56 protein-coding genes, 1 tRNA gene and 1 pseudogene (2 of these 58 only partly in view) are annotated in these 55,840 nt (G+C 67.4%); 32 read left to right on the top strand and 26 right to left on the bottom strand.

What is annotated here, in order from left to right:
• Window positions 1-278, top strand: partial view of a two-component system response regulator TcrX gene (tcrX, locus tag QGN30_RS01180; RefSeq protein ID WP_008263107.1) — the 3' end only. It extends 427 nt beyond the left edge of the window; 278 of the gene's 705 nt are visible here — the last part of the coding sequence; the start codon falls outside the window, past its left edge; its stop codon occupies window positions 276-278.
• The gene (locus QGN30_RS01175) at window positions 256-1,770 is read left to right on the top strand and encodes a sensor histidine kinase (protein ID WP_014383651.1); all 1,515 of its coding nucleotides are present in this window, start codon (window positions 256-258) and stop codon (window positions 1,768-1,770) included. Before tcrX ends, QGN30_RS01175 begins: the two co-directional genes overlap by 23 nt.
• Here QGN30_RS01175 and QGN30_RS01170 read toward each other — a convergent pair whose 3' ends face one another.
• On the bottom strand, window positions 1,771-2,262 hold the full coding sequence (locus tag QGN30_RS01170) for a lipoprotein LpqH (RefSeq protein ID WP_008263112.1): 492 nt from the start codon (window positions 2,260-2,262) through the stop codon (window positions 1,771-1,773).
• 169 nt (window positions 2,263-2,431) lie between these two features.
• On the opposite strand from QGN30_RS01170, the gene QGN30_RS01165 reads away from it, so the two are divergent.
• The gene (locus tag QGN30_RS01165; protein WP_009956742.1) at window positions 2,432-4,306 is read left to right on the top strand and encodes an alkyl/aryl-sulfatase; all 1,875 of its coding nucleotides are present in this window, start codon (window positions 2,432-2,434) and stop codon (window positions 4,304-4,306) included.
• 7 nt (window positions 4,307-4,313) lie between these two features.
• Here QGN30_RS01165 and QGN30_RS01160 read toward each other — a convergent pair whose 3' ends face one another.
• From QGN30_RS01160 to QGN30_RS01135, 6 genes are all read right to left on the bottom strand, one after another.
• Complete coding sequence (locus QGN30_RS01160; protein ID WP_248923341.1) at window positions 4,314-5,282, bottom strand: NADPH:quinone oxidoreductase family protein; 969 nt, start codon at window positions 5,280-5,282, stop codon at window positions 4,314-4,316.
• Window positions 5,282-5,905, bottom strand: coding sequence for a TetR/AcrR family transcriptional regulator (locus QGN30_RS01155; protein ID WP_014381634.1), 624 nt, complete (start codon window positions 5,903-5,905; stop codon window positions 5,282-5,284). Before QGN30_RS01155 ends, QGN30_RS01160 begins: the two co-directional genes overlap by 1 nt.
• The gene (locus QGN30_RS01150; RefSeq protein ID WP_202288448.1) at window positions 5,886-7,169 is read right to left on the bottom strand and encodes an acyl-CoA dehydrogenase family protein; all 1,284 of its coding nucleotides are present in this window, start codon (window positions 7,167-7,169) and stop codon (window positions 5,886-5,888) included. Before QGN30_RS01150 ends, QGN30_RS01155 begins: the two co-directional genes overlap by 20 nt.
• 71 nt (window positions 7,170-7,240) lie before the next feature.
• A complete protein-coding gene (locus tag QGN30_RS01145; protein ID WP_009956738.1) occupies window positions 7,241-8,005 on the bottom strand; it encodes an SDR family NAD(P)-dependent oxidoreductase in 765 nt (254 codons plus the stop codon).
• A gap of 11 nt (window positions 8,006-8,016) precedes the next feature.
• Window positions 8,017-9,069, bottom strand: coding sequence for a phosphotransferase family protein (locus tag QGN30_RS01140; RefSeq protein WP_009956736.1), 1,053 nt, complete (start codon window positions 9,067-9,069; stop codon window positions 8,017-8,019).
• 57 nt (window positions 9,070-9,126) lie between these two features.
• On the bottom strand, window positions 9,127-9,789 hold the full coding sequence (locus QGN30_RS01135; protein WP_009956735.1) for a class I SAM-dependent methyltransferase: 663 nt from the start codon (window positions 9,787-9,789) through the stop codon (window positions 9,127-9,129).
• A gap of 77 nt (window positions 9,790-9,866) precedes the next feature.
• Between QGN30_RS01135 and QGN30_RS01130 the strand changes: the two genes are divergently transcribed.
• Complete coding sequence (locus QGN30_RS01130; protein WP_038534812.1) at window positions 9,867-10,505, top strand: histidine phosphatase family protein; 639 nt, start codon at window positions 9,867-9,869, stop codon at window positions 10,503-10,505.
• 63 nt (window positions 10,506-10,568) lie between these two features.
• Window positions 10,569-11,621, top strand: coding sequence for a phosphotransferase family protein (locus tag QGN30_RS01125; RefSeq protein WP_009956732.1), 1,053 nt, complete (start codon window positions 10,569-10,571; stop codon window positions 11,619-11,621).
• Here the strand turns inward: QGN30_RS01125 and QGN30_RS01120 are convergent.
• Window positions 11,618-11,968 (bottom strand): LapA family protein, encoded by a 351-nt coding sequence (locus QGN30_RS01120; protein WP_008263131.1) that lies wholly within the window; start codon window positions 11,966-11,968, stop codon window positions 11,618-11,620. The genes QGN30_RS01125 and QGN30_RS01120 overlap by 4 nt on opposite strands.
• Window positions 11,969-12,067: 99 nt before the next feature.
• Between QGN30_RS01120 and QGN30_RS01115 the strand changes: the two genes are divergently transcribed.
• Genes QGN30_RS01115 through QGN30_RS01095 form a run of 5 tightly spaced genes read left to right on the top strand, consistent with a single transcriptional unit; the run spans window position 12,068 to window position 16,110 of the window.
• Window positions 12,068-13,015: an ABC transporter substrate-binding protein gene (locus tag QGN30_RS01115; protein WP_038534813.1), complete on the top strand. Its 948-nt coding sequence runs from the start codon at window positions 12,068-12,070 to the stop codon at window positions 13,013-13,015.
• Window position 13,016: 1 nt separating this feature from the next.
• The gene (locus QGN30_RS01110) at window positions 13,017-14,111 is read left to right on the top strand and encodes an ABC transporter ATP-binding protein (RefSeq protein ID WP_202288452.1); all 1,095 of its coding nucleotides are present in this window, start codon (window positions 13,017-13,019) and stop codon (window positions 14,109-14,111) included.
• Window positions 14,111-14,797, top strand: a complete 687-nt coding sequence (locus QGN30_RS01105) for an ABC transporter permease (protein ID WP_008263134.1) — start codon at window positions 14,111-14,113, stop codon at window positions 14,795-14,797. The genes QGN30_RS01110 and QGN30_RS01105 overlap by 1 nt, the downstream gene beginning before the upstream one ends.
• Window positions 14,794-15,510, top strand: coding sequence for an ABC transporter permease (locus tag QGN30_RS01100; RefSeq protein WP_009956728.1), 717 nt, complete (start codon window positions 14,794-14,796; stop codon window positions 15,508-15,510). The genes QGN30_RS01105 and QGN30_RS01100 overlap by 4 nt, the downstream gene beginning before the upstream one ends.
• Window positions 15,511-16,110, top strand: a complete 600-nt coding sequence (locus QGN30_RS01095; RefSeq protein WP_008263137.1) for a putative glycolipid-binding domain-containing protein — start codon at window positions 15,511-15,513, stop codon at window positions 16,108-16,110.
• On the opposite strand, the gene QGN30_RS01090 is transcribed toward QGN30_RS01095, so the two are convergent.
• Entirely contained in the window at window positions 16,073-17,017 is a 945-nt protein-coding gene (locus QGN30_RS01090) for a prephenate dehydrogenase (RefSeq protein ID WP_009956726.1), read from the bottom strand. The genes QGN30_RS01095 and QGN30_RS01090 overlap by 38 nt on opposite strands.
• A 129-nt stretch (window positions 17,018-17,146) precedes the next feature.
• On the opposite strand from QGN30_RS01090, the gene QGN30_RS01085 reads away from it, so the two are divergent.
• From QGN30_RS01085 to QGN30_RS01065, 5 genes are all read left to right on the top strand, one after another.
• Entirely contained in the window at window positions 17,147-17,671 is a 525-nt protein-coding gene (locus QGN30_RS01085) for a tRNA adenosine deaminase-associated protein (RefSeq protein WP_026071065.1), read from the top strand.
• 85 nt (window positions 17,672-17,756) lie between these two features.
• Window positions 17,757-18,215 (top strand): nucleoside deaminase, encoded by a 459-nt coding sequence (locus tag QGN30_RS01080; RefSeq protein WP_008263147.1) that lies wholly within the window; start codon window positions 17,757-17,759, stop codon window positions 18,213-18,215.
• Window positions 18,216-18,244: 29 nt separating this feature from the next.
• Window positions 18,245-18,334: transfer RNA gene (locus QGN30_RS01075), tRNA-Ser, on the top strand.
• 118 nt (window positions 18,335-18,452) lie between these two features.
• Window positions 18,453-19,457 carry a glycoside hydrolase family 6 protein gene (locus QGN30_RS01070; protein ID WP_014381644.1) on the top strand — a complete coding sequence of 335 codons (1,005 nt, stop codon included), beginning with the start codon at window positions 18,453-18,455 and terminating at the stop codon, window positions 19,455-19,457.
• A 131-nt stretch (window positions 19,458-19,588) separates the two neighbouring features.
• Window positions 19,589-20,062: a CAP domain-containing protein gene (locus QGN30_RS01065; protein WP_026071064.1), complete on the top strand. Its 474-nt coding sequence runs from the start codon at window positions 19,589-19,591 to the stop codon at window positions 20,060-20,062.
• A gap of 59 nt (window positions 20,063-20,121) precedes the next feature.
• Here the strand turns inward: QGN30_RS01065 and QGN30_RS01060 are convergent, their stop codons facing one another.
• The 5 genes and pseudogenes from QGN30_RS01060 to QGN30_RS01040 form a co-directional block, all read right to left on the bottom strand.
• Entirely contained in the window at window positions 20,122-20,652 is a 531-nt protein-coding gene (locus QGN30_RS01060; protein WP_225330913.1) for a hypothetical protein, read from the bottom strand.
• Between the two features lie 61 nt (window positions 20,653-20,713).
• Complete coding sequence (locus tag QGN30_RS01055; protein WP_134770524.1) at window positions 20,714-21,109, bottom strand: hypothetical protein; 396 nt, start codon at window positions 21,107-21,109, stop codon at window positions 20,714-20,716.
• A 134-nt stretch (window positions 21,110-21,243) separates the two neighbouring features.
• A pseudogene (locus QGN30_RS01050) lies at window positions 21,244-22,856 on the bottom strand (putative alpha/beta hydrolase).
• A gap of 137 nt (window positions 22,857-22,993) precedes the next feature.
• Window positions 22,994-24,127, bottom strand: coding sequence for a cellulase family glycosylhydrolase (locus QGN30_RS01045; protein WP_014381647.1), 1,134 nt, complete (start codon window positions 24,125-24,127; stop codon window positions 22,994-22,996).
• 257 nt (window positions 24,128-24,384) lie between these two features.
• Window positions 24,385-24,870: an NINE protein gene (locus QGN30_RS01040; RefSeq protein ID WP_202379018.1), complete on the bottom strand. Its 486-nt coding sequence runs from the start codon at window positions 24,868-24,870 to the stop codon at window positions 24,385-24,387.
• Between the two features lie 128 nt (window positions 24,871-24,998).
• Between QGN30_RS01040 and QGN30_RS01035 the strand changes: the two genes are divergently transcribed.
• From QGN30_RS01035 to QGN30_RS01020, 4 genes are all read left to right on the top strand, one after another.
• Entirely contained in the window at window positions 24,999-25,385 is a 387-nt protein-coding gene (locus tag QGN30_RS01035) for a DUF2237 family protein (RefSeq protein WP_008263157.1), read from the top strand.
• Window positions 25,386-25,485: 100 nt separating this feature from the next.
• Window positions 25,486-26,757: a sulfotransferase family protein gene (locus QGN30_RS01030; protein ID WP_038534817.1), complete on the top strand. Its 1,272-nt coding sequence runs from the start codon at window positions 25,486-25,488 to the stop codon at window positions 26,755-26,757.
• Between the two features lie 15 nt (window positions 26,758-26,772).
• Complete coding sequence (locus QGN30_RS01025; protein ID WP_038534818.1) at window positions 26,773-28,011, top strand: MBL fold metallo-hydrolase; 1,239 nt, start codon at window positions 26,773-26,775, stop codon at window positions 28,009-28,011.
• A gap of 1 nt (window position 28,012) precedes the next feature.
• Complete coding sequence (locus tag QGN30_RS01020; protein ID WP_008263164.1) at window positions 28,013-28,963, top strand: LLM class flavin-dependent oxidoreductase; 951 nt, start codon at window positions 28,013-28,015, stop codon at window positions 28,961-28,963.
• Here the strand turns inward: QGN30_RS01020 and QGN30_RS01015 are convergent.
• Window positions 28,960-29,619, bottom strand: coding sequence for a GntR family transcriptional regulator (locus tag QGN30_RS01015; protein ID WP_008263165.1), 660 nt, complete (start codon window positions 29,617-29,619; stop codon window positions 28,960-28,962). The two genes, QGN30_RS01020 and QGN30_RS01015, sit on opposite strands and share 4 nt — an antisense overlap.
• Before the next feature lie 67 nt (window positions 29,620-29,686).
• Here QGN30_RS01015 and QGN30_RS01010 point away from each other — a divergent pair, with 67 nt between their 5' ends.
• Genes QGN30_RS01010 through QGN30_RS01000 form a run of 3 tightly spaced genes read left to right on the top strand, consistent with a single transcriptional unit; the run spans window position 29,687 to window position 33,161 of the window.
• Complete coding sequence (locus QGN30_RS01010) at window positions 29,687-31,051, top strand: LLM class flavin-dependent oxidoreductase (protein ID WP_014381651.1); 1,365 nt, start codon at window positions 29,687-29,689, stop codon at window positions 31,049-31,051.
• Window positions 31,044-32,228 carry a CaiB/BaiF CoA transferase family protein gene (locus tag QGN30_RS01005; RefSeq protein WP_014378888.1) on the top strand — a complete coding sequence of 395 codons (1,185 nt, stop codon included), beginning with the start codon at window positions 31,044-31,046 and terminating at the stop codon, window positions 32,226-32,228. Before QGN30_RS01010 ends, QGN30_RS01005 begins: the two co-directional genes overlap by 8 nt.
• Before the next feature lie 18 nt (window positions 32,229-32,246).
• The gene (locus QGN30_RS01000; protein WP_009956718.1) at window positions 32,247-33,161 is read left to right on the top strand and encodes an HpcH/HpaI aldolase/citrate lyase family protein; all 915 of its coding nucleotides are present in this window, start codon (window positions 32,247-32,249) and stop codon (window positions 33,159-33,161) included.
• Between the two features lie 133 nt (window positions 33,162-33,294).
• On the opposite strand, the gene QGN30_RS00995 is transcribed toward QGN30_RS01000, so the two are convergent.
• The 4 genes from QGN30_RS00995 to prpD are packed head-to-tail and all read right to left on the bottom strand — an operon-like array spanning window position 33,295 to window position 40,230.
• Complete coding sequence (locus QGN30_RS00995; protein WP_202288456.1) at window positions 33,295-36,678, bottom strand: pyruvate carboxylase; 3,384 nt, start codon at window positions 36,676-36,678, stop codon at window positions 33,295-33,297.
• 5 nt (window positions 36,679-36,683) lie between these two features.
• Complete coding sequence (locus QGN30_RS00990) at window positions 36,684-37,811, bottom strand: bifunctional 2-methylcitrate synthase/citrate synthase (RefSeq protein WP_009956716.1); 1,128 nt, start codon at window positions 37,809-37,811, stop codon at window positions 36,684-36,686.
• On the bottom strand, window positions 37,808-38,725 hold the full coding sequence (gene prpB / locus QGN30_RS00985; RefSeq protein ID WP_202288459.1) for a methylisocitrate lyase: 918 nt from the start codon (window positions 38,723-38,725) through the stop codon (window positions 37,808-37,810). Before prpB ends, QGN30_RS00990 begins: the two co-directional genes overlap by 4 nt.
• The gene (gene prpD / locus QGN30_RS00980; RefSeq protein WP_202288461.1) at window positions 38,725-40,230 is read right to left on the bottom strand and encodes a 2-methylcitrate dehydratase PrpD; all 1,506 of its coding nucleotides are present in this window, start codon (window positions 40,228-40,230) and stop codon (window positions 38,725-38,727) included. The genes prpB and prpD overlap by 1 nt, the downstream gene beginning before the upstream one ends.
• Before the next feature lie 110 nt (window positions 40,231-40,340).
• On the opposite strand from prpD, the gene QGN30_RS00975 reads away from it, so the two are divergent.
• Window positions 40,341-41,774 (top strand): short-chain fatty acyl-CoA regulator family protein, encoded by a 1,434-nt coding sequence (locus QGN30_RS00975; protein WP_008263181.1) that lies wholly within the window; start codon window positions 40,341-40,343, stop codon window positions 41,772-41,774.
• Here the strand turns inward: QGN30_RS00975 and QGN30_RS00970 are convergent.
• The gene (locus QGN30_RS00970; protein ID WP_009956711.1) at window positions 41,764-42,642 is read right to left on the bottom strand and encodes a PfkB family carbohydrate kinase; all 879 of its coding nucleotides are present in this window, start codon (window positions 42,640-42,642) and stop codon (window positions 41,764-41,766) included. The two genes, QGN30_RS00975 and QGN30_RS00970, sit on opposite strands and share 11 nt — an antisense overlap.
• Window positions 42,643-42,696: 54 nt before the next feature.
• Here QGN30_RS00970 and QGN30_RS00965 point away from each other — a divergent pair, with 54 nt between their 5' ends.
• Window positions 42,697-43,686 carry a D-2-hydroxyacid dehydrogenase family protein gene (locus tag QGN30_RS00965; RefSeq protein ID WP_009956710.1) on the top strand — a complete coding sequence of 330 codons (990 nt, stop codon included), beginning with the start codon at window positions 42,697-42,699 and terminating at the stop codon, window positions 43,684-43,686.
• Between the two features lie 4 nt (window positions 43,687-43,690).
• On the opposite strand, the gene QGN30_RS00960 is transcribed toward QGN30_RS00965, so the two are convergent.
• The 4 genes from QGN30_RS00960 to QGN30_RS00945 are packed head-to-tail and all read right to left on the bottom strand — an operon-like array spanning window position 43,691 to window position 46,639.
• Window positions 43,691-44,299, bottom strand: coding sequence for a TetR/AcrR family transcriptional regulator (locus QGN30_RS00960; RefSeq protein WP_009956709.1), 609 nt, complete (start codon window positions 44,297-44,299; stop codon window positions 43,691-43,693).
• Window positions 44,296-45,069, bottom strand: coding sequence for an SDR family NAD(P)-dependent oxidoreductase (locus QGN30_RS00955; RefSeq protein ID WP_014381657.1), 774 nt, complete (start codon window positions 45,067-45,069; stop codon window positions 44,296-44,298). The genes QGN30_RS00960 and QGN30_RS00955 overlap by 4 nt, the downstream gene beginning before the upstream one ends.
• On the bottom strand, window positions 45,066-45,557 hold the full coding sequence (locus QGN30_RS00950; protein ID WP_014381658.1) for a VOC family protein: 492 nt from the start codon (window positions 45,555-45,557) through the stop codon (window positions 45,066-45,068). The genes QGN30_RS00955 and QGN30_RS00950 overlap by 4 nt, the downstream gene beginning before the upstream one ends.
• Window positions 45,554-46,639 (bottom strand): NAD(P)H-dependent amine dehydrogenase family protein, encoded by a 1,086-nt coding sequence (locus tag QGN30_RS00945; protein ID WP_038534820.1) that lies wholly within the window; start codon window positions 46,637-46,639, stop codon window positions 45,554-45,556. Before QGN30_RS00945 ends, QGN30_RS00950 begins: the two co-directional genes overlap by 4 nt.
• Before the next feature lie 113 nt (window positions 46,640-46,752).
• Between QGN30_RS00945 and QGN30_RS00940 the strand changes: the two genes are divergently transcribed.
• The 5 genes from QGN30_RS00940 to QGN30_RS00920 all read left to right on the top strand — a co-directional run bounded on the left by QGN30_RS00940 (window position 46,753) and on the right by QGN30_RS00920 (window position 51,805).
• Complete coding sequence (locus QGN30_RS00940) at window positions 46,753-47,610, top strand: SDR family NAD(P)-dependent oxidoreductase (RefSeq protein ID WP_038538379.1); 858 nt, start codon at window positions 46,753-46,755, stop codon at window positions 47,608-47,610.
• Window positions 47,611-47,772: 162 nt separating this feature from the next.
• The gene (locus QGN30_RS00935; protein WP_038534821.1) at window positions 47,773-49,128 is read left to right on the top strand and encodes a WS/DGAT/MGAT family O-acyltransferase; all 1,356 of its coding nucleotides are present in this window, start codon (window positions 47,773-47,775) and stop codon (window positions 49,126-49,128) included.
• A 6-nt stretch (window positions 49,129-49,134) separates the two neighbouring features.
• Window positions 49,135-49,620, top strand: a complete 486-nt coding sequence (locus QGN30_RS00930; protein ID WP_014381661.1) for an NUDIX domain-containing protein — start codon at window positions 49,135-49,137, stop codon at window positions 49,618-49,620.
• A gap of 1 nt (window position 49,621) precedes the next feature.
• Window positions 49,622-50,527: a haloalkane dehalogenase gene (locus QGN30_RS00925; RefSeq protein ID WP_038534822.1), complete on the top strand. Its 906-nt coding sequence runs from the start codon at window positions 49,622-49,624 to the stop codon at window positions 50,525-50,527.
• 42 nt (window positions 50,528-50,569) lie between these two features.
• The gene (locus tag QGN30_RS00920) at window positions 50,570-51,805 is read left to right on the top strand and encodes a cytochrome P450 (protein ID WP_038534824.1); all 1,236 of its coding nucleotides are present in this window, start codon (window positions 50,570-50,572) and stop codon (window positions 51,803-51,805) included.
• A gap of 16 nt (window positions 51,806-51,821) precedes the next feature.
• On the opposite strand, the gene QGN30_RS00915 is transcribed toward QGN30_RS00920, so the two are convergent.
• Window positions 51,822-52,187: a hypothetical protein gene (locus QGN30_RS00915; RefSeq protein WP_038534825.1), complete on the bottom strand. Its 366-nt coding sequence runs from the start codon at window positions 52,185-52,187 to the stop codon at window positions 51,822-51,824.
• A gap of 159 nt (window positions 52,188-52,346) precedes the next feature.
• Between QGN30_RS00915 and QGN30_RS00910 the strand changes: the two genes are divergently transcribed.
• Complete coding sequence (locus tag QGN30_RS00910; RefSeq protein ID WP_248923342.1) at window positions 52,347-53,597, top strand: HNH endonuclease signature motif containing protein; 1,251 nt, start codon at window positions 52,347-52,349, stop codon at window positions 53,595-53,597.
• 312 nt (window positions 53,598-53,909) lie between these two features.
• The gene (locus QGN30_RS00905; protein WP_008263202.1) at window positions 53,910-54,371 is read left to right on the top strand and encodes a DUF2834 domain-containing protein; all 462 of its coding nucleotides are present in this window, start codon (window positions 53,910-53,912) and stop codon (window positions 54,369-54,371) included.
• Between the two features lie 221 nt (window positions 54,372-54,592).
• Here the strand turns inward: QGN30_RS00905 and QGN30_RS00900 are convergent, their stop codons facing one another.
• On the bottom strand, window positions 54,593-55,663 hold the full coding sequence (locus QGN30_RS00900; protein ID WP_008263203.1) for an ATP-dependent DNA ligase: 1,071 nt from the start codon (window positions 55,661-55,663) through the stop codon (window positions 54,593-54,595).
• 26 nt (window positions 55,664-55,689) lie between these two features.
• On the opposite strand from QGN30_RS00900, the gene ligD reads away from it, so the two are divergent.
• Window positions 55,690-55,840 carry the beginning of a non-homologous end-joining DNA ligase gene (gene ligD, locus QGN30_RS00895; RefSeq protein WP_201408456.1) on the top strand. It continues 881 nt past the right edge of the window, so 151 of the gene's 1,032 nt are visible here — the first part of the coding sequence; its start codon is at window positions 55,690-55,692; its stop codon lies beyond the right edge, outside the window.

The following is a 55,840-nucleotide window of genomic DNA, read 5'->3' as shown; positions in this document are numbered from 1 at the left end:
TGGTGCTCGACGAGGACAGCCACGAGGTCACCCGCGCCGGGGAGCCAATCTCGTTGACCTCGACCGAATTTGAGCTGTTGCGGTTCATGATGCGCAACTCCAAGCGGGTGCTGAGCAAGGCCCAGATCCTGGACAGGGTATGGAGTTACGACTTCGGCGGCCGCTCCAACATCGTCGAGCTCTACATTTCCTACCTGCGCAAGAAGATCGACAACGGTCGCGATCCGATGATCCACACACTGCGCGGCGCGGGTTATGTCCTCAAGCCGGCCCGCTGACCCGCGAAGGGTCTGGTCCCTTCGGCTGCGGCTGTTGGTCGGCCAGATCGTCGTCCTGGCGATCGTCTGCGTCGGCATCACCGCGGTGACCGAACTGGCGCTCAACCATCACCTGGTCAAGCAGCTCGACGGCCAACTCGCCGGGACCTCGTTCCGCTCGGCGCTGATGTACCCCGAGCCGAACCACCCGGGATGGCACCACCACCAGCACTCCTACTATCCGAGGCCGGGCCCCGGCCCGCGGTTCCTGGACGCCCCGGGTCAGCCGGCCGGCATGGTGGCGGCGGTGGTCAGCCACGGCAAGACGGTTGACGCCGGCTACCTGACCAGCAGCGGCACCAGGGATGACCTGACCCCGACCGCCCAGACCCAACTGGAACAGATCGCCGGCAACCGCGCGCCGGTCACGCTGAACCTGGACGGCCTCGGCCGCTACCGCGTCGTCGCGGCGCCGAGCCGAAACGGCAGCGACATCATCGTCACCGGCCTGTCGATGTCCAACATCGACGCCACCCTGATCCGGATGCTCGTCATCTTCGGGATCGTCACCGCGGTTGCGCTGGCGGCCGCGACGATCGCCGGGGTCGTGATCATCCGGCGGGCGCTGGCGCCGTTGCGCCGCGTCGCCCAAACCGCGGGCCAGGTCGCCGATCTGCCGCTGTCGCGCGGCGAGGTCGAATTGCCTGTGCGCGTACGCGAATCCGACGCGAACCCCTCCACCGAGGTGGGACAGCTCGGTGCCTCGCTCAACCGGATGCTCGACCACATCGCGGAAGCGCTGTCGGCGCGCCAGGCCAGCGAGACTCGCGTTCGCCAGTTCGTCGCCGACGCCAGCCATGAACTGCGCACGCCCCTCGCCGCGATCCGCGGTTATACCGAACTGACGCAACGGATGGGCGACGACCGCGAGGCGGTGGCGCAGGCGATGAGCCGAGTGGCGTCCGAGACCGAGCGGATGACGCGGCTCGTCGAGGACCTGCTGCTGCTGGCCCGCCTGGATTCCGGCCGGCCGCTGGAACGCGAATCGGTCGATCTGTCGCGGTTGGCGGTGGATGCGGTCAACGACGCGCACGTCGCGGGACCGGATCATCAGTGGGAACTCGACCTCCCCGAAGAACCGGTGGTCGTCACCGGCGACGCGGCGCGGCTCCACCAGGTCCTGACGAATCTGCTTGCCAACGCCCGCGTCCACACCGGCGCGGGCACCGTGGTGACGACGCGGTTGAGCACCGAGCCGTCGCACACCGTGCTGCAGGTCATCGACAACGGGCCCGGCATTCCCGCGGCGCTGCAGTCGGAGGTCTTCGAACGGTTCGCCCGCGGTGATTCCTCGCGCTCGCGCAAGGGAGGCAGCACCGGGCTGGGATTGGCGATCGTCTCGGCCGTGGTGAGGGCGCACAACGGGACGATCGCGGTCGACAGCTCACCGGGCCGCACCGAGTTCACGGTGCGGTTGCCACCCAACGGATGGCAACCGCCCGCATCGGCCTAGCTAGCTGTTACAGGTCACATTGATTTCGAACGGCTTGTTCACCGGCTGCATGGGGTTGGCCATGTCCACCCCGGTGGCGGTGCCGCTGATCTTGTAGCTGTTGCCATCCTTGCTGGCGGTTGCATTGCCCTGCCCGGTGCCCGAGGTATAGCCCAGCGTCACGCCGTTGACATTGCCCAGCCCAACGGATTTCACCTGCGGGGGGTTGCCGTCGCTGAGCACGGCGGCGATGCCGGTCGCTGCGCCACCGATCGCGATGTTGATGGTGCCACCCGCATTTGTGCACACGACCGAACCGGACACGTTCTGGTCCTTGCCGTCGATCGTGACCTTCGTGCCGGCGGCGCCGCCGGTGCTAGCCGACGCGCTCGTACCCGAGCTACTGGCGGAACTGCTCGCGCTCGTTCCCGACTTGTTACCACCCGAACATCCGGAAATGCCCGCGGCGAGAATCGCCGCCCCGGCCACCGCGACCGTCAATTGACGCTTCACCTGTTCTCCTTTTTGCCCGATAGTTGCGGTCCTCGGCATTGAGGGCCGTCTGGGCAGTATGCGGGTTAACTGGACCGAGAATCCAGAACCCCGAGAAATTGTTGCTGTATTCATTATTCGTCGGTGAAATGCTTTCGGGGCCTGCAGCATCAATGGCAAGGTGGAGAAGGTGGATCACAAGCCTCCCACTCCCGTCATCGAGTCCGCCCACCGCGGACAGGTCCTGCCTTTCCAGGACGACGCCGATTTCCGCGCCGCGGACCGCGGATTCATTGCGGCCTTGTCGCCGTGCGTGATTCGGGCGGCAGACGGCCGAATCGTCTGGGACAACGATGCCTACGCCTTCCTGGACGGACCCGCGCCGACGTCGGTGCATCCCAGCCTGTGGCGGCAGTCGACGCTGGCCGCCAAACAAGGCCTCTACGAAGTGGTGCCGGGCATCTACCAGGTCCGCGGGTTGGACATCTCCAACGTGACGTTCGTGGAAACCGACAACGGCATCATCGTCATCGACCCCCTGATTTCCACCGAGGTCGCCGCGGCGGCACTGGCGCTCTACCACGAGCATCGCGGCGGCGACCGGCCCGTCGTCGCGGTGATCTACACCCACAGCCATGTCGATCACTTCGGCGGCGTCCTGGGCGTCACCTCGCAGGCCGACGTGGATGCGGGCACGGTGGCGGTGCTGGCGCCGGAAGGCTTCATCGAGCACGCGGTCTCCGAAAACGTCTACGCCGGACCGGCAATGACGCGGCGGGCAACCTACATGTACGGCACCCTGCTGCCGCGCGGGCCGATGGGTCAGGTCGGCTGCGGGCTCGGCCAGGCGCCGTCCACCGGCGAGGTCGCCGTCATCGTCCCCACCGTCGACATCGCAACTACCGGTGAAACGCACACGATCGACGGCGTGGAGATCGAGTTCCAGATGGCGCCCGGCACCGAGGCGCCCGCCGAAATGCACTTCTATTTCCCGCGTTTCTGCGCGCTGTGCATGGCCGAGAACGCGACCCACAACCTGCACAACCTGCTGACCCTGCGCGGCGCGGTGGTGCGCGACCCGCACGCCTGGTCCGGTTATCTCACCGAGGCGATCGACGCCTTCGCCGACCGCGCCGACGTCGTATTCGCCTCCCACCACTGGCCGACCTGGGGGCGCGACAGCATCGTCGAGTTCCTGTCCTTGCAGCGCGATCTGTATGCATATCTGCACGATCAGACGCTGAGGTTGCTGAACCAGGGTTACACCGGCGTCGAGATCGCCGAAATGTTCCAGATGCCACCGGCACTCGAGCGTGCCTGGCACACGCACGGCTACTACGGTTCGGTGAGCCACAACGTCAGGGCCGTCTATCAGCGCTACATGGGCTGGTTCGACGGCAACCCGGCCCGGCTGTGGCCCCACCCTCCCGAGGCGCTCGCGCCCCGGTATGTCGAGGCGATGGGCGGCATCGACCGGGTCGTCGACCTTGCGCAAAAGGCATTCGACTTCGGTGACTACCGTTGGGCCGCAACATTGTTGGATCATGCGGTCTTCACCGACAGCGCGCATGCCGGCGCCCGTGCGCTGTACTCGGACACGCTCGAGCAACTCGCCTACGGTGCCGAAAACGCGACCTGGCGCAATTTCTTCCTGAGCGGGGCGATGGAGCTGCGCGACGGCAACGTCGGCACGGCCACCACCACAACGTCGTCGTCCATGCTGACCCAGCTGACCCCGGAGCAGATCTTCGACAGCCTGTCCATCCGGGTCAACGGCCCGCGCAGCTGGGATCTCGACGTCGCCGTCGACGTCACCTTGGCCGACACGGCGGTCAACTATCGGCTCGCGCTGCGCAACGGGGTGCTCGTCCACCGCAAGGCGGCGCCCGACCCCGCGACGGCATCCGTTACGGTCAAGCTGCCCGGCAAGATTCGGCTCCTGAGCCTGGCGGCGGGTGACTTCGCCTCAGCCGGTCTGGAGCTATCCGGTGACCGGGGCGCGCTGCAGGCCTTGCTGGATGTGCTCGACGGGCCGGACCCGAGTTTCAACATCGTCACACCGTGACACGGCGTCACCCGACGTCGATCACCACCTTGCCCAGCACCTTGCGGTCGGCGACGTGCCGCAGCGCGGCGGCGGTCTCGGACAGCGGGAATCGCGCGCCGATGTATGGCCGGACCGTGCCGGCGGCGAACATCCGCGACAGCTCCTTGATGTCGCGGACGGCATTGTCGGGGTAATCGCTCATGAAGGTGCGGATCTCCATGCCCCGCACGCAGATGTCTTTGAGCAGAATGAGATTGAGCGGTATGGCCGGGATCGCGCCCGCCGCGTATCCCAGCGTGACGAAGGTGCCGCCACGCGCGAGCCCGCGCAGCGCCGGTTCCGAATACGATCCACCGACCGGGTCCAGGACGACCCGGGCGCTGTCGCCGGTGAGTTCACGGATCCGCGACTTCAGGTCCTCCCGGTCGTAGTCGACGGTCGCCTCGGCGCCGCGCCGCCGGCACAGCTCCAGCTTTTCCGGACTCGACGCCGCGGCCAGCACCCGCGCCTTCATCGCCACGGCCAGATCGACGGCGGCCAGGCCCACGCCGCCCGCGGCGCCGAGCACGACGACCCAATCTCCTTCCGCGACAGCGGCGGTCGAGCGCAGCGCGTGATGGGCGGTGCGGTAGGTCACCCCGAAGGCGGCGGCCGACGCGAAGTCGGCGTCGTCCGGCACGGGCTCGGCCTGGCTCGCATCGAGCAGCGCCAGCTCGGCGAACGCCCCGAAGGTGGTCCCGGACACGCGCTGTCCCGGACGGAACGGCGCGACGTCGCCGGCGGCGATGACTTCGCCGGCGATCTCGTTGCCGGGGATGAACGGCGGCGGGATCTTCACCTGGTACTTGCCGGCGATGAACAGCACGTCGGGGAAGTTGACCGCGGCCGCGCGCACCCGCACCAGCAGCTGGCCGGGCCCCGGAACGGGGTCGGCCACGTCGTCGATCACCAGGTCCTCAGGCGTGCCGTAGGAACGGCAGATCACCGCGCGCATCAATTGGCCCCCAGTCCACGCAAACAGAACCGCACCACATGTGCGATGTCGTCGGGCCCCGGCTCGTCGGCCGAGCCCACGTAGCGGCGCAGGGTCGCCGCCGTACAGCTGAACACTGCCTCGACGTCGCGTTCGATGTCGCTACTACCCAGCGCCGCAACGGGTTCGACGAGCAGCGCGCGAAGCGGCCGCATCATTTCCTGGTCGGCGGCGCGCCAACCCGTGCCGGCCGACATCTGTCCGGCCGCCGCTCGGGTCATGCTGATCAGATGCGGGTCGGCCACCTGCGCCAGCGTGCCCTCGATCCACCGCGCGACCTTGTCGCGGGGCTCGGACTCCTTGGCCATCTGATGTTCGAGGTAGGACACGACGATGGCCACCCCGCGTTCCATGACGGCCAGGATGAGATCGTCCTTGCCGGCGAAATAGCGGTAGAACGCCTTGTTCGACGAACCCGCCTCGGCGACGATGTCGCTGACCCGGGGCGGCTCGGGCGCCACGCGTTCCATGACGCGCACCGCCGCCGCCAGGATGCGTTCCACCTCCTCGGTGGCTTCCCGCTGGCGGTCGTCCAGCGCCCGCTCGACGGCCGCGGCGACCCGGTTAGAGGTCAACGAGGTCACCGTATTTGGAGCGGGCGGCTGCGCGCCGCACGTCGAGCATCTCGCTGGGCCAGTCGCCTTCTTCGGCCTCGTACCCCTTGAGCAGCATCCGCGCCAGGTTGACCTTGTGCGCCTCGGTAGGGCCGTCCGCCAGGCCGAGCGCGATGCCGCCGAGCAACACGTTGACCAGGGGCAGCTGGTCGGTGAGCCCCAGCGCGCCGTGCACCTGGATGGCGCGCAGGGCAATCGATTTGAGCACCTGGGAGGCCAGGATCTTGCAGGCGGCGATCTCCGCTCGCGCGCCGCGCTCGTCGCCCTGGTCGATCAGCCAGGCGGCGTGCAACACCGTCAGCCGGAACGGGATCAACTCGGTGTAGGAATCGGCGACGAACTCCTGCACGAGTTGCTTGTCGGCCAGCAGACTGCCTTGCGTGAAGCGGCTTTTCGCCCGCCGCGACATGATCTCGACAGCACGCTGGGCCATCCCGATGGACCGCATCGCGTGATGCAGCCTCCCGCCGGCCAGCCGGGTCTGCAGGATCAGGAAGCCCTGACCGGGCTCGCCCAGCAGGGCGTCGGCGGGCACGCGCACGTCGTTGTAGTGCACCAGGGAATGCCCGGGCTCGTGCGGATCCGCGCCGACCAGGTGGTGGTTGGCTTCCAGGACCAGTCCCTCGGTGCCGGCCGGGATCAGGAACGTCGATGCGCCGGTGTGCACCGGCACGTCGGGATCGGTGATCGCGACGACGATGAAGAAGGAGGCGACGGAGGCGTTGGAGGAGAAGTACTTCCGGCCGGTGATCACCCAGGCGTCACCGTCTCGGACCGCGCGGGTGGTGAAGACCCGCGGGTCGGCGCCGCCTTGCGGCTCGGTCATCGAGAAGCAGGAGAAGATCTCACCCGACAGCAGCCCCGACAGGTAGCGGTCCTTCTGCTCCTGGGTTCCGAAGCGGGCGATGATTTCGGCGTTGCCGGTGTCGGGGGCCTGCGTTCCGAACACGATCGGGGCCCACGGGCTGCGGCCTAGGATCTCGTTGATCAACGTCAGCTTGACCGCGCCGAAGCCCTGCCCGCCGAGCTCGGGCCCCAGATGCGGCGCCCACAGACCCTTGTCGCGGACCTGCTGCTTGAGCGGGTCGACGATCTTGCGCCGCTCGTCGTTGAGCGGCAGGAATTCGCAGCCGGGGAACAACACCTCCAGCGGCTCCACTTCCTCGCGCACGAACTCGCGGATCCACTCCAGCTTCTTTTCGAATTCCGGTTCGGTGGAAAAGTCCCAAGACATCGAATGCTCCTACTCGTTCATTGGTGGCGACCCACTGCGCCCGGCCTCGCCGCGCTTGTGATCGCCACGTGTTAAGGAATGCCGCCGTCGGCGCGCAATATCGATCCGGTGGTGAAGCTCGAGGCGTCCGAGGCGAGAAACACCGCGGCACCGACGATTTCGCGCGGATCGCCGGCGCGCTCCAACGCGAGATGCCTGAAGGGCTTCTCCGTCGCCTGGTCGAGATTCCACGCCTTGCTCACGTCGGTGAGAAACGGCCCGGCCATCAGCGTGTTGACCCGCACCGCCGGCCCGAAACCCTTCGCCAGCGCCTCGGTCATGGCGTTGAGCCCGGCCTTGGACGCGGCGTAGGGAATGATGTCCGGCGTCGGACGCAGCGATCCGGCCGTGCTCACGTTGATGATCGACCCCCGGCCCGCCGCCACCATGCGCTCACCGACCAACGCGGACAAGCGGAATGGGCCCTTGAGATTCAGGTTGACCACGGCGTCGAACAGCTTCTCGGTCACGTCGGTGAGCTTGTCGTACAGCGGCGACATGCCCGCGTTGTTGATCAGCGTGTCGACCTTGCCGAACCGCTCGTATGTCGCGTCGACCAACCCGTCGAGCTGGTCCCAGCGTCCCACGTGCACCTGATACGGCATCGCGGAACGGCCGGTCTCGGCCTCGATCTCCTTGGCCGTGGCGACACAGTTGTCGAGGTTGCGGCTGGCGATCACCACGTCCGCGCCGCAGCGGGCCGCGCCGAACGCCATCTCACGTCCCAGCCCGCGGCTGCCGCCGGTGATCAGGACGACCCGGCCGGTCAGATCGAAAAGCTGGTCGGCATAACCCATCTCAGCATCCCCTAGGTCGTCAGCGATCGGGCGAGGTCGGCCGCGGTGGCGATGAGCGAAAGGATCATCGGCCCGAACGCGTCGGTGATCTTGGGGTCGACCCCTCCTTTTTGGGGTCCGGTGCGCACGCCGGCCGCATACGTCTTCTCTAGCACGATGCCGAGCTTCCAGTTGGCCAGCACCAGGTAGTAGTCGATGTTCTCGGTCGCCAACCCGCTGACGGTTTCGTAGTGCTCCAACAGCTCGCTGCGCGAGGGCATGCCGCGCATGTCGAGATAAAACCCGTCCTCGCGCGGGTTTTCACCGTCATAACCCAGCAGGCACCACGCCAGGTCGAGCAGCGGGTCGCCCACGGTCGTCATCTCCCAGTCCACGATCGCCGCCAGGCGGGCCGGCGAACCGTGGGCGAACATCACGTTGGCGAACTGGTAGTCGCCGTGCATGATGCCCGCCCGGTAATGCGCCGGGCGGTTGCGGCGCAACCAGTCCGAGGCCTCGTCGAGGCCCGGCAGCTCCCGCACCTTGTAAGCGTCGAGGAACGCCAGCCAGCGATCGACCTGCCGCTCGTGGAATCCGTCGGGGCGGCCGAAGCCCTCGAGCCCCTGCGCGCGCCAGTCCACCCGGCCCAACCTGGCGGCGCCCTCGACGAGTTGGAACGCCAGGCCGCGGCGGGCGGCGAGATCGATGTCGAACGGCGGGGCCCAGCCGCCGTCCATCGGGCTCCACCCCTCGATCGCCTGCATGACGTAGAAGGGCATGCCGAGCACGCTGCCGGTGTCGTCGGCGGCGATCAGCGCCGCGTGCGGCACATCGGTACCGGACAGCGCCCGCACCAGCCGGATCTCGCGCAGCAGGCCGTCGATGCGCGCGGCGTCGGCCCGGGCGCCGGGCATCCGCAACACCATCCGCTGCCCGCCCCGCTCCACCAGATAGAGGGTGTTCTGCGAGCCGCCCTTCAGCTGGGTCAGCCGCGGCCGTTCGCCACCACCGGGTGCGTCGTTCGCGTCCAGCCAGCGGGCGAGGACGTCCGCATCCAGCCCCGATTCAGTCACGCGCTCGGCCATCGCTGCACACCCCAATCTCCGTAGGGAGAATAGCATTCTCCACGGTGGCGGCAAGGCTCAGCCGGGTTTGTGAGCGCTCAGCAGGAAGCCGGGCGCCATGAAGTGGCCCTCGTCGTCGTGTTCGAGGTGTGCCAGCGAGCCGTCCGAAGACTCGTCCTTGCCGTAGACCTTGGCCACGCGAATGTCATCGACCCGCCACAGCGTCGAGACGGCGTCGTGCAATTCGGTTTCGGTGAAGCCCGGCGGGCCCGGCCGGTCCGGGTGGGCCTGGTCCAACGCCCCCGCGGCGAAGGCCAGGATGTACAACGCCGCCCCGGGCGCCGCGGCCCGAAAGATGGACTGCACGTAATCCTGGCGCCGTTCCGGCGCCAGCGCGTGGAAAAGGCCGCTGTCCAGGATGGTGGAGAAGCGGCCGTCATAGCCACGAAAGGTGGTGACGTCGGCCTGCGCGAAGCTCGCGGTGCTCAGACCCTGCTCGGCGGCCGCGGCGGCCGCCGCCTGGACCGCGGTCGCGCTCGCGTCGAGGCCGACGACGGTGTAGCCGCGCGCCGCGAGCGCCAGCGAAAGTGCGGCATGGCCGCAGCCGGAGTCCAGCACCTCGCTGCGGACAAGGCCCTGATCGATGAGGCGCGCCAGCTCCGGTTGGGGCCGGCCGATGCTCCACGGGGGCGGCGCCGCCTGCCGGTAGGCGGCGTCCCAATCCCGATCCGGTTGCGTCATAAAGAATCCTCCTGGGGATCGGCGGCACGGACGCGATGAGAAACTGGCGCTGCCACCTTCGAACGACAGGAAGAAATATGCAAGTGCTTCTGGTCCGGCACGCCCTGCCGCTGCGCAGCGAACACGGCCAAGGTTCCGATCCGGACCTGTCGGCGGAGGGGTTGGCCCAAATCGAGCGACTGCCCAAGGCGCTCGCCAGGTTCCCCATCTCGCGGGTGGTGAGCAGCCCGCAGCGCCGGGCCATCCAGACCGCCGAACCGGTCGCGGCGGATCGGGGGCTGACCGTCGAGATCGACGACCGCTTCGCCGAGTATGACCGCGACCTTCCCGTGTACATCCCCGTCGAGCAGATCCGCGCGGAGATGCCCGAGGAGTGGGCGCGCCTGGCCCAGGGGCATTTGCCCAGCGCGGTCGACGAGGATGCGTTTCGTGCCCGGGTGCGCGCCGCGGTCGACGGCCTCGTCGCGAGCGCCGAACCCGAAGACACCGTCGCGGTGTTCAGCCACGGCGGGGTGATCAACGTGCTGCTGCACGAGATCCTCGGGACGGCGCGACTGCTGTCCTTTCCGGTCGACTACGCGTCGGTCACGCGACTGTTGTTCTCCCGGTCCGGTCAGGCGACGGTCGCCGCGGTCAACGCCACCGAGCACGTCTGGGATCTGTTGCCGCGAAACCAGCGGCTGCTCGACGATGACGCGAACCGCGGGACGGGCTGACCGGGACGCCGGCAAATCGCAGGTGGTGAACCGGGTCGTGGCCGGCGATGGTAGACAAGTTCGGTGACTTCAGCTGACCAACTCGAGGGGCTTGACCTGGCCTCGCTGGACTCCTACCTGCGTTCACTCGGGATCGGGCGCGACGGGGAGTTACGGGCGGAGTTCATTTCCGGTGGCCGCTCCAACCTGACGTTCCGCGTCTACGACGACGCGACCAGCTGGCTGGTGCGCCGACCGCCGCTGCACGGGTTGACGCCATCGGCCCACGACATGGCCCGCGAGTACCGGGTGGTCGCTGCGCTGCAGGACACGCCGGTCCCGGTGGCGCGCACGATCGGGCTGTGCGAAGACGATTCGGTGCTGGGCGCCCCGTTCCAGATCGTCGAATTCGTTGCCGGCCAGGTGGTGCGCCGCCGCGCCCAACTCGAGTCGTTCAGCCACACCGTCATCGGCGGCTGCGTGGACTCGCTGATCCGGGTGCTCGTCGACCTCCACAATGTCGATCCCAACGCCGTCGGCCTGGCCGACTTCGGCAAGCCCAGCGGGTATCTGGAGCGACAGGTGCGGCGGTGGGGCTCGCAATGGGATCTGGTGCGGCTGCCCGAGGACCGTCGCGACTCCGATGTGCAGCGGCTGCATTCCGGTCTGGGCGAGGCGATTCCGCAGCAGAGCCGCACGTCGATCGTGCACGGCGACTACCGGATCGACAACACGATCCTGGATGCCGACGACCCGACAAAGGTTCGGGCCGTGGTGGACTGGGAGCTCTCGACACTGGGGGATCCGCTCTCCGACGCGGCCCTGATGTGCGTGTACCGCGACCCCGCGCTGGACCTGATCGTCAATGCGCAGGCCGCATGGACCTCACCGCTGCTGCCGACGGCCGACGAGCTGGCCGACCGCTATTCGCTGGTGGCCGGTTTACCGCTGGCGCACTGGGAGTTCTACATGGCGCTGGCGTATTTCAAACTCGCGATCATCGCCGCCGGCATCGACTTCCGGCGCCGGATGTCGGATCAGGCTCGTGGCGCGGGCGACGCCGCCGAGCACACGCCCGAGGTGGTGGCGCCGCTGATCTCCCGCGGCCTGGCCGAACTGGCCAAGCTGCCCGGCTAGCGCGGTGGGGCCGTGTGGTGCTTTTTCGCCACGCGGCGCAGCTGCAAGATCCGAGCGGTGCCGACCGCCACCGTGATCAGACCGCCGACGACGGCGGCCAGCAAGATCGCCACACCCAGGGGCAGGGTCCAGTGCCAGCCCAAGAACCGAAAGTCCGTCGGCGCCGTGTTCTGGGTGATGAAAATCAGCAACAGAATCAGGATCACGAAGCCGGCGAACAGCGACGACCACAGCGCACCGGCGCGAGTGAACCCGATAGCGGGTTCCTTGGTGGATGCGCCGGTCTTGTCCCCGTGGGTGGGCTTGGGGGACGGCTGTCCGGGCGACGCAGGGTTGGGGCTGCTCATAATGTCATCTTTGCCCGATCCGGGCCAGAATGAAACCGATTCGGGCAACCGATCCTCGCAGGCCAGCGTGCGCCCGGTTGGGGCGTTAGGGTCGGCGGTATGACGCTAGCGCCGCGCCCGCACGGCGTGATCGTGCGCGCGGCAGCGCTGCTGACGGCGATGTGCGTTGTAGCGGCCTGCAGCAATTCCGACCCGCTGGGGGCGCAGGTCAAAAGCCCCTCGTCCATCGTTGTCGGTTCCGGGGACTTTCCGGAATCACAGATCATCGCCGAGATCTACGCACAAGCCCTGCAAGCCAACGGGTTTGACATCGGAAGGCGGATGGGGATCGGCAGCCGGGAGACGTATATTCCTGCGCTCAAGGACCATTCCATCGATCTGGTGCCCGAATACATCGGAAATCTGCTGCTGTATTTCGCCCCGGACTCGGAGGCGACCACTCTCGATGTCGTCGAGCTGGAGCTCCGCCGCCGCCTCCCGGTCGATTTGTCGATCCTGACGCCCGCGCCCGCGACCGACACCGACACCGTCACCGTGACCAGTCAAACGGCGAACGCGTGGAACCTGAAGACCATCGCCGACTTGGCCGCGCATTCGGCCGAGGTGCGATTCGGGGCGCCGTCGGCGTTCGCGACCAGGCCGGCCGGGCTGCCCGGCCTGCGACAGAAATACGGGCTCGACATCCGGCCGGGCAACTTCGTCGCCATCGACGACGGCGGCGGCGCGGTCACCGTGCGCGCCTTGCTCGACGGAAGGGTGAACGCCGCCAACGTTTTCACCACCTCACCGGCCATACCGCAGGGCCACCTGGTGGTGCTCGACGACCCGGAGCACAATTTCGTGGCGGGAAACATTGTGCCGCTGGTCAATTCGCAAAAGAACTCCGGCCTGCTCAAAGATGTACTGGACGCGGTGTCGGCGAAGCTGACGACCTCCGGGGTTGCCGGGCTCAACGCTGCGGTGTCGGGAAACTCGGGTATCGATCCCGACGAGGCGGCCCGAAACTGGATACGGGACAACGGCTTCAACCACCCGATCGGCGGATGACGTGATCACCTTCGATGAGGTCAGCAAGGTCTTCGGCGACGGGACCACCGCGGTGGACCGCCTCAACCTGGAGGTGCCCAGTGGAAAGCTGACCGTGTTCGTCGGGTCCTCCGGCAGCGGCAAGACGACGGCCGTGCGCATGATCAACCGGATGATCGAACCGACGTCGGGCACCATCGCGATCGACGGCGTCGACGTCGCCACCCGAGACCCGGTGAAACTGCGGCTCGGGATCGGCTACGTCATCCAGCACGCGGGCCTGATGCCCCACCAGCGGGTGATCGACAACGTGGCAACGGTTCCGGTGTTGCGGGGGCAGTCCCGCCGCGCCGCCCGCAAAGCCGGCTACGAGGTGCTCGAGCGGGTCGGGCTGGACGTCAAGCTCGCCCGCCGCTATCCCGCGCAGCTCTCGGGTGGTGAACAGCAACGGGTGGGCGTGGCGCGTGCCCTGGCCGCCGACCCGCCGGTCCTGCTGATGGACGAGCCGTTCTCCGCAGTCGACCCGGTGGTCCGTCACGAGCTGCAGAACGAAATACTGCGCCTGCAAAGCGATCTGCACAAGACGATCGTTTTCGTCACGCACGACATCGACGAGGCGCTGCGGCTCGGCGAACGGGTGGCGGTGTTCAAGGGCGGATCGTTACAGCAGTACGACGAGCCGGCTCGGCTGCTGTCGCGACCCGCGAACGACTTCGTGTCGAGGTTCATCGGTCTGGGCCGCGGCTATCGCTGGCTGCAACGCCTCGACGCGGCCGGACTGCCGCTGCACGACGTCGCGCGGATCACGCCCGAGACGCTTTCCGGGGCAGGGCTTTCCGACGGCTGGGCGGTGGTGGTCGACGGCGGGGGAGCGCCGCTGGGCTGGATCGACGCCGAAGGCGCGCGGCGGCACCGCGACGGCGCACCGTTGTCGGACTGCATGAGCGGGGCGGGATCGCTGTTTCGGCCGCGGGGCAATCTGAGCCAGGCGCTCGACGCCGCGCTGTCGTCGCCGTCGGGGGTCGGCATCGCCGTCGACGACGGCGGCAAGGTGATCGGCGGGGTGCTGGCCGCCGACGTGCTGGCCGCGGTGGAATCCCAACGGGGGAGCCGATAATGCACTATCTGCTCACCCATCTCGACGACGCGTGGTGGCTGACGATCGTGCACCTGCGGCTGTCGTTGGTGCCGGTGGTGATCGGGTTGGCGATCGCGCTGCCGCTGGGCCTGGCCGTGCAGCGCACGCGGATCGCCCGCACGCTCACGACCGCGGCCGCCAGCGTCGTGTTCACCATCCCGTCGCTGGCGCTGTTCGTGGTGTTGCCGATGATCATCGGAACGCGCATCCTCGACGAGGCGAACGTGATCGTCGCGCTGACCGCCTACACCGCCGCGCTGCTGGTGCGCGCGGTGCTCGAGGCCCTAGACGCGGTCCCCGCCCAGACCCGCGACGCCGCCGTCGCGGTCGGCTACCCGCCCATCACGCGGATCGTGAAAGTCGACCTCCCGCTTGCGGTTCCGGTCCTCATCGCCGGCCTGAGGGTAGTGGTGGTGACCAACATCGCGATGGTCTCGGTCGGCTCGGTCATCGGGATCGGCGGGCTGGGCAGCTGGTTCACGCAGGGGTATCAAACCGACAAGAGCGATCAGATCCTGGCGGGCATCATCGCGCTGTTCGCGCTGGCGGTCGTCATCGATGTGCTCATCGTGTGCGCCGGCCGGCTGGCCACACCCTGGGTCCGCGCCGTAGATACCGCCGGCCGCCGCTCGGTCGTCGCGCCCGTCGTGGGTGGCGCGCGATGAACTTCGTCGATCGGGCTATCTCGTATGTGTTGACCGTCGACAACTGGACCGGGCCGGTCGGACTCGCGGCCCGCATCCTCGAGCACCTCGAATACACCGCCATCGCGGTGGGCGCCTCGGCGCTGATCGCCGTTCCCGTCGGGCTCGTCATCGGGCACACCGGCCGCGGCACCCTGTTCGTGGTGGGCGCCGTCAACGGGCTGCGCTCCCTGCCGACGCTGGGCGTGCTGCTGTTCGGGACGCTGCTGTTCGGGTTGGGCCTGGGACCGTCGCTGGTGGCCCTGATGCTGCTGGGTGTGCCCGCGCTGCTGGCCGGCACGTACGCGGGGATCGCCAATGTCGACCCGACGGTCGTCGACGCCGCCCGGGCGATGGGCATGACCGAGGCCCAGGTGCTGCTGCGCGTCGAGGTGCCCAATGCGCTGCCGTTGATGCTCGGTGGGCTGCGCAACGCGACGCTGCAGGTGGTCGCCACCGCAACGGTGGCCGCCTATGCCAGCCTCGGCGGTTTGGGGCGATACCTGATCGATGGGATCAAGGAACGCGAGTTTCACCTGGCCCTGGTCGGGGCGCTGATGGTGGCCGCATTGGCGCTGGTGCTCGACGGACTGCTGGCGTTGCTGGTGTGGGCGTCGGTGCCGGGCACCGGCCGCCTGCGACGCACTTACCGGACACTTCCGCAGCGGTTCGCGGGGACGTCTTACGGTAGATGAGTGAACGCAGCCCCCTCCGACCCGTCTCGCCGCGTTTGGCAGGCGATGCTCACCTGGCGCGCACAGGACGTCTCCCGGATGGAATCGGTACGACTCCAGGTGTCCGGCAAGAGAATCAAGGCCAACGGCCGCATCGTCGCGGCCGCCACCGAGGCCAACCCGGCGTTCGGCGCCTACTACGACCTGTTGACCGATGAAACCGGCGCCACCAAGCGGCTCGGGATGACCGTCACCCTGGCCGAGCGCGAACGCGTCTTCTCCTTCGCGCGCGACGAAGAGAACATGTGGTTGGTCACCGACCATCAGGGCGAGCACCGCGCGGCCTACAACGGCGCCCTGGACGTCGACGTGGAGTTCAGCCCCTTCTTCAACGCGCTGCCGATCCGGCGGCTCGGCCTGCACGAGCAGGCGGCGTCGGTCACGCTGCCCGTCGTCTACGTCAACGTGCCCGAGATGTCCATCATCGCGGACACGGTGAGCTACAGCAGCGCGGGCAGTCGCGGCGAGATCAAGGTGCACACGCCGATCGCCGACACCACGGTGAGCGTCGACGACGAAGGATTCATCGTCGACTATCCAGGCTTGGCAGAGCGGATCTGATCACTGCGCCCGCGCGGCCCGCGGCGGCCAGTTCCTGGCGCCAGTTCTCCGCGCCCACGACGACGTGGAAGATGTCGCTGCGCGGGAAGCTGTCGTAACGCGTTCGCGCGGCGTGGCCGGCTTCGATGAGGTCGGCGACCGAGTTGTGGTGGGCCAGCGAATCGCGGGCGCGACTCAGCAGTTCGATGACGCGGTCGACCGCGGGCACCAGTTGGTCGCAGTTGCCCTCGCACATCGCCCGCACCAGATCCGGGGCGCTGGCCGCCACCCGGGTCCCGTCGCGGAATGACCCGGCGGCCAGCGCGAACGCCAACGGGACGTCCCCGGCGACGACCGCCAGCGCCTCGGCGAGCAGGTGGGGCAGATGCGAGATGGCGGCCGCGGCGGCGTCGTGTTCGTCGGATCTGGCGGGCACCACCACCGCGCCGCAGTCCAGCGCCAACGTCATCACCATCGACCAGACCGTCGGGTCGACATGATCGTCGACGCTGACCACCCACGGCGCCTCGGCGAACAACCCGGCGTAGCCGGCGGTCCAACCCGAATGCGCGGTGCCCGCCATGGGGTGGCCCCCGACGAAGCGTTCCTGCAGACCCGCCGCGACGACCTCGTCGAGCACCGCCTTTTTGACGCTGGTGACGTCGGTCAACGGGCACGCCGGGGCCGTGTCCTTGATGTGCGCGAGCATGCCCGCCATCGCCGGCATCGGTACGGCGAGCACGATCAACGCGCCGGAGCCGGCGGCGCGGGTCAGGGTCTCGGTGAGCTCCGTGGAGGCGTCAAAGCCGTCGGCGGCCGCGGCCTGCGCGCCCTCCACGGAGCGGTTGTAGCCGAAGACTTCACGGCCCGCCGCCGTGGCGGCCCGCATGATCGAGCCACCGATCAGCCCCAGCCCGAGCACACACACCGGTGTCTTAGAAGGAGGGCTTGCCACATTCCAAGGTTGGCACATCCGTTCGGATAGGTCGCTGTCAGATGTCGCCGCTACCAGGCTCCATCTGGTCAGGGGCCTGGTCAGGGACTACCGTAAGCGGCCATGGGAGCACAACAACGGGCCTCCGCCCAGGGCCTGTCCGCAGATGTGCCGGACGGCTTCGGCGTCGCGGTCGTGCGTGAAGAGGGACAGTGGCGCTGTGCTCCAATGGCCCGCAAGTCGCTGACGAGCCTGGCGGCCGCCGAGACAGAGCTGCGTGAACTGCGCAGCGCCGGGGCTGTCTTCGGCCTGCTCGACGTCGATGACGAATTCTTCGTCATCGTGCGGCCCGCGCCGTCGGGGACGCGGCTGCTGCTCTCGGACGCCACCGCAGCGTTGGACTACGACATCGCCGCGGAAGTGCTCGACAAGCTCGACGCCGACATCGATCCCGACGACCTCGAGGATTCCGATCCCTTCGAAGAGGGCGACCTGGGGCTGCTGTCCGACATCGGGCTGCCCGAGGCGGTCTTGGGGGTCATCCTCGACGAGACCGACCTGTATGCCGACGAGCAGCTGGGCCGCATCGCCCGCGAGATGGGCTTCGCCGATCAGCTGTCGGCGGTGATCGACCGCCTCGGTCGGTGATCGCAAGCGCGGCGGAGCCGGGCGCAGCGGGTCGCCACCACTGATGGAGCCGGGCGCAGCGGGTCGCCGCCATCAGGATCGGTCGGTGATTCCTGACGAACAGCTGATCCGTTCCGCGCTGTCGGTTGCCGCGACGGCGGGTCCCCGCGATGTGCCCATCGGCGCGGTCGTGATCAGCGCCGACGGTACCGAGCTGGCTCGCGCCGTGAATGCCCGCGAGGCCCTGGGCGATCCGACGGCCCACGCCGAGATCCTCGCGCTGCGCGCGGCCGCCGAGGTGCTCGGCGACGGGTGGCGGCTCGAGGGCGCCACGCTGGCCGTGACCGTCGAACCGTGCACCATGTGCGCGGGTGCGCTGGTGCTGTCGCGCATCGGCCGGCTGGTGTTCGGCGCCTGGGAACCCAAGACGGGCGCGGTCGGATCGCTGTGGGACGTGGTCCGCGACCGGCGGCTCAATCACCGCCCGGAAGTGCGGGGCGGTGTCCTGGCACAGGAGTGCGCGGCGCCGCTGGAGGCGTTCTTCGCCCGCCAGCGATTGGGGTGAGAGGCGTGCCGTTCGGTAAGCTGCTCGGCGGTGGCGTGTCCGAGCGGCCTAAGGAGCACGCCTCGAAAGCGTGTGACGGCTAAAACCGTCCGAGGGTTCAAATCCCTCCGCCACCGCCAAAACTATCGGCGCCCAGTCGCAGGTAGATCGTGCTCTCACGATGCACCGATCGTGCGCGCGCCGATCGGTCGCCACCCTCGTTGGCGCTCGATGGTTCGACCCACTAATTTTCCTGAGGTGACGTTCTCAGCTGCTCGTGCAGTCGCACGATGGATCACCCCTTTCCTGACGATCACGGCCGTCACCGGCATCGGCCTTGTCTGCGACCCGGTGCTGGTCCGTCCCGCCCCGACGGTGCGTTTGGCCTCCGATGGCAACCCACTGGACGGGGCGCCGTTCTACGTCAACCCCACGTCGGCGGCCATGCGCGCCGCCCAGAGCGCCGATCCGCCGAGTGCCGAGTTGACCGCGATCGCCAATACGCCGCAGGCGTACTGGATCGTCCCGGGCGGTTCCGCAGCAACGGTCGGGAAGTACGTCGGCGACGCGGCCGCCGCCGGCGCCATCCCGGTGCTGGCGATCTACGGAATCCCCCATCGCGACTGCGGCAGCTTCGCCGCGGGCGGCATGGGGTCGGGCGCCGACTACCGGAGCTGGATCGACGGCATCGCCGGCGGAGTGGGCACCTCGCGGGTGGCGATCATCGTCGAACCCGATGCGCTCGCCATGGCCGACTGCCTCTCGGGTGATCAGCGCCAAGAACGGTTCGATCTGGTTCATTACGCCGTCGACACGCTGACGAAGGATCCGAACGCGGCCGTGTACATCGACGCGGGTCACCTGCGTTGGCACAGTGCCGAGGACATGGCCGCCAGGCTGAATCAGGCCGGCGTCGGTCACGCGCGGGGCTTCAGCGTCAACACCGCGAACTTCTTCACCACCGAGGACGAAATCGGTTACGGCGAAGCGATTTCGGGACTCACCAATGGTTCGCACTACGTGATCGACACGTCGCGCAACGGTGCCGGACCGGCGCCTGATTCCGAGCTCAACTGGTGCAATCCCAGCGGCCGAGCGTTGGGCACCCCGCCCACCGCCTCGACCGCGGGTGCGCACGCCGACGCCTACCTGTGGATCAAACGTCCCGGCGAATCCGACGGGACGTGCGGCAAGGGTGATCCGCCAGCGGGTCACTTCGTGAATCAGTACGCCATCGATCTGGCCCACAACACCGGCCACTAGCAGGGCCTTTGGCTTAGCCTCGCCGTCGGCGGCTGCCGAACGGATCTGTTATTCGCGACCGCCGATGGTTGCAAGTGGGTAACATTTTGTTATCTGAAACAGATAAAGCCAGTATGCGGTACGAGGCAAACATGACGAGGAAAGTTGCGTTCTACGCAATCTTCTCGATCTGCACTGCCTTCATCACTGTTTCCGGTGCAGACGGGTTCGTTGCGCACGCCGACGATGCGGGGAGCGCGGTGTACAGCGGCGTCAACCAGCTTCGCCAGGGATGCGGACCGATCACCGACGACCCGCGTCTGACGGAAGCCGCCCAGCGGCATGCCGACGACATGCTGCGCAGCGGGGTCAGCGGACACATCGGCTCGGACGGCTCGTCGCCGCAGGCACGGATCGCGCAGGCGGGCTATCGGAGCCGCTCCACGGGTGAAATCGTCTTCTGGGGCACCGGATCCGCCGCGAATCCCCGTGAGGCCCTGGACATGTGGATGCAAAGTCCCCCGCACCGGGCGATCATCCTGAATTGCGCATTCAACGCAGGCGGCTTCGCCACCGCACGGGACGGCAACAAAATGACCGTCGTCGGCGACTTCGCGGCTTCGTAAACCCTTTTGGGTCAAGCGGTTTCGGATCGCCGCCGTGGGCAAACCGGTTTAGTTGTGCCCTAAAAAGCCACGCTGCCAGAGGGTTTGAGCACAAATCCGTGCTCGCCGCTGCTGGTGTCCAGGCAGGCGACGAGGCGGTCAGGACCCACTACGCACGTCGCGTCGCGGAAGTTCACCTTCTGTCCGATGTTTAACAATGTCCCGTGGGTATACGGCACACCACATTTGTTACCTGTCATGCTGATCGCATATGTGGGTGCTGATCGTACGCCCGTTGCTTTGCCGACCATGCAGGGATTCGCGTCCGGCATGTCCCCTAGGCAATTGATGTCTTGCGATTGCCACACCGGTACGGGCTCGCCGGCCTCAAACCAACATTGGATGTTGTAAGGGGTCGAAAAGTAGGCGTACCGCAATCCTTTCGGCGGAATTTCGATGTAGTTATCGATTGATACCGGGGTGAACTCGTCGAGCTTAGGGAAGCCGGGCGGCTGTGCGACGGCGTGTTGCGACGGCGACGTACAGGACACGGACACCAAGACGAAGATTAAGGCAAACGATCGAGTAGTCAGGCGTGCGACGGTAGGCATTCGAAACCTCCTCCGAATCATGGTCGGACGCTGAAGCGGTCGCCTACCGCCTGATTGACAGTCACACGTGAGGCAGCCAACCAGAACCATGTGGCGACAGGACGAAGCCACGGCCTTGGGGGTCTTTGCATGCGGTCGTGCCTGAGTTATCGACCCCGCAAATGATGCCGTCGACGGTGATGGAATGCAGTGGGGGCAACGTCTTGAGTGGATGGCCATAGACCTGGCCGTTAGGCGCGATCGGGTCGCCGGATTGAGCCAGTCCAGAGGCGGTCCCAATCGCGTTCACCGTGCCGGCCCCGCTGGCTGGCGGGACCGCGGGAAAATTATTGCCTGTGCATTGTGCTTCCCCGGAGAAGAAATCGCACGTGATTCCATCCGGGGTAAGGAAATAGACCATGTTGAGCGGTGCGCGCCCCGTGTTGGGAAGCCCAATCGTGTAGTCCGCAACCGTCACGGGTGAATACCCGCTGATGTCCGGAAATGCAGGCGCGTCGGCGCGAGCGTTGCAACTAGTCATAAACGCGGTGAGAACCCCGGCAGCGACAGCGAGCGTCCTACTGATCATTTCTGGTCCTATCGGCGGGTAGATTAGCGGTTTGCGTTTACCTGGAATTGCCGAGTGTTGTACGGGGTGTTGGTCGTTGTGTTCCATTGACTTACGAACAGATTCAGCTTATCCAGCGTGGATCCAGGCAGGATATACCCACCGTAGTTCTGGGGTACAAAGTTTGGCCCCTGCGGATTGCTCTGCTGTGCAACAACTGTCGGCCCGACGCTCAACACTTTAGTGGGTTCATCCACCACCCGAACTTCGACATTTCCAGTGCCCTGATTGAAACCCGACAGCACCGCCTTGCCGTCGACCTCCCTGAAACTGAGTTCGCCGAAGGGTGTGCGGCTTATCGGAGCGGTGGCGACTCCGCCGGCTTGGCCCCAGCCGGTTCCGTTCCAGGGCTGCCAACTGCCGCGATTGAACACTTTGTCAGGATCCGCGCGGTACATGGTGATTCCTCGGCTGCGGTCGAAGGAATCAGCGGCGATGTAGACTTTGCCGTCCGAGCCCTTATAGCCGCTGATCTGGGTGGGCGCCTCTCCCGCGGCGCGATACGAGCCTGGCACCATTGTCCACCCTTTGCCCGGGTCACCGTTGACTTCGACCAGCCACGAAGCCGCCGGCTTAAGGTTCCCCGTCGTGCCGGTCACCATCATGTACGTTTTGTCGCCCAGGGTGATCGTTCCGGCTGGCAACGTGTCGCTGATTCCGGCCTTGACCGCCTCCGACGGCATTGTGAAGAGCTCGCGGCCACTATTCTCAGGGCCCGTTAGTGGCGCACCAAAATGCGGACGTCCGTCGGCGTCGAAGGTCACCGGTACGGCCACAGATCGATAGTGTTCGCCCTCACCGACTTTGTTGCCGGAGAACGAATCCCCAAAAATCGCGAGATATTTTCCCGGCTGTCCGGGGATCTCGACCACTTCTCCTAAGTCCGCCGCCCCGATACCCGGGATGCCGGGAATGCCGCCGGTACCGGCGATCGGCCCGAGGTCTCTCACCTCACCCGGTTTCAGCGGGCTTTCGATCCACTCGTCTACAGCTTTCGGTGGGTCGTAACCGTCGGTATGCAGGGCACCCATGGCTCTACGGAGAGTGTCGGAGTACCCGTTGCGAATTGACGTCATTTGTTTGACGGCATCGCGGACGTCGTCCACGGCATCGGCGTGCGCGTCGTCGTACAGTCTCAACAGCTTCTGGCGTTCCGACTCGGGCAGATGGGAGGCCAATTCCTTCTTGATCGCGGTCATGAGGCTGTCGAGGCCTCGGAGCTCACTGTCCAGCAGGGCGATCTCTCGAGCTCCTTGTTTCTGCGCGTCGGCCAACGCGGCGGCGATCGTTTCCAATTCAGCACCGATCTTCGGCAGCTGCTCGGACTGCGCACCGAGCATTTTGGTCACCCGCTGCACTTCGTCAGAATCGTTGATGGGGTGGCCACCATCCTGATGGTTCCAGGCGGCGGCGAACCGTTTTCGCGCTTGCTCGAATGCATGGTCGGCTTCGGCGGTGTGTCGACCCGCGCCATGAAAGGCCTCCGCCAACTGCGAAATCTGTAACGGGCTACGGCCTGCAAGCTCTGGTTGATCGCCCACGGATCGCCGCCGGCCGACGCGATCAGTTCCGCTTCGCTCAGGTTTGACAGCGTCATGGCGTCGCGGGCAGATGGCCAACACCGACGATCATCGCCGCCCCCTTCTGAGCTGGCATAAACGCTACTACTGGCAGCGCGACGGCGATCGTTGAATGGTCAAAGCCCAGGCGGGCTGGTTGGCCCGCTTCTGCTTGTCAGGCCTGGCTTCCGGCCAGCTTCCGGACGGTCAAAACCTCGATGTCTTGGAACGGACGTCCCTCGGGCCGGATCAAGTCGTGGAACCACACCTTCGGAACCGTCGTGGCCGGGTGATCCCACGTTTCCCAGGGGAAGTAGGTCTGGGTCTTGCCGGCAACCAGGCCCCAGTTGATCGCGCCGACGTTGTGGCGTTTGGCGACGGGCAGGATGCTCTGTACGGTGCTGCCCCGGGGCCGAGCCATGTATTCCGTGCACAGGATCGGCCGGCCCATCGGCGTCAGCTCGTTGATGCGCGACTCGAACCCGGCGGGCTCAGCGTAGGAATGGAAGGTGACCACGTCGGAGTTGGCGAGCTGGATGTCGCTGATTGCGCTGCGGCCCTGGGGTTGTCCCCAGTCGCCCCGCCACACGCCACTCGTGAGCGGCTGGCTCGGATCCACCGCGCGCGCCCACCGAAACACCTGGGGGAGCAGGTCGGCGACGAGTTGCTCCTTATCGCTTCTTTCGGTGTTGCGGTATTGGCGCGCCGGGTTGTCGGGTTCATTCCAGAGGTCCCAGCCCAAAACCCGGTTGTCGTTACGGAATTGGGTCATCACCGCGGTGACGTAGTCGCGCATCACCGGGACGTAGCGGGGGTCGCCGAGGCGCTCGGCACCCGGGCTCTGCGCCCAGCCCGAGTTGTGCACACCGGGGCGCGGCGCGCGCTGTCGACCCGCGCGGGGTTGCGGATCCCAGCAGGAGTCGAAGAAGACAAACAGCGGTTTGATGTGATGACGGGCGGCGATGTCGACGAATTGCCCTAGGCGCGTTTGGAACCCGCGCTGGTCGGCGGCCCACAGCTGATCATGGAGGAAGACCCGCGCGGTGTTGTGGCCATAGAACTGAGCCCAGCCGAGCTCGGTGTCGATGCGCCGCGGGTCGAAGGTATCGGCCTGAAACATCTCGAACTGGTTGATGGCGCTCGCGGGAATGTAGTTTGCTCCGACGAGCCAGCCCTGCGCCTGATACCACCGGTTGGCGCGATCGGGGGACCACCGGCCCGCCTCCTCCGCGGAGGCCCTGGGTACCCGGGTAACTGCGGCGCCCGCCGCCAACAGCAGAGGGAGTTTCAGGGCCGTTCGTCGTTCCACGATGTGACGATAAGTTTCCGGGGCGATTTCCCTGGGATTTGCTCAGCGCGTCGCGAGAGCTTGAGATAACAATTGTTCCCGCACCGTAATCGGGGTCGCCGAAAGTCGGCACCCACCCGCCATCGTGACCAATCCGTAACCATCGACTCCGGCGCGCCCCGGGCCGTCGTGCATGCCGGCCGGGTTAAAATGTCCCCGACTGTGCGCCAAAACCGTTGCAGGCCAACCGAACCCGATAGCCCTCTTATATGGAGGGCCTAGCGCAGCTTGCGGCCGTGGTTGTCTTTGACGCTGCCGGTGAAGATCAGGATCGCGTCGACCATCGCCCAGATGATCCCGCCGAGCAGGACCGGGAATCCCAGAAAACAGAACAGGCTGAAGACAATTCCGAACAGCCCCACGCACAGCTGGGCCACGGCGATCTGAGTCGAGTCGATGTAAAAGCGGCCGACACCGAACAGGCCGAGGAAGAGCTGAAGTAAGCCGGCGGTGGTGGCGGACTTATCCGACAGGGGCAGCCCGGTAACGGGATCACGGCCGAACGGCGCCTGCGGGTCGACGTAGCCCGGGTACCCGCCATAGCCCGGATAGCCCGGGTACCCGGGGTAACCCTGCGGCGACGGATACCCCGGCGGTGGCGGAGGCGGGCCCTGCGGATTCGGCTGCGGACCGTAACCGGGCGGCTGCCATCCCCACGGTGGTTCATCGGCGGGATTTCCGGGCGGGTTGGGCGGCGTCGACATCGATTCGAGTTAACACGCCCACTGTTCGGCCGTCCACATCGGGCTCCAAGGAGCCGGCGCGGAAAATCCTTTGGCCGCAGTCGGCAAATTGCTTCAAACTTCACCACCGCGAGAGCAATACTGGACGGGTGCCTGATCGAAATGTGCTGGGCGGTCCGCTGGAACCGTGCGGCACAGACCCGCTGACCGGTTTCTACCGCGACGGCTGTTGCTCAACCGGGCCTCAGGACCTTGGACGGCACACCATTTGCGCGGTGATGACCGCCGAGTTCCTGGAGCACCAGCGCTCCATTGGCAACGACCTGTTGACGCCGGTTCCCGAGTATCGGTTCCCGGGCCTGCTGCCCGGCGACCGCTGGTGCGTGACCGCGCTGAATTGGCTGCGGGCTCACCACGACGGGTGTGCGGCGCCGGTGGTGCTGGCATCCACGCACGAGAGCACCCTCGAGGTGGTCCCCCTGGAGGCGCTGCAGGCGCACAAGATCGACGTGCCCGACGATCTGGCCAACCTGTAGCCGGGTGACCGCTGGCCGGGATGGTGGGTGAACCACGGAATAGCGCCGCGTCTAGCCTCGGTGTCATCTTTCTCACCTGACGCGTCGAAGAGGGGTTGCGGTGGGTTCTGCGGTTGACGACATCGACTTCGACGACCTGACCGCGCCCCGGCTGACCGACGTCCAGCGCCAGATCCTGGAGTTCACCGAGGCCAAGCGCGTCGACCTCGACGTCGACCGGATGCTCGCGGAGGCCGTCGAACAGACCGGCCTAAAGACCGCAGCCGCCGATCTTGACGACGCCGACGGCTTCGCTGACCGGCTGCGTGCGCACGTCGCCGCGATCGAAGCCGACGAGGGCCTGCGCCAGCTCACCCGCGGTTCGCTGCGGCAGCGGATCGTCCGCCTGCTGCGTAACCGGTTGTCACTCACCGAGCTGATCACGCGGTACCCCGAGATCGAATCCATCCCGATCGAGAGGCCTTTCATCGTGGTCGGGATGCCGCGGTCGGGCACCACGCACCTGGTGAATCTCATTGCCGCCGACCCGCGCAGGCGCGCGCTGCCGTACTGGGAGAGCCAGGATCCCATCCCCGCTCGTGGGCAGGGCCCCGACGTGTTCGGCGTGGACCCCCGTTACGCGCGAGCCAAAGCAGAACACGAAGCGCTGATGGCCAGCGCGCCCGTGGTGGCCGCCATGCATGACCGCTTCCCCGAGGCGATCGAGGAGGAGGTGGAACTCCTCGACCTCGATCTGGCCTCCTATGTCCTGGAATGGCATGCGCGGGTGCCGGATTGGCGCGACTACTACCTGAGCCTCGACCAAACCCGCCACTACGCCTACATGCGCAAGGTGCTGCAGGCGCTGACCTTTCTGCGGGGTCCGCGCACCTGGGTCCTCAAGAGTCCGCAGCACTGCGAGCAGCTCGGCCCGTTGATGGCGACGTTCCCCGACGCGACGGTGGCTTTCACGCACCGCGACCCGGTCGCGGTGATCCAATCGGCGATCACGATGATGGCCTACTCGGATCGGCTGCGCCGCAACAGCATTGATCCGCAGTGGCTGCTGGCGTATTGGAGCGATCGCGTGCATCGTCTGCTGAGCGCATGCGTGCGCGACCGCGACCTGGTGGACACCGAACGCAGCATCGACGTCAACTTTCATCAGCTGGGTGGCAACGAGATGCCGGTGCTCGAGCGGCTGTATCACTGCGGCGGTGTCGAATTGCCGCAGCAGGTGCGCGACGGTTTCCAGCGCTATCTGGACGGCAATCCACGCGGAAAGCACGGCCGCATCCATTACGAACTGCAACGGCACTTCGGCGTCTCCGCCGACGAACTCCGCGGCCGGTTCGGCTTCTATTTCGACAAGTTCGACGTCCGACCCGAATAAAAGGAGTCAGCAGCGATGACCGAACCCGTCTATCGCGGCAGGCCCGGCGCCGACGCGATGCGCCCGGCGTCCGCGGAGAAGGCGGATGAGATCGCCCCGGGACTGTGGTGCTCGCCCGGGCTGTCCAACTCGTACCTGCTCACCACCGCGCAGGGCCGGGTGATCGTCAACACCGGCATGGGTTTCGAGGGGCCGGTGCATCGCGCCAACTTCGACGCCGTGGACTCATCGCCGGTGCGTTACATCATCTTCACCCAGGGCCACGTCGACCATGTCGGCGGCCTGGACAGCGTGCGCGACCCCGACACGACCGTTGTCGCGCAAGCGAACTGGACGACGTGGCGAGACGACAACGAACGACTGATCCCCTACCGCGCCAGCCGCAGCGCGTTCGCGTTCAAAGACACGCTGGCCGACGGCATCCAAGCCATCCAACGGCGCCTGGGGACCGCGCAGCTGGCGGGCCAGAGCGTGCCCGTCGTCGACCTCGACTTCGAGGACACGCTGACGCTGGAGCTCGGCGGCCGGCGGATGGAACTGATCTCGGTGCCCGGTGGGGAGACCACCGACTCGCTGGTGGTCTGGCTCCCCGAGGAGCGAGTCTGCCTGTGCGGAAACACCTTCGGCCCCCTGTTCGGGCACATCCCCAACCTCGTCACCATGCGGGGCGACCGCTACCGGGACGCGTTGACGGCCATTGCCTCGGTGGAACGGGTCCGCGACCTGCACCCCGAGCTGCTCGTGACGGGTCACTTCGCGCCCGTCGCGGGGGCCGAGCGCATCAACGCCGAGCTGACCCGGCTGCGCAACGCCATCCAGTACATCCACGATCAGACGGTCGCCGGAATGAATGCCGGAAAGGATGTCCGCACCCTGATGCGCGAGATCACGTTGCCCGCGGAATACGAAGTGGGCCAGGGCTATGGGAAGGTCGCCTGGGACGTGCGGGCCGTCTGGGAGAACTACTCGGGCTGGTTCCACCACGAGTCGACCACCGAGCTGTACCCGGTCGGATTCGACGCCGTCGCGGCCGACGTGGTCGAGTTGGCCGGCGCCGATGCGCTCCTGGATCGCGCCCGGGCGCACCTGGCCGCCGATCGGGCACTGCACGCCATCCACCTCGCCCAGCTCGTGCCCGCCGAGCATTCGGGGGCTCGCGATGTGCTCCGGCAGGCGCATGAAAAGCTTCTCGCAAGCAGCACGAACTTCTGGGAAAGCGCGTGGCTGCGCAACCAGATTGCGAGGAACTCATAGCATGTTGCTGACGGTCCTGCGCTTCAATTTCGCCTCGCCGCAGGGGGATCCGCGCGTGCAGGGCGAACTGCTGTCCGCAGCGCTCGAACTGGCGCAGTGGGGTGAGTCGCACGGCATCACGTCGATCAGTGTCGACGAGCATCACGCGACCGGGCACGGGTGGAGCTGCAACCCGATCATGGCCGCGGCGATGTTCTTGGCCCGCACCTCGACACTGATCGCCAGCGTCGATTGCGCGTTGGGCCCGCTGTGGAACCCCGTCCGCCTTGCCGAAGACATCGCGCTCGTCGACAACATGAGCCGCGGCCGGCTGCACACCACGGTGGGCCTGGGATACCGCACGGTCGAATACGATGCGCTGGGAGCCGATTTCACGCGACGTGGCGCGCTGATGGACGGCCTGCTCGAGCGGATGCTGGCGGTGTGGTCCGACATTGGCACGTGGACCCGGCCGCATCCACCGCTGTACGTCGGCGGTGGCGCGCGTGCCACCGCGCGCCGCGCCGCCCGGTTCCGGCTGCCGCTCAGCCTGGCCGATCACCTGCCCGAGATCGCCGCCTACTACCGCGAGCTGTGCGCCGAGGCCGGCATGGCGCCGTTCATTCTCATGCCGGGACCGATCAACCGCGGAATGATCTACCTGCACGAGGACCCCGAGCGGGCGTGGGCGGAACTGGGCGACCACATCCTGTGGGAGGCAGTCACTTACGGCGGATGGTCCACCGATCAACGCTCGCTCATGCACCTTCCGGGTGTGCAGACCCTGGATCAGGTCAGGGCATCGGGGCGATACCGCTTCCTGACTCCAGATCAGCTGATCTCGGAGGTGCGCGAGGCGCAGAACTACGGGCCGCTCGTCATGCACCCCCTGGTCGGTGGCATGCCGGTCGACGAAGCGTGGAAATCGGTGCAATTGCTCACCGACAAGGTGCTGCCCGCGCTGGCGGGCTAGACGTCGCGGCGCTGCTCGAGCCAGTCGGCCAGCGAGCGGCCGGCATCCAAGACGTGCCGCTCGGCGATCGCACGGGCGCGTTCGGCGTCCTTGTCGCCCAGCGCATCGAGGAGCTGTTGATGTTCGTCGAGCGAATGCTTTTCGTGCTCGGGGAAAAGCGTGAGGAAGTTGCTCGGCACCACGCGCGCGACCTGCTTGATCTGGTTCAGCAGGCGAGGGGAGTGCGCCGCGCGATGGATCATCTGATGGAAATGCCAGTTGGCCTCTCCGATGGAGTCGTCACCGGATCGCGCGACCACGTCGGCGGCGAGTTCCCTGAGCGTGGCGAGTTCGGCGGGCTCGATCCGCTCGGCGGCCCACGCCGCGGCCTGCCCGGTCAGCACGCCGAGAATCGTGAAGCTGTCCAGGACGTCGCCCGGGCTGATGCCGACCACCGTCACCCCGCTGCGCGGGGCGACCTGAACCAGGCCCTCGAACGACAGCTCCAGCAACGCCTCGCGCACCGGCGTGCGGCTGGTCGCGAATTCCTCGGTGATGGCGTCGAGATCGACCCGGGAGCCGGCCGGCAGCACGCCGGTCAGAATGCGGTCGCGAAGCTCGCGGGCGGCGCGCTCTCGGACCGTCCCGGAGATGTCGATCCCTGAGGTCGAAGCCACCTGGGCATAATACCAAACGACAGATCTAGCATTTGATATCTGAAATATCAGATGTTACGTTTCAAGCATGCGCACCGACAAAATGGCCCTCGTGGCCTTCATGCAGGCCGGCAGCACCTCGGTCTACGCGGGCTCGTGGCGGCACCCCGCGACCGAACACCGGTACCTGGACGCGTCCTACTACGCGAAGATCGGCCGCCAGCTCGAAGAGGGTTGCTTCGACCTGATGTTCTTCGACGACCGCTTGGCCATGCCGGGCGTCTACGGCGGATCGGTGGGCGAGGCCGTGCATTACGGCGCCCGCCCGGTCAAGCTGGACCTCAGTGTGATTCTCGGGGTGCTGGCGCAGGCCACATCGAAGATCGGGCTGGGCGCCACCTACTCGACCACCTACTACCAGCCGTTCCACGTGGCGCGCACGTTCGCCTCGCTCGACCACCTGTCGGGCGGCCGCGCGGCGTGGAACGTGGTCACCTCCGTCAACGACAGCGAGGCGCAGAACTTCGGCGTCGACGCCCACCTCGGTCACGACGAACGGTACGACCGCGCCGACGAATTCATGGACGTGGTGACCGGCCTGTGGGACACCTGGGAGGACGAAGCCGTCCTGCACGACCGGGCCTCCGGGCAGTTCGCCGACCCCAGCAAGGTGCACGAGCTGGGACACGTCGGCCAGTTCTTCTCCGCCCGCGGTCCGTTGACGGTGCCGCGGACCCCGCAAGGCCGCCCGGTCATCATTCAGGCCGGTTCGTCGGGCCGGGGCCGCGAATTCGCTTCTCGGTGGGCCGAATTGATCTTCACCGGCGACCCGGGCATCGAGGTGGCGCGCAGCCACTACGCCGATCAAAAGGACCGCATCGCCGACGCGGGCCGCGATCCGGCCGCCGTGCGCATCTGCCCCATGGCCTACGCGGTGGTGGGCGAATCCGAGGCCCACGCCAAGGATCGCGAGGCGATGTTCCTCAACGATCTCGTACATCCGATGGCGTCGCTGACGCTGCTGTCCGAGCTGATGAACTACGACTTCGCGCAACACGATCTCGACGACCCGGTGACCGACGAACTGCTCGCCTCGGTCTCCGGAATCCGCGGCCTGGTGCAGAACCTGCGCACCCATATCGGCGGGGACACGGTCACCTTGCGCGACCTCGCCAACCATCGCGCCACCCTGCTGCAGGGGCCGCGCTTCGTCGGCACCGGCGAACAGGTCGCCGACCAGATGGCCGACTGGTTCGAAAGCGGCGCGTGTGACGGATTCGTCTTGGCTGCAACGCATCTGCCCGGCGCTTTCGAGGACGTCGTGCGCATGGTGGTGCCGGAGCTGCAGCGCCGCGGCCTGTTCCGCACGGAATACGAATCCTCCACGCTGCGCGGCCATCTCGGGCTGCAGCGTCCGTCGAACAGCCGGGTGGCCGCCGGTGCCCATGCTTGACGGGCTGCGGGTGCTCGACCTCGCCACGCTGGCCGCCGCGCCGTTGGTGGCCACCTATCTCGGGGAGTTCGGCGCCGACGTGATCAAGGTCGAAGAACCGCGCCACGGCGACCCGATCCGCGGCTGGGGCAACCAGCGCGACGGTGTCGGCCTGATGTGGAAGTCGATCGCGCGCAACAAGCGGTCGATCACGCTCGACTTGCGGTGCGCCGAAGGCCAGGAGCTGGTGCGGCGCCTGGTGGAGCACGCCGATGTCGCCATCTTCAACACCCGCCCCCAGACCTTGCGCAAGTGGGGCCTCGACTACGAGAGCCTGCGCGCGGTCAACGAGCGGATCGTGATGCTGCACATCACCGGGTACGGGTTGAGCGGGCCGAAGAGCGAGCGGCCGGGCTTCGGCACGCTGGGCGAGGCGATGAGCGGGTTCGCGCACATCACGGGTCAGGCCGGCGCGCCGCCGACGCTCCCGCCGTTCATGTTGGCCGACGGCGTCGCATCGCTGAACGCCGCGTACGCGGTGATGATGGCGCTGTATCACCGCGACGTGCACGGCGGGCCCGGACAACTGATCGACGTCAACCTGATCGACCCGCTGGCCCGGCTGCTGGAACAGACGCTGCTGGGCTATGACCAGTTGGGTCTGGTGCCCGAGCGGGCCGGCAACCGGTGGGACATTTCGGCGCCGCGCAACACCTATCGCACCGCGGACGGCAAGTGGCTGGCCATGTCCGGCAGTTCGCCGGCGTTGGCGCTGCGGGTGTTCCGGGCGATCGGCCGCCACGATCTGCTGGACGACGCCGACTTCTCCGACCCGCAGCGACGGTTGGCGCGGGCCCGCGAGGTCGACGCCGTGGTCGCCGATTGGGTTGCCACCAAAACACTTTCGGAGGCGATGGACGCCTTCGAAGCGCACGAGGTGGCCGCCGCGCCGGTCTATGACATCAGCGACCTGGTCGCCGACGAACAGCTGGCGCATCGTGGGGTGTTCATCTCCGTCGACGACCCACAACTCGGACCCATGACGGTGCAGGCCCCCGTGCCGCGGTTCTCGTCAGCCCCCGGCACGGTCGGGCATCTGGGGCCGCGCCTCGGCGAGCACAACACCGAGGTATACGGGGATCTGCTCGGCATGAGCCACGACGAAATCGACGACCTGCGCGCCCGTGGCGTGTTGTGACAGAAGGAAATTGAAACGATGACGAATCTTCTCCGCCGCTCCGAGCTCGCGGTGCCCGCCTGCAGCGACAACATGTTCGACAAGGCGGCCGGGTGCGGTGCCGACCTGGTGTTCCTCGACCTCGAGGACGCCACGCCCGCCGCGTTCAAGGAGGAATCGCGCGGCAAGGCGATCAGCGCGCTCAACGACCTGGACTGGGGCCGCACCGTGCGGGCGGTGCGGATCAACGGCCTGGACACCCGGTGGTGCCACGACGACGTCATCGAGGTGGTGACCAGGGCCGGCCGCAACCTCGACACCATCATCATCCCCAAGGCCCGCACCGCCCGCGACGTGTGGTGGGTGGACGTCCTGCTCACCCAGCTGGAATCAAAACTGAACCTGGACAAGCGGATCCGGCTCGAGGTGCTGATCGAAGAGGTCGAAGGTTTGGCCAACGCCGAAGAGATCGCGGCGGCCAGCGATCGCCTCGACGCCCTGATCTTCGGGGTGGGCGACTTCTCGCTGTCACAGGGCGCGCGGGTGGACACCAACTTCGTCCCGCTGGGCGAGTATCCGGGCGAGTTCTGGGCCTACGCGCGCAACAAGGTGATCGTCGCCGCGCGCATCGCGGGCATCGACGCGATCGACGCGCCGTACCCCGACTACCGCGACCTCGCCGGGTATGAGCGCGACGCCCGGCGCGCGTCGCTGCTCGGCTACACCGGGAAGTGGGCCATCCACCCCGACCAGGTTCCGGTCGCCAACGAGGTCTACGCCCCGACCGCCGACGAGATCGCCCGCGCCGAAGCCAACGTCGCCGCCTACCGGGAGGCCGAGGCCAAGGGCCGGGGAGCCGTCGGGGTGAACGGCGTCCTGGTCGACGCCGCCCACGTCAAGCAGGCGGAGCAGACGCTGGCGCGCGCGGCCCTGATCAAGGCCAGGCACGTTTGATGGCGGCGACCCGCTGCGCCCGGCTACGGCCTATAGCGGCGACCCGCTGCGCCCGGCTACGGCCTATAGCGGCGACCCGCTGCGCCCGGCTACGCCGCGCTTGCGATCGCCGCGGCCGCGCTTGCGATCGCCGCTAGTCGATCACCACCAGGAGGTCGCCGCCCTCGACTTGTGCGGTGCGCGACACCGCGATTCGCGCGACCTTGCCGGCCTTGGGGGTGGTGACGGCGGCCTCCATCTTCATGGCCTCGATCGTCGCGATCGTCTGGCCGGCCTCGACGTCCTCGCCGACCTCGGCGGTGACCGTGACGACGCCGGCAAAGGGGGCGGCGACGTGATCGGGATTGGCGCGGTCGGCCTTCTCGGCGGCCGGGACGTCGGTGGCGATGCTGCGGTCGCGCACCACGACGGGCCGCAGCTGACCGTTGAGGATGCACATCACGGTGCGCATGCCGCGTTCGTCGGGGTCGGAGATGGCCTCCAACCCGATCAGCAGCTCCACACCGCGCTCCAGCTCCACGCGATGCTCGTCCCCCTGGCGCAGCCCGTAGAAGAACTGGTTGGCGCTGAGTCCCGAGGTGTCGCCGTAGGCCTCGCGGTGGTCCTCGAGCTCTTTGGCCGGCCCGGGGAACAGCAGCCGGTTCAGCGCCGCCTGCCGTTCGGCGCCCGGTGTGGCCAACGCCTTTTCATCGTCGGCCGTCAGCGGCTGCTCGTGCTTGGCCGGGCCGCGGCCGTCTAACGCCTTGGTACGCAACGGCTCCGGCCAGCCGCCGGGCGGATCGCCGAGTTCGCCGCGCAGGAACCCGATGACCGAATCCGGGATGTCATAGCGCGGGGGATCTTCGGCGAAGTCTTGCGCGCTGACGCCCGCCCCGACCAGCGCCAGCGCCAGGTCGCCGACCACCTTGCTCGACGGCGTGACCTTGACGAGGTGCCCGAGGATGGCGTCGGCGCCGGCGTAGGCGTTTTCGATGTCCTCGAACCGGTCGCCGAGCCCCAGCGCGATGGCCTGCTGGCGCAGGTTCGACAGTTGGCCACCGGGGATCTCGTGGTGGTAGACGCGGCCCGTCGGGGACGGCAGCCCGGATTCGAACGGCGCGTACACCTTTCGCAGCGCCTCCCAGTACGGTTCCAGGTCGCACACCGCCGGCAGCGACAACCCGGTGTCGTAGTCGGTGTTGGCGGCGGCGGCCACGATCGATGACAGCGCGGGCTGGCTGGTGGTCCCCGCGAGCGGGGCAGCGGCACCGTCGACGGCGTCGGCCCCTGCGTGCCAGGCCGCCACGTAGCTCGCGAGTTGTCCGCCCGGGGTGTCGTGGGTATGCACGTGCACCGGCAGGTCGAACCGGGATTTGAGCGCCGAGACCAGCGTCGCGGCGGCCGGCGCGCGTAACAACCCGGCCATGTCCTTGATCGCCAGGACGTGCGCGCCCGCTTCGACGATCTGTTCGGCCAACTTGAGGTAATAGTCGAGCGTGTAAAGCTTTTCGGCCGGATCGCTGAGATCCCCGGTGTAGGACATCGCCACCTCGGCCACCGCCGCCCCGGTGTCGCGCACCGCGTCGATGGCCGGGCGCATCGAGTCGACGTTGTTCAACGCGTCGAAGATCCGGAAGATGTCGATGCCGGTGGCCGTCGCCTCCTCGACGAACGCCGTCGTCACCGTCTCCGGATAGGGCGTGTAGCCGACGGTGTTGCGTCCGCGCAGCAGCATCTGCAGGCAGATGTTGGGCATCGCCTCCCGCAGCGCCGCCAGCCGCTCCCAGGGGTCCTCCTTCAAGAACCGCAGCGCCACATCGTAAGTCGCGCCGCCCCAGCACTCCACCGACAACAGTTGCGGCATGGTCCGCGCGAGGTAGGGCGCGACCTTGATCAGGCCGCTGGTGCGGACGCGGGTCGCCAGCAGCGACTGGTGCGCGTCGCGGAACGTGGTGTCCGTGACGGCGACGCCGCGCGACTCGCGGAGCCAGGCCGCGAATCGCTGGGGTCCGAGTTCGGTCAGACGCTGCTTGGAGCCCGCGGGTGGGTCGGTCGACAGGTCGATGTCGGGCAGCTTGTCGTGCGGGTACACCGTTGACGGGCGCTCACCGTGGGGCTTGTTGACGGTGACGTCGGCCAGGTAGTTGAGGATCTTGGTGCCGCGGTCGGCCGAGCTGCGCGCGGTGAGCAGCTGCGGGCGTTCCTCGATGAACGACGTGGTGATGCGCCCGGCCTGGAAGTCGGGGTCGTCCAGGACCGCTTGCAGGAAGGGGATATTCGTCGACACACCGCGGATGCGGAACTCCGCGACCGCCCGCCGGGCGCGGCGCACCGCGGTGGGGAAGTCGCGGCCCCGGCAACTGAGCTTGATCAGCATCGAGTCGAAATGCGCGCTGATCTCCGCGCCCAGGGTGGTGCCGCCGTCCAGTCGTATTCCCGCGCCGCCCGGGGTGCGGTAGGCGGTGATGCGGCCGGTGTCCGGGCGGAAACCGTTCGCCGGGTCTTCGGTGGTGATGCGGCATTGCAGCGCCGCGCCGTGCGGGACGATCGAATCCTGGTGCAGGCCAATCTCTTCCAGCGTTTGACCGGACGCGATGCGCAGCTGGGCGGACACCAGGTCGACGTCGGTGATCTCCTCGGTCACCGTGTGCTCCACCTGGATGCGGGGATTCATCTCAATGAACACGTGATTGCCGCGTTCGTCGAGCAAGAACTCGACCGTGCCCGCGCAGGTGTAGCCGATGCTTTGCGCGAACGCCACCGCGTCGGCGCAAATACGTTCGCGCAGTTGTGGATCCAGGTTCGGCGCCGGGGCGATCTCGATCACCTTCTGGTGCCGCCGCTGCACGCTGCAGTCCCGTTCGTAGAGGTGGATCACGTTGCCGTGGTTGTCCGCCAGGATCTGGACCTCGATGTGGCGCGGGTTGATCACCGCCTGTTCGAGAAACACCGAGGCATCCCCGAAGGCGGATTCGGCCTCCCGGCTGGCCGCCTCGATCGCCTCCGGCAGCGCCGCGGGGTCGGTGACCCGGCGCATCCCGCGGCCGCCACCACCGGCGACCGCCTTGACGAACAGCGGAAACGTCATCGACTCGGCGGCCGTCACCAGCTCGTCCACCGATGTCGAGGGCGCCGAGGACGCCAGCACCGGCAGGCCCGCCGCCCGCGCCGCCGCGATCGCGCGCGCCTTGTTGCCGGTGAGCTCGAGCACCTCGGCGCTCGGGCCGACGAACGTGATGCCCGCGGCCGCGCACGCCGCCGCCAGGTCCGGGTTCTCGGACAGGAACCCGTAGCCCGGGTAGATGGCGTCCGCCCCGCACGCCTGCGCCGTGGCGACGATGTCGTCGACCGACAGGTAGGCGCGGACCGGGTGGCCCTCCTCACCGATCTGGTACGACTCGTCGGCCTTGAGCCGGTGCACCGAATTGCGGTCCTCGTAGGGGTAGACCGCCACGGTGGCCATTTCCAGTTCGTAGGCGGCGCGGAAGGCGCGGATCGCGATCTCACCGCGATTGGCGACCAGGACTTTCGTCAACACGGTACTTACGATAGAGCGCGTTGCGGCGGTCCGACATACTCGCTCAGCGGACGGATCAACGCGTTCGACGCGGTCTGCTCGATGATGTGCGCCGTCCATCCGGTGATTCGGCTCATCACGAAAATCGGGGTGAAGGCCCCGATGTCGAAGCCCATCAGGTAATAGGCCGGGCCGGTGGGAAAGTCCAGGTTCGGCTTGATGCCATTGGCTTGGGCCATCCCCTTTTCCAGGACCTCGTAGATGTCGAGCCACCTCTGACCGTCGCGCGCCGCGGCGACGCGCGTGAGCGCCGCCTTCATGGTCGGCACCCGGGAGTCGCCGTTCTTGTAGACGCGGTGACCGAAGCCCATGATCTTGTCTTTGCGATCCAGCTTGCCAGACAACCACTCCGAAGCCCGTTCGGCGCTTCCGATTTCGATCATGTCGTGCATGACCGCTTCGTTGGCCCCGCCGTGCAGCGAGCCCTTGAGCGCACCGATGGCGGCCGTGACCGCGCTGTAGATGTCGGACTGGGTCGAGGTGACCACGCGCGCGGCGAAGGTGGAGGCGTTGAAGCTGTGCTCGGCGTAGAGCACCATCGACTGTTCGAACGCGTCGACGATCACCTGCTCGGGGACGTCGCCGAAGCACATGTGCAAGAAATTCTGGGCGTAGCTCATGTGGCTGTGGGGCGCGATGGGTTCCAGTCCGCGCCGGCGGCGCATGTCGGCCGCGACGACGGTGGGCAGCACCGCGAACATCCGCAAGGCCTTGGCGTAGTTGGCCCCCGGGCTGTTGTCGTCCTCGTCGGGATCTTCGGCGCCCATCGAGCTGACGAAGGTGCGCACGACGTCCATGGGGTGGCAGGTGTCGGGCAACTTGGTCAGCAGCGACAACTGGGACCGGTTCAGCCGACGCGCCGCTCGTTCCCGCTGGGTGAACAGCGCCAGCTGCTGCTCGTCGGGCAACTCGCCGTGCCACAGCAGGTAGGCGACCTGCTCGAAGCTGCACGTGGCCGCGAGGTCCTGCACGGCGTACCCGCGGTAGGTCAGGGAGTTGGTCTCCGGGACGACCTTGGAGATGGCGGTGGTGTCGACGACGACGCCGGCCAGGCCTTTGTAAATGCGGGGCTTGTTGTCTTCGACGGTGCTCATGGCGCGACTCCTTGGATGGAAAAGCTGTAGAGGTCGGAATCGAATTGGGTGTAATCGGCGTAGCGCAGCAGTTCGTAGAGGCGGCTGCGGTGCTGCATCCGCTCGGTCAGGCCGGATTGTGTTCCGGTCTCGGCGATTTCGCGAAGGCCCGCCTCGACGGCGTGCATGGCCAGCCGCAGCGTGGTGACGGGGTAGATCACCACGTTGTAGCCGATGTCGGACAGCTGTTGGGTGGTCAGCAGCGGCGACTTGCCGAACTCGGTCATGTTGGCCAGCAAGGGCGTGTCCAGCGCGGCGCGGAACCGCTCGAATTCCGTTGGGCTGCCCAAGGCTTCGGTGAAGATCAGGTCCGCACCCGCGTCGGCGTAGGCCTTGGCGCGCTCGATCGCCGCCCCCACCCCCTCGATGCCGGCGGCATCGGTGCGGGCGCAGACGATGAAATTCGGGTCGCGGCGCGCGGAGACGGCGGCCCGCAGCCGTTTGATCATCTCGCCGGCCGGCACCACGGCCTTGCCGTCGAGATGCCCGCAGCGCTTGGGGTTTTCCTGGTCCTCCAGGTGGCAGCCCGCCAGGCCGGCGTCCTCGAGCACCGTCACGGTACGCGCCGCGCTCATCGGCTCACCGAAGCCGGTGTCGGCGTCGATCAGGGTGGGCAGGTCGCTCACCCCCGCGATCTGGGCGCCTCGCCCGCTGACCTCGGTCAGGGTGGTCAGGCCGATGTCGGGCAGGCCGAGGTCGGCCGAAAGCGCCGCGCCCGACACGTACACGCCGTCGAACCCGAGCTCGGCGACGAGCTTGGCCACCAGTGGTGAGAAGGCGCCCGGGAACCGTTGCAGCCGACCGCTTTCCAGCGCGGCGCGGAACCGCGCCCGCTTGTCGGTCGCCGGCACTGCTCCGCCGATCAGCCCGCCCATCAGAAGATCCCCGGCCCGATCGCGGGCGCCTTGTCGAGAATCAGCGGAGCGACCGTGATGTTGAGCGCGCCCAAAGCGCCCGCCTGCAGGTCCGCCAGGGCTTCGGCGGCCGACAGGAACCGCTGCTGCTCGCCCTCGCCGACCACGCCCTCGGCCAGCTCGGTGAACTTCCCGACGTACTGCTTGCGCTCGAATGGCCGCGCCCCCAGGGGATGAGCGTCGGCGACGGCGAGCTCGTCGACGATGACTTCGCCGTTCTTGAGGGTGACCTCCGCGCGCGCGCCGAACGCCTTCTCCGCCGGATCGGCGGAGTGGTAGCGCCGGGTCCATTCGGGATCCTCGACCGTCGAGATCTTGTGCCACAGCTCGACGGTGTCGGGGCGGCGTGCCCGCTGCGGCGCATACGAGCGCTCGTGATGCCAGGTGCCGTCCTGCAGCGCGACCGCGAAAATGTACATCACCGAGTGATCCAGCGTTTCGCGCGAAGCGTCGGGATCGAACTTCTGCGGATCGCCCGACCCGGTGCCGATCACGTAGTGGGTGTGATGGCTGGTGTGCAGCACGATGGTCGCGACCTGGTTCAGATCGCCGATCCGTTCGCGCATCCGGCGCGCGAGGTCGATCAGCGCCTGACTCTGATACTCCGCCGAGTGTTCCTTGGTGTAGCTGTCGAGGATGGCGCGCTTGGGCTCGCCGGGCTCGGGCAGCGGGACGTGATAGGTGTGCTCGGGCCCCGAAAGCAGCCAGGCGATCACGCCGTCCTCGCCCTCCCAGATCGGGGCCGGCGCGCCCTCACCGCGCATGGCGCGGTCGACGGCCTCGATGGCGACCTTGCCCGCCCAGGCGGGCGCGTACGCCTTCCAGCTCGAGATAAGGCCCTTGCGCGACTGCCGGGTCGACGTCGTCAGGTGCAGTGCCTGGCCGATCGCCTGATAGATGGTCTCTTTGTCCAGGCCCAACATCGTGCCCAGGCCGGCTGCCACCGACGGGCCCAGGTGCGCGACGTGGTCAATCTTGTGCTCGTGCAGGCAGATTCCCTTGACCAGGTCGATCTGGATCTCGTAGGCGGTCGCGATGCCCCGGATCAGGTCGGCGCCGCCGATCCCCAGGTGCTGCGCCACCGCCACCAGGGCGGGAATGTTGTCACCGGGATGCGAGTACTCTTCGGCCAGAAACGTGTCGTGGAAATCCAATTCGCGCACCGCGACGCCGTTGGCCCAGGCCGCCCACTCGGGGGAGTAGTCGCCCTCGATCCCGAAAACCTTGGCGCCCTTGGCCGCGGCGGGGTGCGCCTGCGCCTGAGCCCGCGCGACCGCCACCGGCCTGCGGAGCAGCGAGGCGGCCGAGACGGCGGCGTTGTCGATGATGCGGTTGATCACCATCGCCTCGACGTCGGCGGGCACGGCGACCGGGTCGGCCGCGACCTCGGCGATCTTCCACGCGAGGTGTTCACTGCGGGGGAAGTCGTCGGCGCTACGACGAGTCCGAACATCATGAATGCGCATAACTCGCACAGTACGCAGGGCTGAAGTCGGCGTAAATCCCCTGTAAAAGCGTAATCTTGTGTCCTTGTCCGCGGCAGTTTGCGAATGTTGTGAAAGGAGTTGGGCGTACGGTGGGTTCCGTGGCGAAGACGTTCGCCGGCGCGCGGCTACGGCGATTGCGCGAGGAACAGGGGCTGACCCAGGTGGCGCTGGCCCGCGTCCTGGGGCTGTCGACCAGCTACGTCAACCAGCTGGAAAACGACCAGCGCCCGATCACCGTTCCGGTACTGCTCACCCTCACCGAACGATTCGACCTGCCGAGTCAGTACTTCGCGCCGGAGTCCGACGCCCGCCTGATCTCCGACCTGCGGGAGGTGCTCGCCGAGGCGCCCGCGACGGCCGGGCAGGTCGAGGAGCTCGTCGCCCGCATGCCCGCGATCGGTCAGACCCTGGTCAACCTGCACAGGCGGCTGCACGACACGACGGCCGACCTGGAGGCCCTGCACAGCCGCGCGAATTCGGAAGTCTCGGACGCGTCGTCGCTGTCCCAGCAGCCGATGCCGTTCGAAGAGGTTCGCGATTTCTTCTACGACCGCAAGAACTACATCGGCGAACTGGATCTCGCGGCCGAAGAGCTGTTCACCAAGAACCACTTGCGAATCGGCGGACTCGACGGCCAGCTCGCGGAGCTGCTCGCCGAACAGCTCGGCGTCTCGGTGGTGATCGACGACGGTCAGGTGTTGGATCCCAACTCCAAACGCCGGTTCGCGCCCGAATCGAAAACCCTGTACCTGGCTCGGTGGCTGCATCCGGGCCAGCGTGCCTTTCAACTCGCCACCCAGATCGCCCTGCTCACCCAGGCCAAGTTGATCACCGGGATCATCGCCGGCGACGACCAGCTCAGCGACGACGCCCGCAGCGTGGCGCGCATCGGGCTGGCCAACTATTTCGCCGGCGCCCTGCTGCTTCCCTACCTGAGATTCCTCGAGGCCGCCGAGGACGTCCGCTACGACATCGACCAGCTGGCAAGGCGATTCGAGGTGGGATTCGAAACCATCTGCCACCGGCTGTCCACCCTGCAGCGCCCGAACGCGCGGGGCGTGCCGTTCATCTTCGTCCGCACCGACAGCGCCGGCAACATCTCTAAACGCCAGTCCGCCACCGCTTTTCACTTCTCACGCGTCGGCGGCAACTGTCCGCTGTGGGTGGTCCACCACGCGTTCTCGCGGCCCGGCCAGTTTCTGACCCAAGTCGCGCAGATGCCCGACGAGCGCACCTACTTCTGGGTCGCGCGAACCACCACGACGGAGCCGAGCCGATACCTCGGCCCGGACAAGAGTTTCGCCATCGGACTGGGGTGCGACGTCGCGCACGCGGAGAAGCTGATCTACTCCGTCGGCATCGATTTGGGCGACGCCGAGTCGATCGTGCCGATCGGCGCCGGCTGCAAGATCTGCGACCGGCCCGCGTGCCCGCAACGCGCGTTCCCATACCTCGGCCATCCGGTGTACGTCGACCCCCACAGCAGCACCGATCTGCCGTATCCGCCGGCGATCACGCCTTGAGCGCGGTCAGGTCGGGCCGGCCGCCGAGGCGCTGAACGGTAGCGCTGGCGGCCGCGGCCGCAAGCTCGCCGGCCTCCGGTGGTGCGGCGCCATCACGCAGCGCGGCGATCAGCCCGGCCACGAACGCGTCGCCCGCGCCGGTCGGATCCACCACGTCGACGTCGGCGAATTCGAAGAGCCGGCTGCCACCGTCCCACGCCACCAGGTCACCGACCTTCGGAACCGCGAGGGCGACCAGTCCCGGACCGCAGGTCAACAGGCGGTCGGCCAGCTCGCGCGCCTGCGCCGCCGTGCCGATCTCCCGGCCCGCGATGAGCGAGGCTTCCGTGGCGTCGGCGCGGATCACGTCGACCGCCGCGAGCAGGTCGGCCCGAATGTGCTCGGCGGGCGCGCCGTCGGCCACGACGCGCAGACCCCGCCGCCGAGCGCGTTGCGCGGCTTCCAACGCGGTGGCCGGCGGCTGCTGCAGCTGAATGGAAACGGTGTCGGCGGTGTCGAACACGGACCGATCGAGGTCGGCGACTTGGATCAGCGAGCTTTCGGGCACGTCTTCGAGGAGCATGCGTTCCGGCGGTTTTGGGACCACATCGATCAACAGCGCCGTGGTGCCGCGACGCGCGACGCCGCCGACGTCGATGCCGTCCCGTTGGGCCTGCGCCAGGATCGACGTCCCCGCGTCGTCGTCACCGGCCACCGCGATGAGGGCGACCGGTACACCCAGCTGCGCCAGGCCGACCGCCTGATTGGCGCCCTTGCCGCCCAGCAGCTCCTTGCGCTGCAGGACCGTGGTGGAATCGTCGGTCGTCGGCGGCCCATCGGTACGCAGCACCAGATCGCGTGCGATCTGGCCGATCACGACAACGCCCATGGGTCCACAGTGCCCGGTCTTGACGGGCACGGCAACGCGATGATCGAGTGAGCCATGCCCAAGGTCGCGGTACTCGACGACTACGCGGGAGTGGCGTTGCGGGTCGCCGACTGGTCGCCCGTGCAGACACGCTCGGAGGTAACCGTTTTCGATCGCCACCTCTCCGAGGACGCGGCCGCCGAAGCGCTGCGGCCGTTCGACGTGGTGTGCACCCTGCGCGAGCGGATGGCGTTTCCGTCGACCCTCATCGCGCGGCTGCCGAACCTGAAACTGATCACCATCGTCGGCAGGAGCCTGCCGAACCTGGACCTGGCCGCCGCCACCGAGCACGGGATCCTGGTCGCTCACTCCGATTTCGCGCATCCCCGATTCAGGGCAATGCGCGATGCGACGCCGGAACTCGCGTGGGGCCTGATGATCGCGACGGTGCGCAATCTCGCCGAAGAGCATCGCAACATGCGCGACGGCGGTTGGCAGAGCGCCGCAGGTATGACGCTGGCGGGCAAGACGCTCGGCCTGCTCGGTCTGGGCAGGGTCGGCAGACGAATGGCCGAGTATGCCAAGGCGTTCGGCATGGACGTGATCGCGTGGAGCCAAAATCTCACCGCGGACACCGCCGCGAGCGTGGGGGCCCGGCGCGTGCAGAAGTCGGAGCTGTTCGCTGCCTCCGACGTGGTCTCCATCCATGTGGTGCTCTCGGAGCGCACCCGGGGGCTGGTCGGCGCGTCCGAGCTGGCCTTGATGCAGCCGCACGCCTACCTGATCAACACGTCGCGGGGTCCGATCGTCGACGAGGCTGCGCTGCTCGCGGCGTTGGAGTCGGGGCGCATCGCCGGTGCCGGGCTGGACGTGTACGACGTCGAACCGCTGCCCGGCGATCACCGGTTGCGGCGGCTGCCGAATGTGACGCTGTCTCCTCACCTGGGGTACGTCACCCGCGAGATGCTCGGCGCCTTCTACTCCGACACCGTGGAGTCAGTGGTGGCATGGCTGGACGGGACGCCCGTTCGGATCGCCAATCCCGAGGTGTTGCACCGACGCTGACCGCTCACTTCCGTTTCCAGTGCGGGCTTTTGACCGCGTCGAGAGCCTCGGTGACGTAGCGGTCGAGTGGCCGCGGCTTTCCCGATTGTCGTACCCATTGCTGGAAGGCGAAATCCGCCGCCGCGAAGGCCAGTTGGACCAGCAAGCCGGGACGCAGATCGGCGTCGGCGTTGACGCCCATTCGTTCGGCGATGAGTTTGGTCGCCCGGTCCTTGTCGGCGGGCCGGTGCACCGTGACCTTGTCGAGCAGGTCGGGGGCCACCAGCAGGGCTTCGCGCCATTCCTCGGTGTCGGCCTGCTCGAACGAGCGGGTGCGGGTGACGATGGCGTTGATCAGCGCGATGTCGGGTGGTTCGGCGGCCGGGCGGCCTTCGAGGAGGTTGACTATCGCGGCGCCGCCATAGCGCACCGGCGCAAGCAGCAGCTCCTCCTTCGCCGGCACGTGGCGGAAGAAGGTGCGCGGGGAAACGCCTGCGGCCGTGGCGATTTCCTCCGTCGTCACCGCGTCATACCCGCGCTCCACGAACAGCCGGAACGCCGCGCGCCGGATGTCGGCGCGGATCTGCGCGCGCTGCCGATCGCGGAGCGACTCTGGTCGGGTGGGCGAGGTCACCGGAAGCAGCCGATCCCGCCGTCGACGTGGATGGTCTGCCCGGTGATGAACGTCGCGTCACTGCCGAGCAGGAACGCCACCAGCGCGCCCACGTCGGTGCGGACGTCGCCGATGCGCTTCATCGGGACGCGGCCCACGGCCTTCTCGTATTCCTTGGGCGCGAACGACTTCCAGTACTTGACGCCGTCCGACTCGGCGAATGGGCAGATGACGTTGACGCGGATGTTATCGCGTCCCCATTCGAGCGCCGCGACCTTGGACAGCCCGCGGATGCCTTCCTTGGCGGCCGCGTACCCGCCCCACTTGGGCTCGCCGCCGGTACCCGTCCCGGAGCCGAGGTTGACGATCGACCCGCCGCCCTCCCTGACCATCAGCGGGTGCACGGCCTGCATGAGCAGGAAGGTCGCCCGAGGGCCGACGTCGTAGCCGAGCGCGAGGTCTTCGGTGGTGATGTCGACGAACGCCTTGGGCTCGTTGGTGGCGATCGCGTTGTTCACCAGGCCGTGCACGGTACCGAAGGCGTCGATCGCGGCGGTCGCGATCCGCGGCGCACTGTCGGGGTCGCGCAGGTCGGCGACGAGCCGTTCGACCCGTCCGATCGCCCTGAGTTCGGTGGTGGTCGCCTCGAGGGCCTCCTCCTGGATGTCGACCAGCAGCACCGCCGCGCCGCGTTCGAGCAACGCGGTGGCCACGCCCTTGCCGACGCCCTGGGCGGCGCCGGTGACGATCGCGACGTGCCCGCGCATCGAATCGGGGTGGCTGTAGCTCATTCGGCGGGTCCCATCTGTAGCGCCACGCCCCGGTGCAGTTCGTAGGTGCTCCGCGCGCCGTTGGGCAGTTCGATGAACTCCACCGGCGTCCCGTCCGGATCCTTGACGAAAAACATTCGGACACCGCCGATCTCGAAGGGATCCTGGTCGGGGGTGTAACCGGCGGAGACGATGCGGCGATGGGTGTCGTCGAGGTCGGGCACCGACAGCGAGACGTTGTGGATCCCGGTGATGCCCCGTCGCGGTTTGTGTTCGGTCGGCTTGCTGCCGATCGACAGCAGCTCGATCATCAACCCGCCCAGCAGCCCGCCGACGACCCGCCCCTCCTGCTTGCGGGTCGCGTGCAACACCGCATCGAAAGGCTCTCCGGAGATGAGCGTTTCGAAGACCACGTCCATGCCCAGGACGTCGCGGTAGAACGCCAGTGCGCGGTCCATGTCGGTGACGCCGACGACGAGGTGGCAGAACGACACGTCGTCTAGGGTCATGGCCTGCCCGCCGCGAGATTCGGGGCCGGGCGGCCGGCGAACAACGGCAGATCCAGGTAGGTCTTGATGCCCGGTTCGGCGGCGCAGACGTCGGGAACGGCGTTGATGCAGTGGTTGGCAGTGACCACGACGCCGGGATTCTTGATCAGCCCTTCGGCGATCGTCTCCGGCTGCAGCCCCTTGAAGGTGAGGCTCACGTCGGGGTCGCCGGTGATGTCGACCTCGAAGCGTTCGCCGCGCCCACCGAAATCCCAGGCGGGATCGAGGTTTTCCTCGCCCATCAGCCAGTTGACCGCCGCGGTGATGACCGGCTCGCCATCGACCAGCGCTTGCCAGCGGAAGCGGCGCGCCGCCACGGTGCCGACGGCGATCGGGAAGGGGTCGTAGTCGATCTCCGCGGTCGCCACGGCGACATCTTGGATGGTCCTGATGTTGGGGTCGATGCGAAAACCCATGTGATCGGCGATCATCCGCACCGACTGCTTGAAGCCCCCGTCGAGCAGTCCGGCCATCGGCCCCTGGGTGGCCTCCTCGGGCGTGCCGCCGAATCCCATGATGTGGCGGACCACGTCGGGTGCGTTGTAGGTGCGGATGTCGGAGAACTCCTCGGCGCGCACGTGCGTGATCGCCGACGACAACGAGGACACCATGAGCGGGAATCGCTCCGTGATGCCCCCGGGGTGGATCCCCGAACCATGCAGCGTGACACCGCTTTCCGCCGCAGCGTCGGCGACGGCCTGGTGGCGCGGGTTGGCCGGGTCGGGGTAGACCCAGCCGACCGGTGTGACGACGTTCTTGCCGGACCGCAGGATCGCGATGACCTCGTCGTCGTTGGGGATCAGCGGGCTGTACATGACGCAGTCGGCGTCCAGCGCCAGCACCTCGTCGGCGCTGGTGGTGGCCGTGACACCGAGATCCTGGGTGCCGATGATCCGCCCGACGTCGACACCGTTCTTGTCCGCGCTGTGCACCCAGCACCCGACGAGTTCCAGCTGTGGGTGATTGAGGACGCACTGGATCGCCGCCTTACCCACACCGCCGGTCGCCCACTGGATGACACGAAGTTTGGACGGGCTACTCATCAATGACCTCCCGGACTGCGGTGCGCGACCTTTACACATCGGCGAACAAAATGGCAGGCTATGACTTGCTGACAGTGACTGTCAATGATCGGCGCTTCGGGAAGGGTCTGTTGATGAGCGTCCTCGACGGGAAGATCGCGATCGTGACCGGCACCAGCCGCGGCGTGGGCGTCGGCATCGCCCACGAGCTGCTGCGGGCGGGCGCGACGGTCATCGGCTGCTCGCGTTCGCCGCTCGATGGCCTCCCCGACATCGAAAAAGACTGGGCGCCGCGCGCTTTCCAGAGGGTCTGCGATCAGGGTGACTATCGGTCGATCGACTCGTTCGTCGCGGACGTCGTGGCCGCCCACGGCCGGGTCGACATCCTGGTGAACAACGCCGGCGGCACCGTTCCGGCGCCGCACGTCGAGAGCATTCCCGAACTGGTGCAACGCATTCAGGGCGCGCCCGCGAGCGACGACGAGTACGCGCGCACCGCCCTGTTCCATGCGTTCGCGGTGCAGATGAACCTGATCAGCCCGCTGTGGTTCGCCATCCGCGCCTATCGGCAGATGCAGACCCAGGACGGCGTCGGTTGCATCATCAACATCTCCAGCGGCGCGGGACATCCGGCGGGATCGCCGACGCTGGTCTCCTACGGCGCGGCCAAAAGCGGCCTCAACCACCTCACCCGATCCCTGGCCGAGGAGTGGGGGCCGAAGGTCCGCGTCAACTGCGTGGCGTTGGGCCCGACGATGACGGAAAACTTCCGGTCGTTTGTGCTGCCCAAGGACGATCCGACCGGCGAGAGGTACTTCGCCGCCGTTCCGCTGCGCCGCGCCGGCGAGCCCGCGGAGGTGGGGCGGGTGTGCGTGTTCCTCGCGGGCGGGCAGGCCGACTTCGTCAACGGCACCACCATCGAATGCGACGGCGGGATGCTGCCCGGTGTGCTCTATGACGCGGGGCTGAAGACGATCACCGACCTGTTGTGACCGTCTGGTAGCTGGAACCCTTCTGGGACAACGGGACTCGCGCGATCACCTTCCGCCCCACTGCCGCGGTCGCGGTCACCGCGACCGACCGGCGGCGGGTCGGCTCGTCGCCGATCTGGGCAGACATGCACACAGCGGCGTCAGTCGCGGTCTAATGGGTGGATGGAACTGATGATGCCCACCGACGCGATCTTTCTCCTGGGAGAGTCTCGCGAACATCCCATGCACGTCGGAGGCTTGCAGTTGTTCGAGCCCCCGCCGGGCGCCGGGCGAGGCTTCGCCCGTGAGCTGCACAAGCAACTGACCGCTCAGCGGGAGTTCCAACCCACGTTTCGCAAGCATCCCGCGAAGTTCGTCGGCGGCATCGCGAACCTGGGGTGGTCGTATGACGACGACATCGATGTCGACTATCACGTCCGGCGTTCGGCGCTGCCGTCACCCAAACGGGTCCGCGAACTGCTCGAGCTGACGTCGCGGTGGCACAGCACCCTGCTGGACCGTCATCGCCCGTTGTGGGAGACGCACATCGTCGAAGGCCTCAAGGACGGCCGGTTCGCCATCTACACCAAGGTGCACCATGCACTGATCGACGGCGTCTCGGCGCAGAAGCTGATGCAGCGCGCGCTGTCCACCGACCCCGACGACCCCGAGATCCGCGCCCCGTGGAGCCTGAGCAAACCCAAGCGCAGATCCAACCCGTCGTCTCGCTTGGGTTCATTGGCCCGTGCGGCGGGATCCGTTGCGGCACTTGCTCCCTCGACGGTAGGACTGGCGCGCGCCGCGCTACTCGAGCAGCAGCTGACGTTGCCGTTCGGCGCGCCGAAGACCATGCTGAACGTCAAGATCGGCGGCGCTCGCCGCTGCGCCGCGCAGTCCTGGTCGCTGGACCGCATCAAAAGCGTGAAGCGGGCCGCCGGCGTCACGGTGAACGACGTCGTCTTGGCGATGTGTTCGGGGGCCCTGCGCTATTACCTCCTCGAGCAGAACGCGCTGCCGGACACGCCGCTGATCGCGATGGTCCCGGTGAGCCTGCGCACCGAGGAAGAGGCCGACGCCGGTGGCAACATGGTCGGAGCCATCCTGTGCAACCTCGCGACCGACACCGACGATCCCGCGCAGCGTCTGCTGACCATCAGCGATTCGATGTGCAGCAACAAGAAGGTCTTCTCGCAGTTGCCGCGGCTTCAGGCGCTGGCGCTGTCCGCCGTCAACACGTCGGCGCTGGCGTTGGCGGCGGTGCCCGGCTGGGTGGCGTCGACGTCGCCGCCTTTCAACATCATCATTTCGAACGTGCCGGGGCCCACGCAGCCGATCTACTACGGGGGAGCGCGGCTCGACGGCAACTATCCGCTGTCCATCGCGCTGGACGGCCAGGCGCTGAACATCACCCTGGCCAGCAACGCCGGCAATCTGGACTTCGGTCTGGTGGGGTGCCGGCGCAGCGTGCCGCACCTGCAGCGCCTGCTCGCGCATCTGGAATCCTCGCTCAAGGATCTGGAACGCGCTGTGGGAGAATAGAAGTCGATGGCAAAGCTGAGCGCGGGTGTGATGCTGTACCGGACCTGCGACGGCGTCGTCGAGGTCTTGCTCGCACACCCGGGTGGGCCGTTCTGGGCCCGCAAGGACGACGGCGCGTGGTCGATCCCGAAAGGCGAGTACGCCGACGGGGAGGATCCCTGGGCGGCCGCGCAGCGCGAGTTCGCCGAGGAGCTGGGGTTGCCGGTGCCGGCCGGGCCGCGTGTCGACCTCGGTCAGCTGAAACAATCCGGCGCCAAGGTGGTGACCGCCTTCGCCGTGCACAGCGACCTCGACATCACCGACGCGCGCAGCAACACGTTCGAACTGGAGTGGCCAAAGGGGTCGGGCACGCTGCGGCAGTTTCCCGAGGTCGATCGGGTGGGCTGGTTCGCGGTGGGGGCGGCGCGCACCAAGCTGCTGAAGGGCCAGCACGGTTTTCTCGACCGCTTGATGGCGGATCCTGCTGTGGCCGGACTATCCGAAGGGACCTGACATGCAGACACTGCGCACACCCGACGAGCGGTTCGACGAGATTCCTGGTTTCCCTTATGCGCCAAGGTATTGCGAACTGCCCGACGATGATGGCGGTGCGCTGCGCGTGGCCTGGATCGAAGACGGACCAGGAGATGCGGATCCGGTTCTCATGCTGCACGGCGAGCCGTCGTGGTCGTACCTGTACCGCAAGATGATTCCGATACTGGTGGCCGACGGTCACCGCGTCGTCTGCCCGGACCTGGTGGGTTTCGGCCGTTCGGACAAGCCGACCCGGCTCGACGACCACAGCTATGCGCGCCACGTCGAATGGATGCGCGCGCTGGCGTTCGATGTCCTCGACCTCCGCAACGTCACCCTGGTCGGTCAGGACTGGGGCGGGCTGATCGGATTGCGGCTCGCCGCAGAGCATCCCGAGCGGTTTGCCCGGATCGTCGTCGCCAACACCGGGCTTCCGAACGGGGACCAGCCGATGGCCGACATCTGGTGGCGCTTCCGGGAGGCCATCACGTCGGCGCCGGCGCTCGACATCGGCGCGTTTGTGCAGGGCGGCTGTCGCCGGCCGATGAGCAATGCCGAACGCGCGGGCTACGACGCGCCGTTTCCCGCTGACGAGTACTGCATCGGCCCCCGGGCCATGCCCGGGCTGGTGCCCACCTCTCCGGACGATCCCGCCGCGGCGGCCAACAAGGCCGCGTGGGCCAAGCTGTCGGTGAGTCCGACGCCGATGCTGGTCGCCTTCAGTGACAGCGACCCCATCACCGGGCCGATGGCCGCGATCTTTCAGCGCGAGATGCGCGGCGCGCAGGGGATCGACCACCCGGTGATCCGCGGCGCCGGACATTTCCTGCAGGAGGACGCCGGCGAAGAACTGGCCCGCCATATTGTGGCGTTTCTGCGCCGCTGAACGGGCGCGGCCCGGCGGATCGGGGGCGGGCACAATGTCAGGATGACGACCGCGCCCACCGAAGCCACCGAATCCCAGGGGCTATTGCTGCAGCTGCTGGACCCCGCCAACCGGGCCGACCCGTATCGGCTGTGCGCGCAGTTCCGCGACCGCGGGCCGTTGCAGCTGCCCGACGCCAACCTGGCGGTCTTCTTGAGCTACCGCGACTGCGACGAGGTGTTGCGGCACCCGTCGTCGAGCAGCGAGAACGCCAACTCGACGGTCGCGAAGCAGCAGGCCGAGGCCGGCACCGCACCGCCCAGGCAGGGCCCGCCGGGATTCTTGTTCCTCGACCCGCCCGATCACACCCGGCTGCGCAAGCTGGTCAGCAAGGCGTTCGCGCCGAGGGTGGTGAGCGCGCTGCAACCCGACATCCGCTCGCTGGTCGACGGATTGCTCGACCGGGTCGCCGAGAAGGGCCAGTTCGAAGTCGTCGAGGATTTCGCCTATCCCCTGCCGGTCGCGGTCATCTGCCGGTTGCTCGGTGTGCCCCTCGAGGACGAGCCGCAGTTCAGCCGCGCGTCGGCGTTGCTCGCCCAGGCGCTGGACCCGTTTTCGACGATCACCGGCGTGCCGGCGGACGTCGCCAATGAGCGACAACAGGCCGGTACGTGGCTGCGTGATTACTTCCACGGCCTGATCGACAAGCGCCGGTCACGACCCGGCGAGGACCTGCTGTCGGGGTTGATCGCCGTGGAGGAGTCGGGGGATCAACTGACCGAGGAAGAGATCGTCTCGACCTGCAACCTGCTGCTCATCGCGGGTCACGAGACCACGGTGAACCTCATCGGGAACGCCGTGTTGGCCATGCTGCGCAACCCAGGTCAGTGGGCAGCCCTGGGCGCCGACGCCGACCGAGCGCCCGCGATCGTGGAGGAGACCCTGCGCTACGACCCGCCCGTACAGCTGGCTGGTCGAATTGCGCTCGCCGACATGGTGATTGGGGGCGTCGAGGTGCCCGCGGGTGATGTCATGATGCTGCTGCTCGCCGGCGCCAACCGTGACCCCGCCGAATACGACCGGTCCGATGTGTTCGATCCGGAGCGGAAGAACCTGCGGCACTTGGGATTCGGCCGCGGGGCGCATTACTGCCTGGGTGCGCCGCTGGCCCGGATGGAGGCCAGCGTGGCGCTGGCGGCGGTCGCCGCGCGTTTCCCGAACGCACGGTTGGACGGCGAACCGCAGTACAAGACCAACGTCACGCTGCGCGGACTGTCGCAGCTGACGCTCGCGATCTGATCGGCGCTCCCAGGGTTCAGCGCTCCCAGGGAGGGCTTTCGTCCATCTTCTTGTAGTACTTCGCCAGGTGGCTTTTGACCCGATCGACATCGGAGTGGGGCACGTCGATGCCGCCGCGCGCGCCGTCCATGATCGCGCCGGCGGCCATCACCCCGCGCGGCACTGCCTTGAGGGTTCCTCCGATGACGTCGGCGATCAGCAGCTTGTAACCGGTGAAATTGTCCTTTTTGTCGCCGTCGTACCAGACGTGGGCGTCGCGGTACTTCTGGTTCGGGGCCTCCTCGGCGCCGGCCCACTTGCGGACCCGTTTCTCCGCGGCGCCACCGTCCCATTTCCGGTCGCGGTCGGCCAACGGCAGGTCTTGAAACGCTGTGACTGACATACGGGCCGCGTGCCCGCTTCGGCGGGCGTTAAACGTGTGCATTCGAAGTTATCCACAGTTGGAAGTTCCTCCACAGGTTGGCTTTTGGGTTGAGCTTCGGGTGGGCGGGCGTTGTTTGGGTGGCCGGGTTTTGTCGGTGGTGGTTGTGATGATGTGGTCATGTCGTCGATCGCGTCCGCTGACGCTGTGGTGGTCACTGCGAGTGACCGCCTTGAGGTGCTGTTCGGGGAGTTGGCGGAGTTGGCGGGTCAGCGCAATGCGATTGATGGGCGCATTGTGGAGATCGTGGCCGAGATTGATCGTGACGGGTTGTGTGGTGTGACCGGGGCGCGGTCGGTGCCGGCGTTGGTGGCCTGGAAGCTGGGGTGTTCGTCGGCGAACGCGCACACGCTGGCCGCGATTGCGGGCAGGCTCGAGGAGTTTCCGCGCTGCGCCGCCGGCCTGCGGGAGGGTCGGCTGTCGGCCGATCAGGTGGGTGTGATCGCGGCGCGCGCGGGTGAGGGGTCTGATGCGCATTATGCGGAGCTGGCCGCGGTGGCAACGGTCAATCAGTTGCGTACCGCGGTGAAGCTGGAACCGCGACCCGACCCCGGCCCGCGGCCCGAGCCCGAGCCCTCGTTCACCAAGTCCTGCGATGAGTGGGGCGGTTGTTATCGGATCACGCTGGGCCATCATGATGCGGCGAAGTTCGATGCGGCGCTGGCCGCGCATCGTGAGGCGTTGACCGCGCAGTGGAAACACGATCACGCAAACGGCGCGGGTTCATCCGATCAGCGGCCCCCGTTGCCGAGTACGGTCGATGCGTTGATGCGTCTGGTCGAGGCGGGCTGGGACGTCGAGGCGACTCGGCGCCCGCATGGGCAGCACACCACGGTGGTGGCCCACCTCGATGTGGGGCGCCGCGTGGCGGGGCTGCATTTGGGTCCGCTGCTCTCGGATGCCGAGCGCCGCTTGCTGACTTGTGATGCCACCTGTGAGGTGTGGTTCGAACGCGACGGTGAGGTCATTGGGGCGGGCCGGACCACGCGGGTGATCAATCGGCGGCTGCGCCGCGCGCTGGAGTACCGCGACCGCACCTGTGTGGTGCCCGGTTGTGGGGCCACCCGTGGCCTGCACGCCCATCACCTGTGGCATTGGGAAGACGGTGGCCCCACCGAGTTGGCCAACCTGGTGCTGGTCTGCCCCTATCACCACCGGTTGCATCACCGGGGCGCCATCACCCTCACCGGACCCGCCGACGGCCTGACCGTCACCGACGAGGCCGGCCAAATCCTGAGCCCGGGCTCACTCGCGCACCCACCCACCCGACCCCCGCCCGCGGTGCCACCGTGTCCGGGACCTACCGGTGAGCGGGCCGACTGGTGGTGGTATGACCCCTTCCAACCCCAACCACCACCGACAACCAACTAGCTGGCGGAATCAATCCTCCTACGGGATTGGGGCATCAACGGATTCGTTCGTTCGCGACCACGCCGACGCGCGCACCAATGCGAATCAAGCCCGGTGTTTTGGACAGGATCACCGAATTGGCATGGAGCGTTAACCACGCCCTTGGACAAGGCCACCATCGGCATATCGGCAATGTCCGCCGTGCTAGAGCGAAGTCTTCTTTGCCGAGTCGATTGCCTTGCGCCGCATACACCATTGGCAACGCAGGCTCCGGGCTACGAGTGAATGGGCCATTTTGTGCCATCGCCCGTTTGGTTCGTTCTACCTTGAGGCATGACTACAACCGACCGAGCGGACCAAGCATCATCGGTCCCTACGTCCCGCAAAATTCTTTGCATCGTCTACGGCGCTATCGCGGTCGCCGCGCTCATCGCGACGTGGAGCCAGACAATCACGTACGTTCACAGCCCGACCGACTTTTTCGTTAATTTCTGGCGCGACACCAAAACGACTGCGGCCTCGCGCAATATCACAGCCGACGCCCTGATGCTGGCCCTGAGTGCCGTCATTCTGATGGTGATCGAAGCCAGGAAATACAACCTGCGATTCGTCTGGCTGTACATTGTGGGATCGTTCTTCATCGCCGTCAGCGTGATGTTCCCGCTCTTCCTGATCGCGCGCGAATTGCGCCTGCGCACAGCCGACGTGCCACGCCTTGGCAGGACGGACACAATTCTGCTCGCGGTTGTCGCCGTCTTGACCCTGGCCCTGACTATCAGGATCGACATGGGGTGACCACTTAACGCGACCTTTCACTTGTACGACTGACAGTGGTCTGACGGCACCACGGTGTGGACCTGACCCAGCTAACCGACGTTGAAAGCCGTCCGGGCACCTGGCTCTTGTGTCCGAAGGTATGCCCGGCGGAGGCAAACTAACCAGTGCCGCAAGGCGTTTCAGATCCGCGGTAATCGCGGGTCGTGATGGCCGCAGCGTCGCGGAAGGAACCCTTCCTTTCAGCCCGGGCCGAGGCCCGGCACGATCTCGCCGAGGCTGAACGTCACCGGCTGTTCCAGCTGTTCGTAGGTGCACGAGCGCGGGTCGCGGTCCGGACGCCACCGATTGAACTGCGCGGTATGGCGAAACCGCCGACCCTCCATGTGGTCGTAGCGGACCTCGACCACGCGCTCGGGCCGCAGCGGCACGAACGAGAGGTCCTTGCCGGCGTTCCACCGCGAGTATTCGTTTTTGCGGGGCGTTCGCTCGCCGGCCTCGTGGGCGGCCCAGTTCCACGGATGGTCCGCGAAGTCGGTGACGAGCGGCTGCAGTTCGGCGAACAGGCGGCGCCGCTCGGCCATCGGGAAGGCGCCGATGACGCCGACCGAGGCCAGCTGCCCGTCGTCCTGGTAGAGCCCCAGCAGCAGCGACCCGATCGCGTCGGCGCCGGACTTGTGGACCCGATAGCCGGCGACCACACAGTCCGCGGTCCGTTCGTGCTTGATCTTGAACATCACCCGCTTGTCCGGCTGGTAGGTGACGTCCAGGGGCTTGGCGATCACGCCATCGAGGCCGGCGCCCTCGAACTCGTCGAACCATCGCTGCGCGGTGCCCAGATCGGTCGTCGCCGGCGTGACATGGATCGAGCGACCCGATCCGCCCACCGCATCGACCAGGGCCGCCCGCCGCTCGCTGAACGGCCGCCGGGTGTAGTCGTCGCCGCCGAGCGCCAGCAGGTCGAACGCGATGAAGGACGCGGGCGTCGCCTCGGCGAGCATCCGCACCCGCGAGTCGGCCGGGTGAATGCGTTGCTGCAGCGCCTCGAAGTCCAGGCCGTGGTCGGTGGCGATGACGATCTCCCCGTCGATCACGCAGCGCTCCGGCAGCTCGGCCCTGACCGCGGCGACCAACTCCGGAAAGTAGCGGGTCATCGGCCGCTCGTTGCGGCTGCCGAGCTCGACGTCGTCGCCGTCGCGGAAACAGATCGACCTGAATCCGTCCCACTTGGGCTCGTACGACGCGTGGGGCGGGATAGCGCGAACCGACTTGGCCAGCATCGGCGACACCGGCGGCATGACAGGGAGGTCCATAGCCTGATTGTGCTGGAATCGGTGGTATGGCTGCTGCAGAAGAGGTCGACGTCGACGGTGTCGCGGTCCGCCTGACCAATCCCGACAAGGTGTATTTCCCCAAGCTGGGATCGAAGGGCACCAAGCGGCACCTGGTCGAGTACTACCGCGCCGTCGCCGGCGGCCCGATGCTCGACA

The organism is Mycobacterium sp. 3-98 (genome assembly GCF_035918355.1).
Taxonomy (GTDB): Bacteria; Actinomycetota; Actinomycetes; order Mycobacteriales; family Mycobacteriaceae; genus Mycobacterium; species Mycobacterium intracellulare.
Note: the sequence above shows the minus strand (reverse complement) of the source record. Positions and strands in the feature narration are given on the sequence as shown.

Excerpts from the sequence above, each read along its gene's own strand:
- QGN30_RS01175 (WP_014383651.1), top strand. The coding sequence starts at position 256 with ATGTCCTCAAGCCGGCCCGCTGACCCGCGAAGGGTCTGGTCCCTTCGG.
- QGN30_RS01160 (WP_248923341.1), bottom strand. The coding sequence starts at position 5,282 with ATGCGCGCGGTGATCTGCCGTTCCTACGGCACGCCTGAGGACCTGGTG.
- QGN30_RS01150 (WP_202288448.1), bottom strand. The coding sequence starts at position 7,169 with ATGTCTTGGGACTTTTCCACCGAACCGGAATTCGAAAAGAAGCTGGAG.
- QGN30_RS01145 (WP_009956738.1), bottom strand. The coding sequence starts at position 8,005 with ATGGGTTATGCCGACCAGCTTTTCGATCTGACCGGCCGGGTCGTCCTG.
- QGN30_RS01140 (WP_009956736.1), bottom strand. The coding sequence starts at position 9,069 with ATGGCCGAGCGCGTGACTGAATCGGGGCTGGATGCGGACGTCCTCGCC.
- QGN30_RS01135 (WP_009956735.1), bottom strand. The coding sequence starts at position 9,789 with ATGACGCAACCGGATCGGGATTGGGACGCCGCCTACCGGCAGGCGGCG.
- QGN30_RS01130 (WP_038534812.1), top strand. The coding sequence starts at position 9,867 with ATGCAAGTGCTTCTGGTCCGGCACGCCCTGCCGCTGCGCAGCGAACAC.
- QGN30_RS01120 (WP_008263131.1), bottom strand. The coding sequence starts at position 11,968 with ATGAGCAGCCCCAACCCTGCGTCGCCCGGACAGCCGTCCCCCAAGCCC.
- QGN30_RS01115 (WP_038534813.1), top strand. The coding sequence starts at position 12,068 with ATGACGCTAGCGCCGCGCCCGCACGGCGTGATCGTGCGCGCGGCAGCG.
- QGN30_RS01105 (WP_008263134.1), top strand. The coding sequence starts at position 14,111 with ATGCACTATCTGCTCACCCATCTCGACGACGCGTGGTGGCTGACGATC.
- QGN30_RS01100 (WP_009956728.1), top strand. The coding sequence starts at position 14,794 with ATGAACTTCGTCGATCGGGCTATCTCGTATGTGTTGACCGTCGACAAC.
- QGN30_RS01085 (WP_026071065.1), top strand. The coding sequence starts at position 17,147 with ATGGGAGCACAACAACGGGCCTCCGCCCAGGGCCTGTCCGCAGATGTG.
- QGN30_RS01065 (WP_026071064.1), top strand. The coding sequence starts at position 19,589 with ATGACGAGGAAAGTTGCGTTCTACGCAATCTTCTCGATCTGCACTGCC.
- QGN30_RS01060 (WP_225330913.1), bottom strand. The coding sequence starts at position 20,652 with ATGCCTACCGTCGCACGCCTGACTACTCGATCGTTTGCCTTAATCTTC.
- QGN30_RS01040 (WP_202379018.1), bottom strand. The coding sequence starts at position 24,870 with ATGTCGACGCCGCCCAACCCGCCCGGAAATCCCGCCGATGAACCACCG.
- QGN30_RS01025 (WP_038534818.1), top strand. The coding sequence starts at position 26,773 with ATGACCGAACCCGTCTATCGCGGCAGGCCCGGCGCCGACGCGATGCGC.
- QGN30_RS01020 (WP_008263164.1), top strand. The coding sequence starts at position 28,013 with ATGTTGCTGACGGTCCTGCGCTTCAATTTCGCCTCGCCGCAGGGGGAT.
- QGN30_RS01010 (WP_014381651.1), top strand. The coding sequence starts at position 29,687 with ATGCGCACCGACAAAATGGCCCTCGTGGCCTTCATGCAGGCCGGCAGC.
- QGN30_RS01005 (WP_014378888.1), top strand. The coding sequence starts at position 31,044 with ATGCTTGACGGGCTGCGGGTGCTCGACCTCGCCACGCTGGCCGCCGCG.
- QGN30_RS01000 (WP_009956718.1), top strand. The coding sequence starts at position 32,247 with ATGACGAATCTTCTCCGCCGCTCCGAGCTCGCGGTGCCCGCCTGCAGC.
- QGN30_RS00990 (WP_009956716.1), bottom strand. The coding sequence starts at position 37,811 with ATGAGCACCGTCGAAGACAACAAGCCCCGCATTTACAAAGGCCTGGCC.
- prpB (WP_202288459.1), bottom strand. The coding sequence starts at position 38,725 with ATGGGCGGGCTGATCGGCGGAGCAGTGCCGGCGACCGACAAGCGGGCG.
- prpD (WP_202288461.1), bottom strand. The coding sequence starts at position 40,230 with ATGCGCATTCATGATGTTCGGACTCGTCGTAGCGCCGACGACTTCCCC.
- QGN30_RS00970 (WP_009956711.1), bottom strand. The coding sequence starts at position 42,642 with ATGGGCGTTGTCGTGATCGGCCAGATCGCACGCGATCTGGTGCTGCGT.
- QGN30_RS00965 (WP_009956710.1), top strand. The coding sequence starts at position 42,697 with ATGCCCAAGGTCGCGGTACTCGACGACTACGCGGGAGTGGCGTTGCGG.
- QGN30_RS00955 (WP_014381657.1), bottom strand. The coding sequence starts at position 45,069 with ATGAGCTACAGCCACCCCGATTCGATGCGCGGGCACGTCGCGATCGTC.
- QGN30_RS00950 (WP_014381658.1), bottom strand. The coding sequence starts at position 45,557 with ATGACCCTAGACGACGTGTCGTTCTGCCACCTCGTCGTCGGCGTCACC.
- QGN30_RS00945 (WP_038534820.1), bottom strand. The coding sequence starts at position 46,639 with ATGAGTAGCCCGTCCAAACTTCGTGTCATCCAGTGGGCGACCGGCGGT.
- QGN30_RS00940 (WP_038538379.1), top strand. The coding sequence starts at position 46,753 with ATGAGCGTCCTCGACGGGAAGATCGCGATCGTGACCGGCACCAGCCGC.
- QGN30_RS00935 (WP_038534821.1), top strand. The coding sequence starts at position 47,773 with ATGGAACTGATGATGCCCACCGACGCGATCTTTCTCCTGGGAGAGTCT.
- QGN30_RS00930 (WP_014381661.1), top strand. The coding sequence starts at position 49,135 with ATGGCAAAGCTGAGCGCGGGTGTGATGCTGTACCGGACCTGCGACGGC.
- QGN30_RS00925 (WP_038534822.1), top strand. The coding sequence starts at position 49,622 with ATGCAGACACTGCGCACACCCGACGAGCGGTTCGACGAGATTCCTGGT.
- QGN30_RS00920 (WP_038534824.1), top strand. The coding sequence starts at position 50,570 with ATGACGACCGCGCCCACCGAAGCCACCGAATCCCAGGGGCTATTGCTG.
- QGN30_RS00915 (WP_038534825.1), bottom strand. The coding sequence starts at position 52,187 with ATGTCAGTCACAGCGTTTCAAGACCTGCCGTTGGCCGACCGCGACCGG.
- QGN30_RS00910 (WP_248923342.1), top strand. The coding sequence starts at position 52,347 with ATGTCGTCGATCGCGTCCGCTGACGCTGTGGTGGTCACTGCGAGTGAC.
- QGN30_RS00905 (WP_008263202.1), top strand. The coding sequence starts at position 53,910 with ATGACTACAACCGACCGAGCGGACCAAGCATCATCGGTCCCTACGTCC.
- QGN30_RS00900 (WP_008263203.1), bottom strand. The coding sequence starts at position 55,663 with ATGGACCTCCCTGTCATGCCGCCGGTGTCGCCGATGCTGGCCAAGTCG.